This window comes from Pseudomonas putida W15Oct28 (assembly GCF_000708715.2).
GTDB lineage: Bacteria > Pseudomonadota > Gammaproteobacteria > Pseudomonadales > Pseudomonadaceae > Aquipseudomonas > Aquipseudomonas putida_R.
The window spans coordinates 1-57,671 of record NZ_JENB01000019.1; the positions used below are offsets into that span (position 1 = coordinate 1).

At 61.7% G+C, this 57,671-nt stretch carries 46 protein-coding genes and 5 pseudogenes (1 of these 51 running past the window's edge); 15 read left to right on the forward strand and 36 right to left on the reverse strand.

What is annotated here, in order from left to right:
- Window positions 1-83: 83 nt before the first annotated feature.
- The 6 genes from AK81_RS15015 to yghU all read right to left on the reverse strand — a co-directional run bounded on the left by AK81_RS15015 (window position 84) and on the right by yghU (window position 7,236).
- The gene (locus tag AK81_RS15015; protein WP_043200086.1) at window positions 84-1,328 is read right to left on the reverse strand and encodes a saccharopine dehydrogenase family protein; all 1,245 of its coding nucleotides are present in this window, start codon (window positions 1,326-1,328) and stop codon (window positions 84-86) included.
- Between the two features lie 33 nt (window positions 1,329-1,361).
- Complete coding sequence (locus AK81_RS15020; protein ID WP_043200087.1) at window positions 1,362-2,459, reverse strand: carboxynorspermidine decarboxylase; 1,098 nt, start codon at window positions 2,457-2,459, stop codon at window positions 1,362-1,364.
- A gap of 187 nt (window positions 2,460-2,646) precedes the next feature.
- Window positions 2,647-3,564, reverse strand: coding sequence for a pyridoxal-phosphate dependent enzyme (locus AK81_RS15025; protein WP_043200088.1), 918 nt, complete (start codon window positions 3,562-3,564; stop codon window positions 2,647-2,649).
- Window positions 3,561-4,235, reverse strand: a complete 675-nt coding sequence (locus AK81_RS15030; RefSeq protein ID WP_043200226.1) for a helix-turn-helix transcriptional regulator — start codon at window positions 4,233-4,235, stop codon at window positions 3,561-3,563. Before AK81_RS15030 ends, AK81_RS15025 begins: the two co-directional genes overlap by 4 nt.
- A gap of 185 nt (window positions 4,236-4,420) precedes the next feature.
- On the reverse strand, window positions 4,421-6,124 hold the full coding sequence (locus AK81_RS15035; protein ID WP_043200089.1) for an amidase: 1,704 nt from the start codon (window positions 6,122-6,124) through the stop codon (window positions 4,421-4,423).
- A 269-nt stretch (window positions 6,125-6,393) separates the two neighbouring features.
- Window positions 6,394-7,236 carry a glutathione-dependent disulfide-bond oxidoreductase gene (yghU, locus tag AK81_RS15040; RefSeq protein WP_043200090.1) on the reverse strand — a complete coding sequence of 281 codons (843 nt, stop codon included), beginning with the start codon at window positions 7,234-7,236 and terminating at the stop codon, window positions 6,394-6,396.
- 200 nt (window positions 7,237-7,436) lie between these two features.
- Here yghU and AK81_RS15045 point away from each other — a divergent pair, with 200 nt between their 5' ends.
- Window positions 7,437-8,444 (forward strand): alpha/beta hydrolase family protein, encoded by a 1,008-nt coding sequence (locus tag AK81_RS15045; protein WP_043200091.1) that lies wholly within the window; start codon window positions 7,437-7,439, stop codon window positions 8,442-8,444.
- On the opposite strand, the gene AK81_RS15050 is transcribed toward AK81_RS15045, so the two are convergent.
- The 6 genes and pseudogenes from AK81_RS15050 to AK81_RS30435 all read right to left on the reverse strand — a co-directional run.
- Window positions 8,445-9,683: an MFS transporter gene (locus tag AK81_RS15050; RefSeq protein ID WP_275452973.1), complete on the reverse strand. Its 1,239-nt coding sequence runs from the start codon at window positions 9,681-9,683 to the stop codon at window positions 8,445-8,447. It abuts the gene before it with no gap.
- Window positions 9,684-9,861: 178 nt separating this feature from the next.
- Window positions 9,862-11,448 (reverse strand): ABC-F family ATPase, encoded by a 1,587-nt coding sequence (locus AK81_RS15055; protein WP_043200093.1) that lies wholly within the window; start codon window positions 11,446-11,448, stop codon window positions 9,862-9,864.
- A 20-nt stretch (window positions 11,449-11,468) separates the two neighbouring features.
- Window positions 11,469-11,693 (reverse strand): annotated as a pseudogene (locus tag AK81_RS30430) (site-specific integrase); the annotation flags it as partial.
- A 130-nt stretch (window positions 11,694-11,823) separates the two neighbouring features.
- Window positions 11,824-12,744 carry a DHHA1 domain-containing protein gene (locus AK81_RS15060; protein WP_043200095.1) on the reverse strand — a complete coding sequence of 307 codons (921 nt, stop codon included), beginning with the start codon at window positions 12,742-12,744 and terminating at the stop codon, window positions 11,824-11,826.
- A gap of 240 nt (window positions 12,745-12,984) precedes the next feature.
- Window positions 12,985-13,296 (reverse strand): annotated as a pseudogene (locus AK81_RS15065) (DNA cytosine methyltransferase); the annotation flags it as partial.
- Window positions 13,297-13,393: 97 nt separating this feature from the next.
- A pseudogene (locus tag AK81_RS30435) lies at window positions 13,394-13,507 on the reverse strand (DNA cytosine methyltransferase); the annotation flags it as partial.
- Between the two features lie 368 nt (window positions 13,508-13,875).
- Between AK81_RS30435 and trbK the strand changes: the two are divergent.
- From trbK to AK81_RS15075, 3 genes and pseudogenes are all read left to right on the forward strand, one after another.
- Window positions 13,876-14,136: an entry exclusion lipoprotein TrbK gene (gene trbK, locus AK81_RS28350; protein WP_081042075.1), complete on the forward strand. Its 261-nt coding sequence runs from the start codon at window positions 13,876-13,878 to the stop codon at window positions 14,134-14,136.
- Window positions 14,137-14,194: 58 nt separating this feature from the next.
- Window positions 14,195-14,338: pseudogene (locus AK81_RS30440) on the forward strand (structural protein P5); the annotation flags it as partial.
- A pseudogene (locus AK81_RS15075) lies at window positions 14,335-14,849 on the forward strand (DUF2514 family protein). The pseudogenes AK81_RS30440 and AK81_RS15075, both read left to right, overlap by 4 nt.
- Before the next feature lie 145 nt (window positions 14,850-14,994).
- Here AK81_RS15075 and AK81_RS15080 read toward each other — a convergent pair.
- Both AK81_RS15080 and AK81_RS15085 read right to left on the reverse strand, forming a co-directional pair.
- The gene (locus tag AK81_RS15080; protein ID WP_043200098.1) at window positions 14,995-15,765 is read right to left on the reverse strand and encodes a class II aldolase/adducin family protein; all 771 of its coding nucleotides are present in this window, start codon (window positions 15,763-15,765) and stop codon (window positions 14,995-14,997) included.
- Between the two features lie 52 nt (window positions 15,766-15,817).
- Window positions 15,818-16,657: a TauD/TfdA dioxygenase family protein gene (locus AK81_RS15085; RefSeq protein WP_043200099.1), complete on the reverse strand. Its 840-nt coding sequence runs from the start codon at window positions 16,655-16,657 to the stop codon at window positions 15,818-15,820.
- A gap of 210 nt (window positions 16,658-16,867) precedes the next feature.
- Between AK81_RS15085 and AK81_RS15090 the strand changes: the two genes are divergently transcribed.
- The 4 genes from AK81_RS15090 (at window position 16,868) to AK81_RS15105 (ending at window position 19,842) form a co-directional block, all read left to right on the forward strand.
- Window positions 16,868-17,548 carry a TetR/AcrR family transcriptional regulator gene (locus AK81_RS15090; protein ID WP_043200101.1) on the forward strand — a complete coding sequence of 227 codons (681 nt, stop codon included), beginning with the start codon at window positions 16,868-16,870 and terminating at the stop codon, window positions 17,546-17,548.
- Between the two features lie 559 nt (window positions 17,549-18,107).
- Window positions 18,108-18,398: a hypothetical protein gene (locus AK81_RS15095; protein ID WP_043200102.1), complete on the forward strand. Its 291-nt coding sequence runs from the start codon at window positions 18,108-18,110 to the stop codon at window positions 18,396-18,398.
- 522 nt (window positions 18,399-18,920) lie between these two features.
- Window positions 18,921-19,289 (forward strand): hypothetical protein, encoded by a 369-nt coding sequence (locus AK81_RS15100; RefSeq protein ID WP_043200103.1) that lies wholly within the window; start codon window positions 18,921-18,923, stop codon window positions 19,287-19,289.
- Between the two features lie 244 nt (window positions 19,290-19,533).
- Entirely contained in the window at window positions 19,534-19,842 is a 309-nt protein-coding gene (locus AK81_RS15105; RefSeq protein ID WP_043200105.1) for a hypothetical protein, read from the forward strand.
- Between the two features lie 297 nt (window positions 19,843-20,139).
- Here the strand turns inward: AK81_RS15105 and AK81_RS15110 are convergent, their stop codons facing one another.
- From AK81_RS15110 to AK81_RS15120, 3 genes are all read right to left on the reverse strand, one after another.
- Complete coding sequence (locus AK81_RS15110; RefSeq protein ID WP_043200106.1) at window positions 20,140-20,358, reverse strand: hypothetical protein; 219 nt, start codon at window positions 20,356-20,358, stop codon at window positions 20,140-20,142.
- 146 nt (window positions 20,359-20,504) lie between these two features.
- Window positions 20,505-20,705 carry a hypothetical protein gene (locus tag AK81_RS15115; protein ID WP_043200107.1) on the reverse strand — a complete coding sequence of 67 codons (201 nt, stop codon included), beginning with the start codon at window positions 20,703-20,705 and terminating at the stop codon, window positions 20,505-20,507.
- 115 nt (window positions 20,706-20,820) lie between these two features.
- Window positions 20,821-21,135 (reverse strand): hypothetical protein, encoded by a 315-nt coding sequence (locus tag AK81_RS15120; protein WP_043200109.1) that lies wholly within the window; start codon window positions 21,133-21,135, stop codon window positions 20,821-20,823.
- A 230-nt stretch (window positions 21,136-21,365) separates the two neighbouring features.
- On the opposite strand from AK81_RS15120, the gene AK81_RS15125 reads away from it, so the two are divergent.
- The gene (locus AK81_RS15125; RefSeq protein ID WP_043200111.1) at window positions 21,366-21,725 is read left to right on the forward strand and encodes a hypothetical protein; all 360 of its coding nucleotides are present in this window, start codon (window positions 21,366-21,368) and stop codon (window positions 21,723-21,725) included.
- A gap of 1 nt (window position 21,726) precedes the next feature.
- Here the strand turns inward: AK81_RS15125 and osmE are convergent, their stop codons facing one another.
- The 5 genes from osmE to AK81_RS15150 form a co-directional block, all read right to left on the reverse strand.
- Window positions 21,727-22,083, reverse strand: a complete 357-nt coding sequence (osmE, locus tag AK81_RS15130) for an osmotically-inducible lipoprotein OsmE (protein WP_043200112.1) — start codon at window positions 22,081-22,083, stop codon at window positions 21,727-21,729.
- A 205-nt stretch (window positions 22,084-22,288) separates the two neighbouring features.
- Window positions 22,289-23,470, reverse strand: coding sequence for a hypothetical protein (locus AK81_RS15135; protein ID WP_043200113.1), 1,182 nt, complete (start codon window positions 23,468-23,470; stop codon window positions 22,289-22,291).
- A 51-nt stretch (window positions 23,471-23,521) separates the two neighbouring features.
- Complete coding sequence (locus tag AK81_RS15140) at window positions 23,522-24,001, reverse strand: VOC family protein (protein WP_043200114.1); 480 nt, start codon at window positions 23,999-24,001, stop codon at window positions 23,522-23,524.
- A 110-nt stretch (window positions 24,002-24,111) separates the two neighbouring features.
- Window positions 24,112-25,731 (reverse strand): NADP-dependent glyceraldehyde-3-phosphate dehydrogenase, encoded by a 1,620-nt coding sequence (locus AK81_RS15145; protein ID WP_043200115.1) that lies wholly within the window; start codon window positions 25,729-25,731, stop codon window positions 24,112-24,114.
- 147 nt (window positions 25,732-25,878) lie between these two features.
- Window positions 25,879-29,706 carry a dermonecrotic toxin domain-containing protein gene (locus tag AK81_RS15150; RefSeq protein WP_043200116.1) on the reverse strand — a complete coding sequence of 1,276 codons (3,828 nt, stop codon included), beginning with the start codon at window positions 29,704-29,706 and terminating at the stop codon, window positions 25,879-25,881.
- 323 nt (window positions 29,707-30,029) lie between these two features.
- Here AK81_RS15150 and AK81_RS15155 point away from each other — a divergent pair, with 323 nt between their 5' ends.
- From AK81_RS15155 to AK81_RS15165, 3 genes are all read left to right on the forward strand, one after another.
- The gene (locus AK81_RS15155) at window positions 30,030-31,184 is read left to right on the forward strand and encodes a hypothetical protein (protein WP_043200117.1); all 1,155 of its coding nucleotides are present in this window, start codon (window positions 30,030-30,032) and stop codon (window positions 31,182-31,184) included.
- A 73-nt stretch (window positions 31,185-31,257) separates the two neighbouring features.
- A complete protein-coding gene (locus AK81_RS15160) occupies window positions 31,258-32,376 on the forward strand; it encodes a glycosyltransferase 61 family protein (protein WP_043200118.1) in 1,119 nt (372 codons plus the stop codon).
- 42 nt (window positions 32,377-32,418) lie between these two features.
- Window positions 32,419-33,207, forward strand: a complete 789-nt coding sequence (locus AK81_RS15165) for an AraC family transcriptional regulator (protein ID WP_043200120.1) — start codon at window positions 32,419-32,421, stop codon at window positions 33,205-33,207.
- Here AK81_RS15165 and AK81_RS15170 read toward each other — a convergent pair.
- Window positions 33,200-33,781, reverse strand: coding sequence for a LysE family translocator (locus tag AK81_RS15170; protein WP_043200121.1), 582 nt, complete (start codon window positions 33,779-33,781; stop codon window positions 33,200-33,202). The two genes, AK81_RS15165 and AK81_RS15170, sit on opposite strands and share 8 nt — an antisense overlap.
- Before the next feature lie 270 nt (window positions 33,782-34,051).
- On the opposite strand from AK81_RS15170, the gene AK81_RS15175 reads away from it, so the two are divergent.
- Window positions 34,052-35,623, forward strand: a complete 1,572-nt coding sequence (locus AK81_RS15175) for a TerC family protein (RefSeq protein WP_043200122.1) — start codon at window positions 34,052-34,054, stop codon at window positions 35,621-35,623.
- Here the strand turns inward: AK81_RS15175 and rarD are convergent.
- Together rarD and AK81_RS15185 are read right to left on the reverse strand one after the other, a co-directional pair.
- A complete protein-coding gene (gene rarD, locus AK81_RS15180; protein ID WP_043200124.1) occupies window positions 35,586-36,473 on the reverse strand; it encodes an EamA family transporter RarD in 888 nt (295 codons plus the stop codon). The genes AK81_RS15175 and rarD overlap by 38 nt on opposite strands.
- A gap of 33 nt (window positions 36,474-36,506) precedes the next feature.
- On the reverse strand, window positions 36,507-38,093 hold the full coding sequence (locus AK81_RS15185) for an EAL domain-containing protein (RefSeq protein ID WP_043200125.1): 1,587 nt from the start codon (window positions 38,091-38,093) through the stop codon (window positions 36,507-36,509).
- 299 nt (window positions 38,094-38,392) lie between these two features.
- Here AK81_RS15185 and hppD point away from each other — a divergent pair, with 299 nt between their 5' ends.
- Entirely contained in the window at window positions 38,393-39,469 is a 1,077-nt protein-coding gene (gene hppD / locus AK81_RS15190; protein WP_043200127.1) for a 4-hydroxyphenylpyruvate dioxygenase, read from the forward strand.
- A gap of 22 nt (window positions 39,470-39,491) precedes the next feature.
- Here the strand turns inward: hppD and AK81_RS15195 are convergent, their stop codons facing one another.
- Both AK81_RS15195 and AK81_RS15200 read right to left on the reverse strand, forming a co-directional pair.
- Window positions 39,492-40,298, reverse strand: coding sequence for a CSS-motif domain-containing protein (locus AK81_RS15195; protein ID WP_043200129.1), 807 nt, complete (start codon window positions 40,296-40,298; stop codon window positions 39,492-39,494).
- Window positions 40,299-40,431: 133 nt separating this feature from the next.
- Window positions 40,432-41,118 carry a type 1 glutamine amidotransferase domain-containing protein gene (locus AK81_RS15200; RefSeq protein WP_043200130.1) on the reverse strand — a complete coding sequence of 229 codons (687 nt, stop codon included), beginning with the start codon at window positions 41,116-41,118 and terminating at the stop codon, window positions 40,432-40,434.
- A gap of 260 nt (window positions 41,119-41,378) precedes the next feature.
- Here AK81_RS15200 and AK81_RS15205 point away from each other — a divergent pair, with 260 nt between their 5' ends.
- Entirely contained in the window at window positions 41,379-43,367 is a 1,989-nt protein-coding gene (locus AK81_RS15205; RefSeq protein ID WP_430298272.1) for an ATP-binding protein, read from the forward strand.
- Between the two features lie 6 nt (window positions 43,368-43,373).
- On the opposite strand, the gene AK81_RS15210 is transcribed toward AK81_RS15205, so the two are convergent.
- From AK81_RS15210 to AK81_RS15250, 9 genes are all read right to left on the reverse strand, one after another.
- Window positions 43,374-44,987, reverse strand: a complete 1,614-nt coding sequence (locus AK81_RS15210) for a response regulator (RefSeq protein WP_043200133.1) — start codon at window positions 44,985-44,987, stop codon at window positions 43,374-43,376.
- Between the two features lie 79 nt (window positions 44,988-45,066).
- Complete coding sequence (locus tag AK81_RS15215) at window positions 45,067-46,122, reverse strand: HEAT repeat domain-containing protein (protein ID WP_043200134.1); 1,056 nt, start codon at window positions 46,120-46,122, stop codon at window positions 45,067-45,069.
- 217 nt (window positions 46,123-46,339) lie between these two features.
- Complete coding sequence (locus AK81_RS15220; protein ID WP_043200135.1) at window positions 46,340-47,755, reverse strand: efflux transporter outer membrane subunit; 1,416 nt, start codon at window positions 47,753-47,755, stop codon at window positions 46,340-46,342.
- Window positions 47,752-50,931, reverse strand: a complete 3,180-nt coding sequence (locus AK81_RS15225) for an efflux RND transporter permease subunit (RefSeq protein WP_043200137.1) — start codon at window positions 50,929-50,931, stop codon at window positions 47,752-47,754. The genes AK81_RS15220 and AK81_RS15225 overlap by 4 nt, the downstream gene beginning before the upstream one ends.
- 12 nt (window positions 50,932-50,943) lie before the next feature.
- A complete protein-coding gene (gene mexE, locus AK81_RS15230; protein ID WP_016499907.1) occupies window positions 50,944-52,185 on the reverse strand; it encodes a multidrug efflux RND transporter periplasmic adaptor subunit MexE in 1,242 nt (413 codons plus the stop codon).
- A gap of 168 nt (window positions 52,186-52,353) precedes the next feature.
- Window positions 52,354-54,780, reverse strand: a complete 2,427-nt coding sequence (locus AK81_RS15235; protein WP_043200139.1) for a TonB-dependent siderophore receptor — start codon at window positions 54,778-54,780, stop codon at window positions 52,354-52,356.
- A gap of 88 nt (window positions 54,781-54,868) precedes the next feature.
- Window positions 54,869-55,831 carry a FecR domain-containing protein gene (locus AK81_RS15240; RefSeq protein ID WP_050491889.1) on the reverse strand — a complete coding sequence of 321 codons (963 nt, stop codon included), beginning with the start codon at window positions 55,829-55,831 and terminating at the stop codon, window positions 54,869-54,871.
- Window positions 55,828-56,358, reverse strand: coding sequence for a sigma-70 family RNA polymerase sigma factor (locus AK81_RS15245; protein ID WP_043200140.1), 531 nt, complete (start codon window positions 56,356-56,358; stop codon window positions 55,828-55,830). The genes AK81_RS15240 and AK81_RS15245 overlap by 4 nt, the downstream gene beginning before the upstream one ends.
- Window positions 56,359-56,518: 160 nt before the next feature.
- Window positions 56,519-57,671, reverse strand: the 3' portion of a protein-coding gene (locus AK81_RS15250; RefSeq protein ID WP_043200143.1) for a rhodanese-related sulfurtransferase. It continues 434 nt past the right edge of the window; 1,153 of the gene's 1,587 nt are visible here — the last part of the coding sequence; its start codon lies off the right edge, out of view — the gene reads right to left on this strand; it ends in the stop codon at window positions 56,519-56,521.

The following is a 57,671-nucleotide window of genomic DNA, read 5'->3' on the forward strand; positions in this document are numbered from 1 at the left end:
CCTGTGGGAGCGGGCTAGCCCGCGAAGAGGTCGGGCCTGGAAACGCAGAAGGGGCGCCATGTGGCGCCCCTTCTGTTTGTTGCTTAGGCTTCAGCGTCCCAAGGACGATCGCCTTTTTCATCTTTGACGCGGGTCGGCAGGCCCATCACGTCCAGCGCCTTGAGGAACGGCTCTGCTGGCAGCTCCTCGACGTTGACCATGCGCTTGGCATCCCATTCGCCACGGGCAACCAGCAGGGCGGCAGCCACTGGCGGTACACCGGCGGTGTAGGAAATACCCTGGCTGTCGGTCTCGGCGTAGGCTTCTGCGTGGTCAGCCACGTTGTAGATGAAGACTTCGCGCGGCTGGCCATCCTTGGTGCCTTTGACCAGGTCACCGATGCAGGTCTTACCGGTGTAGCCAGGGGCCAGCGAGGCTGGATCCGGCAGCACGGCCTTGACCACTTTCAGCGGTACCACTTCCAGGCCTTCGGCAGTTTTTACCGGTTGCTCGCTGAGCAGGCCCAGGTTTTTCAGCACGGTGAACACATTAATGTAGTGCTCGCCGAAGCTCATCCAGAAACGCACGTTCGGCACGTTGAGGTTCTTCGAAATCGAGTGAACTTCGTCGTGGCCGGTCAGGTACAGGTTTTGCGAACCTACCACAGGCAGGTCGTCGGTACGCTTGACCTCAAACATGGTGTTGCTGGTCCACTGGCTGTTCTGCCAGCTCCACACTTGCCCGGTGAACTCGCGGAAGTTGATTTCCGGGTCGAAGTTGGTGGCAAAGTACTTGCCATGCGAACCGGCATTGACGTCGAGAATGTCGATCGAATCAATGCTGTCGAAATACTGCTGCTGCGCCAGTTTGGCGTAGCTGTTCACCACACCCGGGTCGAAACCGACGCCGAGAATGGCCGTAATGTTCTTTGCCTGGCACTCTTCGAGGTGTTTCCACTCGTAGTTGCCGTACCACGGCGGGGTCTCGCAAATCTTGCCCGGCTCTTCGTGGATGGCGGTGTCCAGATAGGCGACACCCGTATCGATGCAGGCACGCAGCACCGACATGTTGAGGAAGGCGGAACCTACGTTGATCACGATCTGCGATTCGGTCTCGCGGATCAGCGCCTTGGTTGCCTCGACATCGAGGGCGTTGAGCGAGAAGGCCTGGATGTCGGCGGGTACCTTGAGGCTACCCTTGGCCTTGACGCTGTCGATGATGGCCTGGCATTTGGAGATGTTCCGTGACGCGATAGCGATACGACCCAGTTCGTCGTTATGCTGTGCGCACTTGTGGGCCACCACCTTGGCGACACCTCCTGCACCAATGATAAGAACGTTCTTCTTCAATTTACCTTTTGCTCCTTACTTGGAAAGCCGGCCTTACGACAGGCTGGAAACGTAGTCTTCGAAACCGAACTCGCGGACGACCTCGACGCTGCCGTCGAGTTGCTTGACCACGATGGATGGCATCTTCAGACCGTTGAACCAGTTTTTCTTGACCATGGTGTAACCCGCCGTGTCGATGAACGACAGGCGATCGCCAATGGCCAACGGGCGATCGAATTGGTACTCGCCGAAGATGTCACCGGCCAGGCACGACTTGCCGCAGACCATGTAGGTGTGCTCGCCGTCGTTGGGGGCCATCTTGGCGTTGAGGCGGTAGATCAGCAGGTCGAGCAGGTGCGCTTCGATCGAGCTGTCGACGACGGCCAGGTGCTTGCCGTTGTACAGGGTGTCGAGCACGGTCACTTCCAGCGAGGCGCTGTTGGTGATGGCCGCTTCGCCCGGCTCCAGGTACACCTGCACGCCGTATTGTTCCGAGAAGGCTTTGAGGCGCGCGCAGAAAGCGTCTACCGCGTAGTCTTCACCGGTGAAGTGGATGCCGCCACCGAGGCTGACCCACTCGACCTTGTGCAGCAGGTGGCCAAAGCGCTCTTCGATGTGCGTGAGCATCTTGTCGAACAGGCCGAAATCGCCGTTCTCGCAGTTGTTGTGGAACATGAAACCGGAGATCTGTTCGATCACCTGCTCGATCTTGGCAGGGTCCCATTCGCCCAGGCGGCTGAACGGACGAGCCGGGTCGGCCAGCAGGTAGTCGGAGCTGCTGACCTGCGGGTTGACGCGCAGGCCGCGCACTTTACCTTCGGACTGTTCGGCAAAGCGCTGCAGCTGGCCGATCGAGTTGAAGATGATCTTGTCGCAGTTCTCGAGCATTTCCTCGACCTCGTCGTCGGCCCAGGCCACGCTGTAGGCGTGGGTTTCGCCGGCGAACTTCTGGCGGCCGAGCTTGAGCTCGAAGAGGGAGGACGAGGTGGTGCCGTCCATGTACTGCTGCATCAGGTCGAAGACCGACCAGGTGGCGAAGCACTTGAGGGCAAGCAGCGCCTTGGCACCGGAGTGTTCACGCACGTAGGCGATCTTCTCCATGTTGCTGAGCAGCTTGGTTTTATCGATGAGGTAATACGGCGTCTTGATCATTTAAAGGCCCCCGGCCAGGCCGGCCAAAAAAAGGACACGCATTGTGCCTTCACTTGCCGCAGACCGAAAGGGTGCGATACGCATTTCGTCAGGGTTGACGCCGTTGCGAGGGCATTTTTCCGGTTGCGGCGGGCTCAGTAGAACAGGCGCATGTGACTATCGTAATCACCACCGACAGGTGGCAGCCTCAATCGGCTTGCTGCAACCACGCCTTAATTTGCTCCAGCGTTGCCGTAGCGCCACCACAAACCACCACCAGCACGTTCTGATATTGCGCCAGGGCGCCCGGCGCATACGCCAATGCCAGCGCCGCTCCACACGCGGGCTCGACCAGCAGGCGATGGTCCAGCAGGAACCGCTCACAGGCTTCCAGCGCCGCGCGATCGCTGACCAGGTGGCTGTGCACCGGGTGTTGCTGTGTGCAGGCCAGCGCCTGATCGGCGACCCGCTTTGCCCCCAGCGAAGTCGCCACCGAGGCGAGGCGCTCCAGTTCAACCGAATGCCCCGCCTGCATGGCCGCATGCAGCGATGCGGCGCCGTGGGTTTCCACCGCCAGCACCGGGACATCACCCCAGCCATTGCGCTGCAACCCCTCGACCACACCGCTGAGCAACCCGCCACCGCCTACCGACAGCACGACGGCGTCCGGTTTCACGCCTGCTTGGGCAACTTCATCGATCAGGCTGGCATGCCCGGCCCACAGCAGCGGGTCGTCAAACGGGTGAATGAACGCATCATCCGGCCCCACCAGGGTCTGCGCCAGGGCGTTGGCCTCCTGCCAGGAGCTGCCATGCACCACCACGTTGGCGTCTTCCTGGCGCAGCAACTCCTTGGCCCGCTCGGTGGTGGTCTCGGGGACTACCACGGTTACCGGCACGCCCAGCTTGCGCCCCGCATAGGCCACCGCCAGGCCGGCATTGCCGCCCGACGAAGAGATGAACTGCCGGGCGCCACGGGCCTGATGCACTTCGCAGGCGTGGCCCACCCCGCGCAGTTTGAACGAGCCGCAAGGTTGCAGGGCATCGAGCTTGAGCCAGATGTTTCGGCCCGCGGCCAACGACATGGAACGGGATTCGATCAGGGGGGTGTGGATATGCAAGGTCATTGGCTGGTTCCGCGCAATTGTTCAAGGTAGTTGTAAATGGTGTAGCGGGTTACGCCGAGGGCACTGGCGGCCTTTTCCACGCCGCCTTTGACGATGAACAGGCCGCGCTCCTGCATGATGCGCACGGCTTCGACCTTGGCCTGTTTGTTCATCCGGCCTTGGCCGCTGCGTTGCAGGGAAGCCTGGATGATCTCGCTCATCAGCAGCTCCATGTCGGCGGGTTCGCTGACGGCTGGCGTGGCCCCCAGCGGTTGGAACTGCTGGAGAAAGCTCATGGCGGCGTCCAGGCCGGTGACGTCGGTGTTGATGCAGAGGCTGGCGAACGGGTGGCCGGTGCTGTCGCGAAATATGGTGGTGGCGCTGCGCAGGGTGCGGCCCTTGAGCGTGGTGGGGTAGTCGGGCAGTACCACCGGCTCGCTGCCGTGCTGGTCGGCTGAGGCCTGCATCAATGCCTTGAAGCCTTGGTCCTGCTCCGGGGCGGCGAGGATCGGGCTGCCGACGCTGCGGCCGGAGAGGTGGCCGTTGACGATCGCCACCACGGAATGCTCCGGGTGGTCCAGGTCGTGCAGGAGGATTTCCATGTTGCGTGCGGCAACGCTGCCCAAGGCCTGAATGGCGGCCTTGAGCACCGTAAGGGTGAGGTGGCGTTCTTCGCTGGGGGAGATAGGCATGGCAGATCGCAAAATCAACATTTTGTGTATTTTTACACATAAGGTTGAATTAAGCGATCTGCGGTGGTTCTACTGGCCTCATCGCCGGCAAGCCAGCTCCGACAGGTACTGCACAGGCGCTGAGGAATGTGGGTTTCCTGTGGGAGTTGGCTTGCCGGCGATGGGCTGCGAAGCAGCCCCAGTAATCAGCCCAAAGCTGGAGTACGCGGCGGGATCATCCGGCGCGAGCCAGTCGCCTCGAAGGCGGCACCAAAGCTCAACAGCGCATTGTCGCTATAGGCACGTCCGGCAAAGGTCAGCCCCACCGGCATGCCGATGTCGGCCATCACGCCCATTGGCACGGTGACGGTCGGCACACCCAGGTGACGGATCGCCAGGTTGCCGTTGGCCACCCAGATACCGTTGCTCCAGGCGATGTCTGCCGATGCCGGGTTGACGTCGGCATCGGCCGGGCCCACATCGGCCACGGTCGGGAACAGCACCGCATCCAGGCCCAGGCTGTCCATCCAGTCTTCCAGGTCCAGTTTGCGGGTGTGCTCCAGGCCGCGCAGGCCATCGGGCACGGTCTCGATCTGGTCCCAGGTCTTCAGCCCGCGCTTGGCCATGTTCACGTACTCGTCCATGCCCGCGGCCAGGTCGTCCTCACGGTTGGGCAGGGTGCCCGGGTCGTGGGGGAAGATCTGTGGGCCATCGACATCGGCCAAGCGGTTGAGCTTGGGGTCGCCGTTGGCTTGCAGGAAGTCGTCAAACGCCCAGCCCGACAGCTCCCACAGCTCGTCATGCAGGAACTCCTTGCTGACGATGCCGCGGTTGTAAACGGTCGGCGCGCCCGGGCGGTCGCCCTCGCAGTTGGACACCAGCGGGAAGTCCACTTCCAGCACTTTGGCGCCGGCCGCTTCCAAGGCCTGGCGTGCCTGTTGCCACAAGTCGATCACAGTGGCGCGGGTGTTGATGCGTTGGCCAGTCGGGCCACCGATGCCTGGTTTTTCGGAGGTGCCCGCTTCGGCATCGGCATTGATGTACATGCGCGGTACGCCAAAGCGTTTGCCCTTCAGTGCGCTGGCATCCACTGCCAGGTCCAGGTAAGAGGCAGGGCGCACAGTCGATGCTGCCGGGATCGGTACCCAGGGCTGCAGGCGCCACAGGTCGCCGCGCTTGTCAGCGTCATCGGCAACCACCACGTCGAGGATTTCCAGCAGGTCGGCCATGGTGCGGGCGTAAGGCACCACCACGTCCATGGTCGGGGTCAGCGGCCAGTTGCCGCGCACCGAAATCACCCCGCGCGACGGGGTGTAGGCGCACAGGCCATTGTTGGACGCCGGGCCACGGCCGCTGGACCAGGTTTCCTCGGCCAGGCCGAAGGCACTGAAACTGGCGGCGGTGGCGGTGCCGGCACCGTTGGACGAGCCCGAGGCGAAGGGGGCTGTCAGGAAGTTGGCGTTGTACGGGCTTTCGGCGCGGCCATACACGCCGCGCTGCATGCCACCGTTGGCCATGGGCGGCATGTTGGTCTTGCCCAGGCACACGGCACCCGCGGCGCGCAGGCGCTCGATGGTGAAGGCGTCGCGCTGGGCTACCAGGTCCTTGAAGGCAGGGCTGCCGGAAGCGGCGGTCAGGCCTTTGACCAGGTAGCTGTCCTTGGCGGTGTAGGGGATGCCATCCAGCGGGCTCAGAACCTGGCCTTGGGCGCGGCGGGCGTCGGAGGCTTCGGCTTCTTTGAGCGCCTCCGGGTTGCGGACCACTACAGCATTCAGGGCGGTGGTGGTGTCGGCGCCATCGTAGGCGTCGATACGCGCCAGGTAAGCCTTGACCAGCTCGACCGCCGTCGTGCGGCCCGACTCGAGCGCGTCGCGCAGCTCGGCAATGGAAACCTCGGTTACCTCGATCATGCGTTCACCAAAAAAATTGTGCAGGTGGGGGCTAGTGCGAGGAGTGTACAAGAAGGGCATGGCGGACGCAGGTTTGCGCAGGGGCAAATGGTTTTATGCAGGCGGGCATTGTCGGGGTATTCCCAGAGGCTGTACCGGACCTTTGTGGGAGCGGCCTTGTGTCGCGAAAGGGCCGCAGAGCGGCCCCAACGATAGCCGCCGTGACGCTGAGGCCTTGGGGCCGCTCTGCGGCCCTTTCGCGACACAAGGCCGCTCCCACGCGGGTCGCGCTAACCTGCCAGATCTGAGGCTGAATGGCGCTCGGGCACTTGGCTGGCCTCGTCCCCCCACGTACGGTTTACGCGAGTGCCGCGCTGCACCGCCGGGCGCAGGGCAATTTCCTCGGCCCAACGCTGCACGTTGGGATACTCGTCAACCGCCAGGAACTCTGCCGCGCCATACAGGTTGCCGCGCACCAACTCGCCATACCACGGCCACACGGCAATATCGGCAATGCTGTACTCATCACCACCCAGGTAGCGGCTCTCGGCCAGGCGGCGGTCGAGCACGTCGAGTTGACGCTTGGCCTCCATGGTAAAGCGGTTGATCGCGTACTCGAACTTTTCCGGGGCGTACACGTAGAAGTGGCCAAAGCCACCGCCCAGGTATGGCGCCGCGCCCATCTGCCAGAACAACCAGTTCAGGCTTTCGGTGCGTGCCGCTGGCGATTTTGGCAGCAGTGCGCCGAACTTGTCTGCCAGGTACAGCAGGATCGAACCCGATTCGAATACCCGCACTGCCGGTTCGACGCTGCGGTCGAGCAGGGCAGGGATCTTGGAATTGGGGTTGACCTGGACAAAGCCGCTGGAAAACTGGTCGCCCTCACCAATGCGGATCAGCCAGGCATCGTACTCGGCTGCGGTATGGCCCAAGGCAAGCAGCTCTTCAAGGGCAATGGTGACCTTCACGCCATTGGGTGTGGCCAGTGAATACAGCTGCAGCGGGTGCTTGCCCAGCGGCAGGTCCTTGTCGTGCGTCGGGCCGGCAACCGGGCGGTTGATGCTGGCGAACTGGCCGCCGGACGCTGCTTCGTTGCGCCAGACCTTGGGTGGCACATAGGCGGGCTTGCTCATGCATGAATCTCCTTCATTGGCGCGAAACGGTCACGTAAAGACGTGGACCTGTATCTATGCCACGGGTTCGACGCCCTGCGCAAATGCATAGGGTGCGCGCGCCACTTGCATGACGATGGTTTCATCCAGTTTTCATCCGGCGCAAGCCAGGCCGGCCCTATGCTGGGCTATCTCTTCGCCCTGCAAGGAACCGCCGGCCGATGACTCTTCCCCGCTGCCTGTTGGCGCTGGTCCTGCTCGGCGGCCTGCTGGCCCATGCCGAAGCTGCGCCGCGGGTTGTCGGCCTGCACCACATGACCTTGGCCGACCCGGTCGATAGCCGACCGATGCAAGCGCTGGCGTTCTACCCGGCTACGGGTAAAACCCGTAGCAGCCGCATAGACGGCTACCCAATCGACGTCGCTGAAGAGGCGCCCGTCGCCATGGGCCGGTTGCCGTTACTGGTCCTGTCCCACGGCAACACCGGCAGCCCATTGGCGCTGCACTACCTGGCAACCGCGTTGGCACGGCGCGGCTTCGTGGTAGTGGCGGTCGTGCACCCGGGGGACAACGCCCGCGACCACAGTCGTCTGGGCACCCTGAGCAATCTTTATGGTCGGCCGCTGCAAGTCAGCGCCGCCATCACCGCAGCCCGCGATGATGTATTGGTCGGGCCTTACCTGGACGAAGGCAAGGTGGGCGTGATCGGTTATTCGGCCGGTGGCGAAACCGCGTTGATCCTTTCTGGTGCGCGCCCGGACCTGGACCGCCTGCGCCAGTACTGTCTGGAGCGCCCGAACGACGCCGACGCCTGCAAGACCCACGGCATATTGATTGCCGACCGCAGCGAACTGGCGCCGCAAGCCGACCAGCGGGTAGGGGCGGTGATGCTGATGGCGCCGCTCAGCCTGCTGTTCGGGCGCCATGCCTTGGCCGGGGTTCAGGTGCCAGCCCTGATCTACAGCGGTGATAGCGACCAACTGGTGGCGGTGGACCGCAACGCCGAGGCCTTGGCCCGCAAGCTGCCGGTCACACCCGATTACCGCCTGTTGGCCGGTGCCGGTCATTTTGTGTTCATGGCCCACTGCGACGCCGAGCAGTACGCGCGGATGCCGGCGCTGTGCAAAGATGCCGAGGGTGTGGATCGGCGCCATATTCATCATTCGCTGGAACGTGAAACGGCGGCGTTCTTCAGCCAGGCACTGGGCGCGCCGCAACTGGCCGAGTGATCAGCCGCCGCGAGCGCGCCGCGACAGCAACAGCGTTAGGCCCACCCCGGTCAGGGCGAGCAGGGCCGCCACGCAGAAGATCGAGGCATAGCCCAGGTGCACGGCGACTGCGCCCATCAGCGGCCCGGCGATCGCCAGGGCCATGTCGAAGAACACCGCATAGGCCCCCAGCCCCGCGCCGCGGCTGCTGCTGGGGACCTGCCTGATTGCCTCGACGCCCAGTGCCGGGTACACCAGCGATAGCCCGAAACCGGTGAGCCCTGCGCCAACCAGCGCCCAGGCCGGCGAAGGCGCCAGCCACAGCAAGCTCAGGCCGAGCACTTCAGTGGCCATGCAGGCGACCGCCACGTTGTAACCACCAAAGCGGTTGACCGCGTTGACGAACAGCAGCCGCGAAATGATGAAGCACACGCCAAACGCACTCAAACACCAGGCTGCGCCCACCCAGCCGCGCTCCAGGTAGTACAAGGTGACGAAGGTGGTCAGGGTGCCATAGCCGATCGAGGCCAGGGTCAGGCCAAGACCGCACGGGGCGACCCGGGCAAACGCCGACCAGAACGGCAGGCGTTCGCCGCGTACCACCACCACGTCGGGACGCTTGCGCAACACCAGCAGGGCAAGGGTTGCCAGCACCAGCAAAGCAGGCCCCAGCACGCTGAAATCCAGCCCGTCCACGGCCAACACACCCAGTGGCGCGCCAATGGCGATGGCGCCGTAGGAGGCGATACCGTTCCATGAGATCACCCTGGCGGTGTGTTCGGGGCCGACCTGGCTGATGCCCCAGCTCAAGGTGGCCACACCGATCAGCCCCTGGGCGATGCCGAGCAGCAAACGGCCCCCAAGCAATAGCGCCAGGCTCAGCAGCGGCAGCGTCAGGGTCCAGGCCGATAACAGGGTCAATACCCCGCAGCCGGCAATCCCCATCAGGCCGAAACGGATGGCTTGCTTGCCCCCGAGGGTATCAGCAACGCGCCCGGCGAACGGGCGGCTGAGCAGGGTGGCCAGGTATTGCAGGCCAATGGTCACCCCGGCGATCACCGCACCAAAGCCCAGTTGGTCGTGCACGTAGCTGGGTAGCACCGCAATCGGCAGGCCGATGCAGAGGAAGGCAATGAAGGTGTAGAAAACGATCGACAGGATCTGCTGGGTGATGTGCAGGGTGTTGCTGGCGGGGGCGGGTTGTTGCGCGGTCATGGGCTCTTTCGCGGGCGGGCGGTTGGGCGTGGTAAAAGAAAGCAGGCTAACGAATTATTCGTCGGGTTGTTTCAGTCTGTGGGATTGGCGCTGGGATCTTCGCGGGCTTGCCCGCTCCCACAGGTACTCTACAGCCATTGAGCCTGTGCAGGTCCGGTGGGAGCGGGCAAGCCCGCGAAGAGGCCGGCCCAGCCATACACAATGGCCAGGCCTTACCGATCAATCAGACCAGTACGCCTTGGCTGCGCAGGTAATCGTCGTAGGTGCCGCTGAAGTCGACCACGCCATCGGGCGACAGCTCGATGATGCGGGTGGCCAGCGACGACACGAACTCGCGGTCGTGGCTGACGAACAGCAGGGTGCCCGGGTAGTTTTCCAGCGCCAGGTTCAGCGCCTCGATCGATTCCATGTCCAGGTGGTTGGTAGGCTCGTCCATCACCAGCACGTTCGGCTTTTGCAGGATCAGCTTGCCGAACAGCATACGGCCTTGCTCACCACCGGAAATCACCTTCACCGACTTGAGAATCTCGTCGTTGGAGAACAGCATGCGCCCCAGGGTGCCGCGAATCACTTGCTCGCCGGAGGTCCACTGGCCCATCCAGTCGAACAGGCTCAGGTCGTCTTCAAAGTCGTGAGCGTGATCCTGGGCGTAGTAGCCCACTTCGGCGCTGTCGGTCCATTTCACCGAACCGGCATCCGGGGTCATTTCGCCGACCAGGGTACGCAGCAGGGTAGTCTTGCCAATGCCGTTGGGGCCGATGATCGCTACGCGCTCGCCCGCTTCGACGGTAATGTCGAAGTTCTTGAACAGCACCTTGTCGTCGAAGGCTTTCGCCATCTTCTCGACCACTACCGCCTGGCGGTGCAGTTTTTTGGTCTGCTCGAAGCGAATGAACGGGCTGACACGGCTGGAAGGTTTGACCTCGGCCAGCTGGATCTTGTCGATCTGCTTGGCACGCGAAGTCGCCTGCTTGGCCTTGGAGGCGTTGGCCGAGAAGCGGCTGACGAAGGTCTGCAGCTCGGCAATCTGGGCCTTTTTCTTGGCGTTGTCCGACAGCAACTGCTCGCGCGACTGGGTGGCTGCCGTCATGTACTCGTCATAGTTGCCCGGGAACAGGCGCAGCTCGCCGTAATCCAGGTCGGCCATGTGGGTGCAGACGCTGTTGAGGAAGTGACGGTCGTGGGAAATGATGATCATGGTGCTGTTACGCGCCGTGAGGATCGTTTCCAGCCAGCGGATGGTGTTGATATCCAGGTGGTTGGTCGGTTCGTCGAGCAGCAGCACGTCCGGGTCCGAGAACAATGCCTGGGCCAACAGCACACGCAGCTTCCAGCCTGGCGCCACTTCGCTCATCGGGCCGAAGTGCTGCTCCAGGGGAATGCCCAGGCCGAGCAGCAGTTCACCGGCGCGGGATTCGGCGGTGTAGCCGTCCATTTCGGCGAATTCGGTTTCCAGTTCGGCGACGGCCATGCCGTCTTCCTCGGTCATTTCCGGCAGCGAGTAGATACGGTCGCGCTCGGCCTTGACCTTCCACAGCTGGCCGTGGCCCATGATCACGGTGTCGATCACGGTGAATTCTTCATAGGCGAACTGATCCTGGCGCAGTTTGCCCAGGCGGGTGTTCGGCTCGAGCATGACCTGGCCACCGGACGGCTCCAGGTCACCGCCGAGGATCTTCATGAAGGTCGACTTGCCGCAACCGTTGGCGCCGATCAGGCCGTAGCGGTTGCCGTTGTTGAATTTTACGGAAACGTTTTCGAACAGCGGCTTGGCGCCGAACTGCATGGTGATGTTAGCGGTGGAGATCAAGGAGCTTACCTATCAATAACTTACGTGGCTTCTTCGCAGCTACGGACCAATTTCGGACCAATCTGGAGCTTTTCCAGCTCCTGCCAGTCGTTAGACGAGTTAATCCAGCGCGCATAAGTCGATGAGAGCATCTGCACGCTATGCCCGAGCTGTTGGGCGATAAATGCGGGGTTGAGACCAGACATTAAGCATATTGTCGCATAGGTGTGACGGCAGTTATACGGGGGGCGGTATCTGATTCCCAAACCTGTGCGTACTAGGGGCCAGATGCAGGCCCTGTCGGTGGTAGCCATGTCTTTTCTGGATATAGCCGGGCAGCCCGTGAGCTCTCCATGCCTGCGAGCGTTTGCCGGCAGACTGGATTGAGGGGGCGGGTTACTTGGTCAGTTCGTGGCCGAACGGCACGCGGAAGCCGGAGGCGTTGCGGTGACCACCACCGCCGTACTGCTTCGCGATTTCCGACACATCGAGGCCTTCGTCAGTGCTGCGCAGGCTGAAAACGCGACCGTCAGGTGTGTCCCAGTAGCAGGCAGCGAATGGCTCGCCTTGGGCCATGAGGTGGCCCGCGTCGCTGGTGAGCGTGTAGGGCAGGCTGGCCACCGGCACATCGTGACCGGCGATGACCAGGCGCCGCCTGGTCACAGCAACAAGTTCCGCAACATCCTTTAGGTGCTTGCGCTCAATTGCGGCGCCGTCCGAGCGGAGTGTCTGCACATCAGCTGCCATGAGCTTGTCCCAGACTTCGAAGTCATAGGGGTAGCTGAACAGGTTGGCCTGGATCTCACGCGTGCCATCCAGCTTGAACAGCCAGAGGTCGCGGTCCTCGATGTGGCGCAGCAGCATTGGCGGCTCTTGCCCCGGGAAGAAGTGGTCCCAGGCGAGCATGGCCCCGCTGCGGTTCATGTCGAAGCAGCAGGCGATAGCGGGGGAGTTCTGCGAATTCATGAAGATGTGTGCGCTTTCCCAGCCCAGTACGACCGACCCGTCGGGGTGCCGACCATCAACCCGAACGCCGGCGTGGAAGGGCGGGAACTTGCCAAGGTCCTCGGCCGCCGACTTGTGGTGGTCCAGGATGATGATGCTGTTTGCCTTCCAGCTCAGCCTGGCCATGACTTCGTACTTGTAACTGAAGTCGACGATGATCACGTCTTTATCGGTGACATCAGGTGGTTCATGACCGTGCACACCGGCCACAAACTCGACCTGGTCGCCCAAGGCCTTGCGAACGACCCAGGCGCCGCCGAAGCCATCGGCGCAGTTGCCGTGGTAGATGCACATCGTTTTGCGTTCAGACATAGGGGGTCCTCGCCCGCGCACAGCGGCGGGCATGCATGTGTGAATAGTGGCCCCAAAGCAAGGAGCATGGAATGGCGAAGGAAGTCAGAAAGCCGTTTGGTAGAGGTCACACTCATACCTACTGGCAGCGGGTTTTTCATAGGGGGACTGCTGACCGACCAGCCTGCCTTCATCTACAGCGGCCTTGGCATGGCCATACCGGGTGTATTGCTGGCCGCGACGCACTTCTGGTCGGCACGCCGGCTTGCCCTCGTCATCGAGCGGGCTCCAGTCGGCGAACTCTTCGACGTTCTCCAAGAAGATCAGCCGCGGGCTGGTCTGGTAGGCCCATCGTATGATCACCCAAGCGAGGCCGCGAATCTTGCGATTGCGCGGCTTCCCGCCCTTGGCTTTGCTGTGGTGGCGGCAGTCGGGCGATGCCCACAGGATGCCGACTGGCTGGCCCTGGGTGGCGTGAATCGGATCAACCTCAAACACGTCTGCCACGTAGTGCTCGGTGTTGGGGTGATTGGCGCGGTGCACGGCCAAGGCGATTGATCGCCGGTTGATTGAGCTTGCCCAGTGGCGCCTGGACAACGCACATGGGTAGCGTCGGAGGCCCAGGCCTGCTGGATTTTGAGGCGGAACATGCACTCGATGGGGCTCACCTCCATTCAGCTCCCATCGGCCAGTGATTTGCCGCCCAGGGCACCTGGACGCCTGCGGCGCGCGCGCCGGTGCTCCATCCGCCGAGGCCGGCGCATAGGTCGATTGCAGTGGTCATGTTGATCTCGCTGTAGTCGGATCGACGTTCGAGCGAGAGGGCTTGTCGTGCCGCGTTTATACGACCTACCGATCAACAAGCATGCTTGCCGCTGCGATGTCTAATCCCGTCACCGCAATTGCTGGCCTCGCTTCTGTTGTTGGGATCGCGGCGCACAATGTGGCTACATGGAACCCAGATTACGAGCTTGGTAAAAACTTGACCCTTGGACGACTCGAAGTTTCCTACAAGAAATGATCTAGCGCCTCCTCGCCGGGGAGGCGTTGTCGTTGAGTAGGGGAAGGCGCTAGCTGATGGCACGGCGCCACGTTTTGCGGGAGGGGTTGATCTTTGCTATAACGCCCGGCCATTTCACAGGAAGGAACCTCATGAAACGCACCATCATCGGAGCAATTCTTGTCGCGGTAACCTCGCTTTCTCTCAGCGGCTGCTTCGAGACAGAGGCCGAACAGAAGCCGAAGGAACAGCAAGAAGCCATCAATCACGACCCTGCTGCGTACGAGCCGAACACCTTTCACTGCCAGCCCGAGTATCTGAAAACGCTTCCGGACAACAAGGCTCGCGAAGACCTGGTCGAGAAGTGCATGACCGGTGGCTCGTACAAGAAGTCAGAGCCGAAGACCTGGTAACACCTGCTCTTGGTTATTCAGCGCCGCCTATCAGGGCGGCGTTTTCGTTTGCGGGGAAGGTGCTGGCGGGCGCGACTCCATCGACATCTCCAAGCCGTGGGTGCTGCGCGAAGCCGTGCTCGGCATCATCATTCATGAGAACGGCAGCAACCCATACAAGACCGAGGTGATCGACGAGGGTGTGCGGAGGGCGCTGGCGTGAGCTGGCTCGGCGCGCACTTGCTTGGTCCTGGTGGCTGATCGCCTTGGTGTTGGTCGCTGGCGGGCAGCAGTACCGGGTGGTAGTCGCCTCCGTAGAGGCGGCCACTGCCCGCGATGAAACCGCAACGGCACGCACTGAGCTGGCCGACTACCGCCTAGAGGTCTCCGAGCGTGACCGACGCGCCGGCGCCCAGGCGCGCACAGAAGAACAACGCCGCCACGCTGTGGCGGATGAGGAGGGTGAGAGTGCACGACAACAACTGGAACTGGCCCAAGGCCGCGCCGCTGCTGCTGAGTCTGCTGCTGGCGGGCTGCGGGGTGAAATCAACCGATTGCGGCGTGGCCAGCGCCCCGCCTGCGACACCATCGCTACCCAGCAGCGCAAGGCAGGGACCTCTGCCTTCGTGGTGCTCGGGGGGTTGCTTGAAGAGTCTGACCGAATGGCGGGAGACCTCGCGCAAGCGTTTGAGCGAAGTCGAATAGCAGGTACGGTCTGTGAATCCATATACTGAAAAATGAGGACTAGAAGATAAACCTCTCTGGCTAGCACGTTTCTCTGAAACCATTGCCCCTTTAATTGCGCGCTCAACTCCCAGCAGCGTAAGAGTAACGGCGGCACGGTGCGTTGCCATGCCGCAGCCCAAAGGTCAAATTGTGTTAATCAAGCACTGAGGGATCGCGGCGGATTTCCTCGCGCGCCATGGCTTCCCACAAAAAAGGAAACCCATTCTCATCGGTGCGCTTGCCAGTCGCGCGCACGACGTGGTCGGGCAATGGCGAGCCTCCACCGAGCGCCTCGACGTGCCAGGCCAGACGGCTGCGCCACTCCAGTGTAATTGCTCGCAAATGCGCTTGGCGAATGCCATTGGCAACCACTAGTACGCCATGGTTGGCGAGCAACGCCCACTTATTCGTACCCAGTGCGTCCACGACGGCGCGGCCCAACTCAGTGTTTTCAACCGTACCGCGATACTCGTCGTAGAGCACCGGGTCGGTGTCAACCAAGGCGGATGTCTGGTCGTAGATTGGCGGAATGCGCCCTGCCGCCGACCATACGGATCCCCACTGCGGATGATTGTGGATTACCACGTGGACATCATTGCGTGCTGCGTGTAGATCCATATGCAAGTTGATAGCCGGGGTGATGTTCCATTCGCCCTCGATTACCTTGCCCTCCTGATCTAGGCGCACAATATCCGAGGCGGTAACCTCTCCCCATGTCAGCTCCCACGGGTTGGCCCAGTAAGTGCCGTCGTCTTGGCGCACAGTGATGTGACCGGCGATGTGATCGTTATAGCCTTCGCGAAACAACACCCGGCACAGCAATGCCACGCTCTGGCGTGAAGTTAGTTCCGGCAGCACCGCATGCCGACCTGGCTTGGGTGTGAATCGAGCTAACATGTCTTGGTTCAGCTTGTCGTGCAACATGGATATTCTCCTTGAGCCACCCACGCCTGCGGGGGATCAACCCATCAATGAATTACGCGTGGAAAGCCCCGCGAGCGAATACCGAAGCGCGCTGCATGCGCCGCTGGTGCGGTTGATAGTCGAGGATGGCATTGTGGAGCACGCTACGGTTATCCCATATCACCATGTCACCGACATTCCAGCGATGGCGAAATCCAAAATGAACCTGCTGGCAATGGCCGTGCAGATAGGCAAGAACCGCATCGCTTTCAGGGATGTCCAGGCCGTCGATATGGGTGGTGTAAGTCGGGTTCAAATACAGTGCCTTGCGACCTGAAACCGGATGTTTGATCACCAGCGGGTGTAAGTGTCGACGGTTCATGTTGATCACTTCAAGATAACGCTCGTGAGTAACAACGTTCTGTCTTAGGGCAGTGGTCATGGGCCCGTTCATATCGTGCCAGGCACTCAGTCCTTCGATGTAGCACTTCATGCGCTCGGAGAGGGCATCGTACGCAGTGGTCATGCTGATCCAGCAGGTATCGCCACCATGCGGCGGCAAGATTTGCGCGTGGGTCATGGTGACAATTGGCGGACTGGGGAGAAAACTCTCGTCGTGGTGCCACATATCGGCACGGTCACCCAGCTTGGAGTCGATGACGGTTATCTGCTCAAAGCCGTTGCCCAAGTTGGGATAGAAGGTATGTACTTCAGGCTCACCAAAATGCTGAGCAATCGCCAGGTGTTGATCTGGCCGTAGGCCAGGGACGTGCAGTACCAGGGTTTCATGCTTGACCAGTGCAGCCTCAATCGCGGCCAGCGTGACGGGCAAGTGGATTGAACTCGGATCCAAATCAAGCACTTCGGCGCCGATGCTGGCGCCAAGCGGGTGAACAGTGAATGATGACGTCATGAGCAATCTACCTTTGGTGTAGTGTTCTTGTTTTTTTTGGGGGGCAATGACTGCGCGTTTAATGCTTGCCTGATTGACAAACCGATCATACTGTCGTCATCGGTACTGTTACACTCGCATTCTCCTCACCTGTCATAAGCTAATAAGTTATTGATTAATAGATAGATATTTTAATACTTAGCATGGCAACGGATTTGCCCTCGGGTTCCTATGAACAAAAAAGACAGTGGACCATCCGCCGACATCTGGCCAACACCTGGGCAGCTTCCCTCACTTCGCAAGCGGCCGACTCAGTCGCGCTCTCGAGCACTGGTAGACGCTGTAGAACAGGCATGCCTGCGCATTTTGGACGAAGGTGGGGAGGAAGCCCTGACTATCGCCCGGATCGCGGAAGTATCAGGCGTTGCGGTCGGTTCGATCTACCAGTACTTTCCCAGTAAAGACGCCATCGTCACCTTGCTCTATGAACGTGTTCTCGACGAGGAGACCGAGCGGCTCTTAGAGGTGCGCGAACGTTTGATTAATGTGCCATTAGCCTCGGCCTTGCGGGATATTTTCGCCAATATCATTCGTGTCGAAACACGCCTTTTCAAATTGAACAAGACCTTTCACTTGCGCTACCACTCCGCCCTGCATCTAGGAATGTGGCGCGGCCCTTACCGCACGACAGGGCAATTCATCGAAGCGACATGGCTGCCGCTCCTGCATCTGTACGAGCATGAGATCACCACGGAGCACCCCGCTTTAGCGGCTTATTTGCTCGGACAAGGGTTACGAAGTGTAATCCGCTCGGTGTTAGAGGATGTGCCGGCGGAGTTGGAACAGCCGGCCTTGCTCGACAGCCTGGTCGCGATGGCCATCGGTTGCCTACGTCCATCTGTATTTCACTGAACGTCGCCTGTGAGCCGATCCCAAGTAGGGTCAAGCCTGTGGTTCTACCCAGCGCCGCTGCCGAAGCACTGGGTGTGGGAAAAGATACTTCAAAACAGTTCCAAAACTAAAACGGCGACCCTCGTAGAGTGCAGGTTACAGCTGGGCTTACTTTGCATCGTTTTGGAACCGCTTTTTACCCCAGGCAGCTTATGTCTGCGCGCCTCAAAATCACAATGCGCCGATCTGTGGCCCGCCAACCTGAGGCCCTCGTAGCCGAAGTGCTATGCTGCGCCGCCTACCCATCAAGGAACGTGGTAATGGGAAACAGACTGGAAAAGTTTCGAGCGTGGTTAACGCCACGTAAGCGCCTCTGGACAGGAATAGGCCTGTACGCACTGACTATTGTTGTACCGGCTGTTAGCCCAGGAACGAGTGTCAGTTGGCTTGTGGGGCCCGCGGTCATTTTCTTCATGGGTGGTTTTATGACTGCATCGGGCGCAAAGCGATAAGGCGCTGGCGGGCAACGCTGATCTGGGCTATTGCTTCGATCCTGGTCAATCCACTGAAGGAGCGTGTGATGAAACGGTTATTGCTGGGTGCTTTGCTGGTAGCGTCGGGCGCTGCCCAGGCCGGGATACCGCTGCTCAACGCAACGTGCCCTGGAAACATCGAGGTCCATGCCGACAAGGGCGGGCCGATCTATATCAATGGCAAGGAAGGCAAGCTTAAGAAGTTCAATGATAACTACTTTGAAGTCAAAGGCAGCGAGGTGACGGTTTCACTGTCGATCAACCCCGACGGTTCGCCCGATGTCTCGTATACCGGCAAGAACAAAGCCAACGGGGTATGTCAGGTCAAGGCATCGTAGAAGGCAGGCGCCAATGATGACGGGGGCAGTAGTAGGACCGTCCTCGGTGCTGGAACGGTAATTGCTGTGACACTGAGACATTGACCCCGCGGAGAGCGCCGAAATGACTCAGGATGACCGCTATTACATGGTTTTCGTTGTGGGTGCTGTGCTGGTCCTGGACCTGGTGGCAACCTTGGTGTTTCTGAAGGCCATTGCCTGACCCGATGGTGGGCTCGGTAATACTCGGAGTTGGGGCCATTTGCCATCTTTTATGCCCATCCGACTCTGATATGCCTCACCCTCACCTGATACCTTGCGAGCATGAAGGCCGGCGGCCAGGCTGGCCTGTCTGGCACTTGCCAGAAAAGCCGCTGAAGAACACCTTGGGCACAGCGCAAATACATCCCGAACCCATATAGCAAACAACCATATGGCACGGTTGTCATTGAGCAGTAACATGGGCTCACGAAAACTAAAAAATGGGTGTGCTGCTTGGCAACACTTTCCTAAGTTCTCGATGGGGCAGCAGGAGCGTGTCGCGTGAAGCGTTCAAGATCGGTAGCAGGCGCATTACTTGTGTCCGCCTTCGCCACAGTGTTCATGGCAGGTTGCGCACAAAACCCTGACGTGCGTGACGGCCATGATTATACCTCTGGCACCACCGCGAAAAGCCCACCCGCTTATCTGGGGTGCGTGAAGGGCGAACTTCCAGGGAATGTGAAAACCTACGAGGTCGATGGCGATAACTCGGTAAGACTGTTCATCGAAAGCACCGACCCCAGCAAGGCAGAGGGCCTTGTCGAGCTGCGCAGCACGGGAGGCCACCACCAGTTCACGGCCTATCAACGTGATGCCTGGTACGACCATGGCCGGTTGCTGGATGCCGCGTTGATGTGTTCAAAAGCATGATCAATTGACCCGAGCACAATAAACCCGCCGTCAAGAGCGGGTTTTTTGTGTTTTTGGGCGCTTCGGCAGGGCGTTGCTATTGCCAACGCGCTTTATGCAGGTGCTCCGGCTAACTTCAAGAGGTGGCTGGTAGCGCCGGAAGCGGCTTGAGCAGCACTTGTTTTGCATTTGCATGCCGTGCCCGCGATAATTCACGCATTTGGATGGAGAACAGTGGGTGGAAGCAAGAAGCGTTGTCGCCGAAATGTTCATTGGGATCCCGACGCATTTCTGGGTGTTGCCCGTTGCCGGCCTGGTTGCTTACTTCGGCCTGAAATGGTCCGCCAGATTCAGCAATCGTAGCACTCTGCTGCAAGCCTCGACTTACCTGCTATTGCTGGCCTTGGCGGTGCTGCCCAACGGCTTTTATGCGCTGTTTCCACCCGCGCCCGACCCGGATGTGCTGTTGAATCACACGCCATTGCCCAACTATGCAGGGCGCTTCTACCTGGATGTGTTCTACGTTTTCAGTGGTTGGGCGCTGAGCAAAGTGGCGAAGCTCAAGTTCAGGTGAGTCGCTGCCCGGGAGCCTGATGCGCTGACTGGAACAGTAATTGCTCGCTCCCTTTGAAATCGGCACATGTGGGGGATACGGCAATGCTTCCTGAAGATCTGTACGTCATGCTCCTGTTCGTCGCCAGCGTGCTGGCCCTGGATGTAGCGGCCATCGTATTGTACCGGGGAGCCAAACCCTGACCCCGCGTTTGGGGGTGGGCGCCCTGAAGCGGGTGGATTATCCCGGGCAGCGTACAGTCCAGTTGCGTCGAGTTGATCGGCTGACGCGAAAATGGTCAGTCACCAGGGTGGCTCATCAGCAAGCGCCTTCAATGCCGTCGATTTTTGCAGCGACAGAGCGCAGCTCGTCCGCAACCACATCGATGGATCTGATGTGCGCTGTGACATCGATCTCGCTCTGCGAAGTACCTCGCGCCTCCATGAACCTGGCGTGGCCACTCATGGCCTGGCTGAGCTTTTCCAGATGATCGGCTGTTCTGACCAGATCTGACTTGATGCTGTGAAGCGTTTCCATGGTGCTAAAGGCCTTCCTTGTCTATTGCTTCAACGGTCCCATGAGCATCGCCTCAGGGCAGGGTGAAACGCAACAGATTTGTGGAAGGCGCATCCTTGCCCGAGCTCCGAAAAGTTTGTGCGATCCTTGCAGTGGCGCCGGAGGTTTCAGTTTTTTTCCTGCACCTGCAGTACTGAACCCTTGTCGTCGGTCACCAGCAATCCGCTGGCGTGGGTGCCGTCTGATTGCTGCTCGGCAAGTGGTACATCCGACGAGCGAAAAATGCTACGGCCCTGCTCACCTGTTTTAAGGGTGACGAGTTTGCCATTCTGATAGAAGAAGTGCGTGTTGTTGGCGTTCTTTTGCATGGTAGGTAATTCCTCGCCGAGTCGCGTTGTGATGCCCCAATGGCAGCCTCACTTTCTCAACGTTTAGCCGCCCATGCTACTGGCAGAAATATCAGGTGCTCTCCATTGAGCCCGCTCAGGCTTCGTCCAGCAACCGCCCGGGGCTGAAGAAAAACGAGGCCACCACCACCGCCGTGATCACGCCTGTAGCATCTGCAAGAAACAGCAGCAAAGCACTGGTATCAGCGTGCGCCAGGTGTTTGCCCAGCGCAAAGTCCACACCGTGCGGGCATGCGGCGATCATGAGCAGCATGGCGGCCAGCAGGCCAGAAAGGAGCTTCATGTAGGCCCTGCCGAATGCCAGGCCATAAGCCCAAAACACGAAAATACAGAGCACGGCGAGGCCGGTGGAGGTTGCATATTGGGCGAGTAGTTCCAGCCACCAGAGCATGGGGGTCTCCTGAGCAAAGCCGGCCGGTGATGCCGTGTCCTGATGCTAATCAGAAGCAGGGCAGAATGAATTCGTTCCCTTGGTTCACAAGATTAAATGCCGCTACCGGGTTCTAATTAATCAGCCGCAGTGTCGTTTTGCTGTCGCTGATGCGTTGTTGCTGTGTCAAATACGCGAAATCCTGCAGCAAGACCTTGGTTGATTAGAATCTCGGCGCAACCCTCGTTAGAATGCAGCGTATCCCTGACGGCCAATTGCAAATGCCTACTTTTCGTATCTTTATCGCCTCTGCGTTAGTTGCCAGCCTTGCCGGCTGCGCAACGCCCGGCAAACCCACTGCCAGCAAGCTGACCAAAAAAACGCCGCAGCAGTACGCCGCCTGTGTCCTGCCCAAATGGCAGATTTTGGCCCCTCAGGCCACACAGAAGTCGATAGCCCACGGTTACCGGCTGACGGCATCCAGTGCGGTGGCAAGTGACGATGTGCTGGACGTGGTCGACTCTCGCGAAGGCAGCCGCGCGACCTTCTACAAGGGCAGCTTCCTGTCTGGCGACAAATTGCGCCAGGCTGCCAAGGAATGCCTGGACTGAATCAGTAGCCCGAGCCGCTTGAGCCGCCCATGCTGGGCAGGCGGGCTTTATGCTGGGCATTGCTCCATTCGGCGCAGGTCATGAAGGCGGTCTTGTCTACCTTGTCGTTGCCGTCGAAGCTGACGCTGTAGGGTTGCCGTTTGCCGGCCTTGGTCAGCGTGTAGTCGAAGCAGGTGCCAGGCACTACGGTGCGGTCGGACTCGGCATCGGGTTTACCGCCTATTTGCATGACCTGGTCTTTACTCATCCCGGTATCGACCTTGGCCACCTGTGGCTGGTCGTGGTACTGCGCAGAACTGGATGAGCAGGCAGCAAGCGTGGCGAAGGCGAAAAGCAGTGCGTGAAGGGGAGTGTTCATGGCAGTGCTCCGGTAGAGGACGCCGATGAAGGCAGGTGACTGGGGCCGCGTCGCGCCCCTATCGGGACACAAGGCCGCTCCTACAGATGGATTGCGGTACGCCACAGCATCAATCCGCCCGGCTTTTCATCATACGCCTGTATGTCTCGCGCATCCGCTTTTACAAAGTCAGCGGGCTTGCAGCGGGGCTTGTGCTGTCTGGCGTTCAGCGCTCACGCATGAAGAAACCGGCAACGAACTTACGGAAAGTTTCCAGGCTCTTGAAGTCGGCGTAGCGCTTGAAGTTTTCGGTGTCCGGCTCTGGCCCGATGGGCTGTTCCAGTAGCGACACTGACAATACCCGGTCCTGGTCGGAGGTCATCACCAGTTCATCCATCACCTGGCCGCCGATCACCGGCCGGCGCATCTGCACCTTGACGCCCTTGCTGGCCATCCAGTCGATCAGCGATACCAGGGCCTTGAGCGGTTCGCGCTCTTCATCGCGGTACACAGGGAACAGATGCGCGCGTGACAGCACCGGCACGCTGGCCACATGGATCAGCTCATAGAAATGGCTACCGGCGCTGGTCGGCGAGTAGATCATCAGCGCCAGCAACGGCCCGGTTGTGCGGCTACCGCCCCAGTACAGGTGGTGCCCCTGGAAGTCGAAGCCGTCTTCGCTGCGGTTGTTGAACAGCTTGCGCCCTTTGATCTGGTCGACGCAGTCCAGCATCAGCCCGTGGCGGCGATGGTTGCCGAACACCGAGGCTTCACGCAGGCGGGACTTGAGCATCATCATGTGCTTCATGTCCAGCCGGGTTTCCAGGTAGTTGCTGGCAGGCACCCGTTCCAGCAGCGGATAGCGGCTGGCCACGCTGCGCAATTCGGCAAACTGCGTGGTCAGGTCCTTTTTCAGGTGGGTGGCGTAAAGGTTGAGGCCACTGGTTTCGATCCAGGTCAGGAGCAGCGACAGCAGGCGCTGTTGTTCGCGCCGGTCGTTACCGTCGCTTGCGGCATTGGCGGTACCGGCGCGAAAGTCACCAATCAGGCGCAACGGCGTATCGGGCGGCAGCCAGGCGGCAGGTGGCGCGGGGTCGTCTTCGCGCTCGGCGGCCTCCCGCTCGTCCTTGGTGAACGGGCAGCCAGGCGCGTGCTCGGCGGTGCCCGGGTTGTTCTTGAGAAACAAGGTGCCGGTGTTCCCGTTAAGGGTGACATTGAGCACCGGCAAGGCGTCGTTCCGGCAGTCGCAGGCCAGCCACTGGTTGGCGTTGCGTACCGTCATCAGTAGCTGGTTGGCCTGCAGCAGGCGTGGGCCGACGAGGCTGCCGGTAGCAAAGCCGACCAGCAGATCCTCTTCGGCAGGGGTCAGGCTGCGCACCTGCGCAGCGGTTTTGTCGATGATTCGCATGAAGCAGCTCCAGGCTACGAGCCTCAAGCTTCAAGCAAAGTCGCGCCGCTTTCAACTTGCCGCTGGGTTGTCGCCAAACATCTTCGCTGCGCGGGCACGAATTTCGTCAGGGCTCAGGTCCTCCTTGTGGGTAGAGACGAACCAGATATTGCCGAACGGGTCTTTCAGGGTGCCGCTACGGTCGCCGTAGAATTGGTCGGTCAAGGGGTGCAACTGGGTGCCTCCGGCCGCCAGGGCCTGGGCGTAGACTTTGTCGCAGTCCTCGACATACAGGTGCAGGCCCACGCCTGCGCCACTGAGCTTCTGGCTGGCGGTAAGCCCGCCTTCCATGTCGCAGGGGTCGCCCAGCATCAGCGACGAATCACCGATCCTCAGTTCGGCATGGCCCACACGGCCACCTGGGGCATCGAGGCGGAACATCTCGACCGCACCAAAGGCCTGCTTGTAGAACTCGATGGCTTTGGCGGCGTCGTTGATGGCCAGGTAGGGGGTAATGCTGTGCTGGCCTTCAGGGATGGGTTTGACTGCCATGTTCGACTCTCCTTTGCGATGGGCGCCGGAGGGCGCCCTGATGCTTAGAGTCGTTTGCGCAGATGGAAAATCGACAACGGCGCTAGATCGATTTTCTATAAGCGCGGCCGTCAGAAGATGTAGTCGGTGGTCAGGAAGCTCGATTGGCGGTTACGGATGATTTCGCTGATCAGTTCCTTGTTGGCCTCCTGGAAGCGGGTGGCGACCAGGGTGCGGATAGAGAAGACACGCAAGGCGTCATGCACCGACAGGGTGCCTTCGGCGCTGTTCTTGCGGCCGTTGAACGGGTAGGTGTCGGGGCCGCGCTGGCATTGTGCGTTGATGTTGATGCGCCCGACCTGGTTGGCGAAAATATCGACCAGGCTGCCGATGGTTGCCGGGTCGTTGCCGAACAGGCTCAGTTGCTGGCCGTAATCGGAGTCCAGCACGTAGTCGATGACGGTTTGCAGGTCGCGGTAGGGCACCACGGGTACCAGGGGGCCGAACTGCTCCTCGTGATACACGCGCATTTCGTGGCTCACCGGGTACAGCAAGGCCGGGTAGAAGAACGACCCGCGGCTTTGCCCGCCACCTTCGTTAAGCACGCGTGCGCCCTTGGCTGTGGCATCGGCGACCAGGCCGTCGAGGTAGTCGACCTTGCCGGGCTCCGGCAATGGCGTCAGCGCGACGCCCGGTTCCCAGGGCATACCGGGCTTGAGCGCGGCCAGTTTGCGCTGGAACTTGTCGAGGAAGGCCTCGATCACGTCCTCGTGAACGAACAGAATCTTCAGCGCCGTGCAGCGCTGGCCGTTGAACGACAGCGCGCCGGTAACCGCTTCTTCGACGGCATTGTCGAGGTCGACCTGCGGCAGCACGATGCCCGGGTTCTTGGCATCCAGGCCCAACGCGGCGCGCAGGCGGTGGGGGCGTGGGTGCAGCTTTTTAAGGTCGCTGGCGGCCTTGTGTGTGCCGATGAAGGCAAACACATCAACCTTGCCGCTGGCCATCAGCGCGCTCACCGTTTCCCGGCCGCGGCCATAGATCACGTTGATCACCCCCGGCGGGAAGCTGTCGCGGAAGGCTTCGAGCAACGGGCGGATCAGCAGCACACCGAACTTGGCCGGCTTGAACACCACAGTGTTGCCCATGATCAGCGCCGGGATCAGCGTGGTGAAGGTTTCGTTCAGCGGGTAATTGTAGGGGCCCATGCACAATGCCACGCCCAGTGGTGCACGGCGGATCTGGCCGAGGGTGCCTTGTTCCAGCTCGAAGCGGCTGGAGCGGCGGTCGAGGTCCTTGAGGGCGTTGATGGTGTCGACGATGTAGTCGCAGGTGCGGTCGAATTCTTTTTCCGAATCCTTGAGGTTCTTGCCGATCTCCCACATCAGCAGCTTGACCACGGCCTGGCGCTGCTCGCGCATGCGTGCCAGGAAAGTTTCGACATGCTGGATACGTTCGGCCACACGCATGTTCGGCCAGGCACCGCGGCCCTTGTCGTAGGCCTGCACGGCGGCGTCGAGCGCGGTAAGGGCGGTGTCGGCATCGAGCAGCGGGGCGCTGCCCAGTACCACCTGGCGTTCATCGGCGCCTTCCTTGAGCCATACCGGGCTGCGCACCGTGGCCAAGGGGCCGTCCCAGCGCCTGAGCTCGCCGTTCACCAGATAGTCGCGTTGTTCCAGAGGGGCTCCCAGGCGCCAGGTTTCGGGGATGTTCTCGGCGCTGGGGAAGAGTGAATCGAGCAGACGGTCCATAGGTACTGCACCTCACATTGCGGGGCTGGTTTCAAGCCGGGTGAATCGCTTCAGCTTCGAGCATGCACCGGCCGCCGGAAAAACACCAGTCTGGACCAAACTGGCCGCCAGTGCCTGCCGCTGGCCTGGCAGGCACCGCGTACACGATCAAAGTGGCAGATTGAAGAGGTTGTATGGCGGGTGCGTGAGCCACTCCTGGCGCAGTACAGGGTCTGTGTCGATCAATGCCAGTCTTCGCCAGAATTCCCGGCGGGCCTGGTTGGGGTGGGACAGGAACGGCTCGCGGTCGAGCAATGGCCGAAGGTCACGGCGAAATTGCAGTGGCAAGCGTTGCCACAATGCAGCATCTGCCGGGCCTGCGTTTTCGAAGAACGTCAGGTAGTCACTTTCGCACACCAACAGATCCACTCCGTGGGCCGTGTTATAGGCCTCGATCTGTGCCAGCGCAGTTGGGCCCAGCCAATCGCTTTCAAGGCTCAGGGTTTCAGCTACCGGCTGTGGAACGTTGAAGGCAGCAGGCAATACCTGGAACTGGTTGGACGAAAGATCCAGTACCAAAGGCTCGCTGACAAGGTCCAGGCCTCGAGGCAGCTCGGTGAGCGCACAACCACTCAGGAACAGGGTCTTGAGCTCGGTAAGCCAGCGCAGGTCTGGTGCTCGAAGGAGCGGGTTGTCGGTAAGGTCAAGCATGCCAAGTTGGCTGAATTGGTTGAGCGTAAGCTGGGCGTGGCCATCCCAGGTGATGCGATTGCTGTCCAGGTCCAGCCACTGCAGTTGCTCAGGCCTTGCCACGCGGGGCAGGCGCGAGAAACGGCATTTGATGAGCAGTAGGCGCTTGAGGTTGGGGAAACGCTCGTAAAATTCAGCCGGGAGGTGGCTGAGCAGTCGGTTGTTGCTGAGTGAGACGTGCTCGATGTGGGTGAAGTCGTCGGGCAGTGCGAGGCTGGCCAGGTCCTCGTTGCGCAGGTCGAGGCTGGACAGGTCGAGGCTGAAGAGGCGCCCACTGCGTCCGTAGGGCAGCCAGGAAAGTCGGCGCCAGGCGTTGATGATCGGGCGGATTGCGCGATGCCGCTGGTGTGGGATTGATGGGTCAGGCGTTGCCCATTGCTGCAAGTCTCGCCGCAGGGCGTGCAGGCGCTCTTGCAGGTCCCGCAGCCGCTCGGTCGCAGAGTGCATGACATATGGGTTGTGCTCCTCCTGCTCGTCGCCCAGCCAGTCGGCGTATTCTGCATCGGTCGCATCGGGAAAGATGCGGCGGTAGGCCGCCGCTAGCGAGCCGGCCTCACGCGCAGGAGCGGGCAGCGGCGCCAGGGGGCGGCCGCCGCGCAGCAAGCCCTGGGGTTTGCGCTGCAGGGCGTGCATTCCCCAGAGCCGCTGCGCCAGCACTGGCCGGTGTTCATCAGCCCACGCCAACACCCGCTGGCGCAGTACGCTGCCGTCACTTTGCGCAATGCCGAGCGCTTCGCGCTGCACACGTGGCAGCGACTGCTCCAGGGCGCGGCACAGGTCCGGATCCCGCTGCACGGGTGTCGGGCGCTCTCCAAGGTCGGCCTCATAACCTTCGGCGGATTTGATCACCCGGCGCACGGTGCTGGCCTGTTCACTGCCGACATGGTCCAGCACTGGGCCTTGCGGGCTGCCGGCACGCAGCTCCAGGCGCAGCTCTGCAGGCCATTCGGGCATGGCATCGAGCGCACTGAACAGCAGGCGCTCACTGTCGGCGTTACACCACGCAGGTTGCAGCACGTCCTCCAGGGCACGTACCAGCGGCAGTTCACTGTGAACGTGTTCGATCTGCTCCCCAAGCGCTGCGGGCAACTGACCGTGCTCTTGCCAGGCGAGTGATTCGGCATTGTCCAGTGTTGCAAGCAATCGCCTGGCCAGTGCCGGAGACAAGCGAGGGTACGCTGTAAGCAGCTGCTGGGCTGCAGGGGCGATGGGCGTGCTGCCGTTGTACAGCTGGTCGAACAGTTGCGGCGTTGCGTTCAGCCCCATGGCGCGTACTTCGGCCTGCGCCGCCATGCGTTGCAGGGTGTCGAGCAACAGCGGCGGGGTTGGCTGGCCTTGCAGGTGCACCTGGCGCAGGCGCTCGGCGTCGATGCCGCAGATGCGCCCGGCCTGTTCCAGCTGCAGGGGGGCGAACGCTGCGAACGGCTCACCCAGACGGCGCGCGAGTGTTTCAAACGGCCATTGTGAGGGGTGCTCATGCTGGCCGCGCCAGGCGCCTTGCCCGTTGTGTTCCAGCGGTGGTTGCCAGGCATCCTGCACGTCCGGGTGGGTGATGCGCCACTGCTGCAGCGTGTTGTCATAGTGTTGCTGGTAGAGATGGCCTTCCATGCGGATGAACTGCCGCCCCTCGTGCAGGTACTGGCCTTGTGCATTGGCCTGCAGGCTCTCTGGCAGCTCCATGCGGCTACGGTATGGCGCCAGGTCCTGGTTCCAGAGCCTGTAGCCCCCGTTGCTCCCTGGCACTTCTTGCAGGCTCTCCATCAGCGGGCTACTGAACAGTCTGGGGACTGCGTGGCCTGCCATGACAAAACCGCCAATCAGAGCCAGGTTCAGGCCTACCGCTTCCAGGTGGCGCAGGGCAAGGTGGCGGTCACCTTCCTGCCAGGCCTCGTAGCCCTCAAAGACTTCGCCCAGCAGTTGGCAGGCCGTGAGGCCCAACATCAAGGGGCCTGCGCCCGGTATGAAGAACCCGGCGACGTTGAGCACATCCCAGCCAAGGCTCTCCCATTCAGCCAGGCGCCTGGCCCGTGCACTGGCATCGGCCTGCGCTGTCGGTACCGCCACCAGGCTGGCCTCATGCTTGAGGCGGGCCAGGTGCAAGTCCTGAAAGTAACGGAAAGGCTCTGCCGTGATGGCCTGGCGCGTCAGGCGCAAGTCCGCCTTTGCTTCGCGCTGCCACGTGCGGTCCTCGGCGGTGTTGCCTGAGGCATCGAGGTTTTGTTGCAACAGGTCGAGAAAGTGCGCGCGCTCGTCCTGCATGATGTACGCGGCAAATGCCTGGCGGGCATCGGGCTCCAGCAGCAGGGTTGCCAGTGCATCGTGCACCGCTTCAAGGTCATTGCATTGACGCAGGGCTGGATCATGCCCTGGCAAGTACAGGGCCAAAGCTGCATGGCCTGCATCGATCAGCATGGCTTCCTGCAGGGTGATACCGAACAGTGCAAGCTGCCAGCAATTCACGTTGCTGCCCTGCAGCAGTTGGTGTACTTGATCGTGCGTGTTGCCGTTGATGTGGTGGCGCAGATAGGCGAGGTCGGCCGCCAGGCGTAGACGGGCTTTTTGCACCTTGATGGCCTGCTCACGGACAGTTGGCTGGGCGAAGTGCTGTTCCAGGTGGGCCTGGTAGGCGCCACCCAGGTCCAACTCACGGCAGCGTGTGGCGAACGTTGCGGGGGAGAGAGGGAGCGGCTCGACCTGGAAGCGCTCCGAGGTGAGTGGAAAATACGCCACAGGCGCCTGCATGCCGATTACCGCGGAGCCTTGTACTTGAATGCGGGTGACTTGAATATTGCCGCTCAGGGCAATGGCACTCTGAGAGGTAAACGCCTCGTCATCGGCAAAGTTCTGCAGCGCAGCCTGTAACAGGTTGTCGCTACGATGGCTGTAGATATAGCGCAGGCCGTTCCAGTGCCACGTGCGTTCAACACGTAGCAGTCGTATGTTGTGAACGCAAGCGTGAAAGCCTTGTTCGGCAAGAACATGTTGCAGTAAAGGCTCGGCGAACTCAGTGATCTGCTTGAGGCCCCTGAGTGAGCGGGCCAAGGCTGCTTGTGAGCGCGCCAGGTGTACCTGGCTGGCGCGTACCGCCTGGCGCAGGTCAGGGGCGGCATTGGCGAACCAGGCCTGCTCGTGCCAGGGGCTGACCTGGCTTTGCTGCAACGCGGCCCACTGATTGGGCGTTGCCTGGCGGGCCCAGTGCGGCATCTGGGCCTCAAGCAGGGCTTGATGAGGATTGTTCCCAGGCATGTTGATGCCTCCTTTTATGCAAAGAAGGCATCAAACGCTAATTATCAATAGCCAAGTGGTACTGAAGTACCGTGTGAGTGGCACGCTTATAGCAAACTTCTAGCTGGAGCGGCTTTTCACGCAGGAAATTTGACGCCAGGAACTTTGATCTAAAGTCAGCTAGGAGCCGCTTGCCAAAGCGTTTGCAGGCATCTTAAATTGTTACTGGATGTGATAAGCAAGTTTCAGGGCACACTATAAAAATCAAAGCGTTAAGTGTTTTTGCTGATTTTTTCTCTTTTTCAGATAGACCATAGAGCACCTCAAAGGACGTCGAAGAAGAAATGAAAGAGACCTTGACGGCTGTGGCGCGAAAGCTCCTGTCACCCTCGATGCGCTATGAAATGAGGCTGCTGGCCAGCAAAGCTCGGGAAATGGCGGCGCGTGCCTGTTTCTGGCGTTGGGAAGTAGCCAGATTTCGGCTACAGCAGGAGAGCCCTTACGAAATTCTCTATATCGGCCGCAAGCAACAGCGGGAAATGGCCAAGCTGCTGATTGGTGGCAAGGGCCAGGGCAGCGCTTCGATTGTGGACAGTGCAAGTGCCACGGCGGCTGCCAGCCATGTCGTGGTCATCAGCGAAATGCCCTCGTCGGGGGCGCTGTCAGTGCCGCACTACCTGAGCGCCGTAGTGCCGCTGGGCCGTTCGCTGGAGGACATCACGGCGCGCTACGACAGCGAACTGCGGCGCAGCATCCGCAAGAATCGCCCGCTGTACCAGATGCGCCAGGCCCTCTCGGACGACGAGATCGCCATGGCAGACCTTGAGCTGCTACGCCCCTATGCCACCGCCAGGCAGGGTATCCATGCTGCGCAGTTCCCCACGGAAGAAGTGTTCCGCATTGCCAAAAGCGTCGGCCGGCTCGACCTGATCACGTTGGGTGATGAAGTGATCGGCTGCCACTTGGGTTGCGAAGTGGTACGCGGCGGCAAACGTTACTGGAGCACGTTGCGTTTCGGCTACTGCGAGGCGGTATTCAGTGACGCCAAGAGGCTGCGGGAGGTGAATTCGATCACCACCTTCATGGCGCTTGAATGGGCATTGGAGCAGGGCTTCGATTATTACGACATCGGTTTGTGCCTCGCGCGCCCGGACGACGGCCTGCTGAAATGGAAGCGCCGTCGCGGCGGGGACATCGACTCGTTGGGCAACCATGCCTATCTGTTTATCCGTTTGCCCAAGACCGGTACGGCGAAGTTCTTGTGGGATACGCCGATGTTCGCAGTGGAGGGCGACAAACTCACGCTCCATTTGGGGTTGCCCGATGGCCCAAGCGATGAGGAGGTTGCCAGCCGCTACCACGAAATGGTGTTTGGGGGCCTGCACAAGATTTACCTCTATGGTGGCAACGGTGCGGGTGAACCGTTCGTGGAAACCCTGCGCAGCCGTTACGCCAGCTTGCAGTCACCGCCCACCATGGAAAGAGTCACGTGTAACTGAGTGGCTGCCAGGGATGCATTGATCTGGCGCTTTACGCCAGGGTTCAGATTTCGTCATAAGGGGAGGACGCTTCATGGGAAGCGACATCTCGCAGTTCAGTGCATCGTCCGCAGCGAAGCAGCGCACCTGGACCTTGGCCGCCTATCGGTACATGGCGCGCAAACGGCTGGGCAAGAACACGGCTATCGACCTCAAGAGCATCGCCTCCAAGAGTTGGGACATTGCCCCAGGCGAAACCACGGTGTCGCCGCCGGCTATTTTCCTGCCTGGTCAGTTGGAGCGGGTTACGGGCTGGGAGGGCAAGCGTTTTTACCCCTACGTGCACCCCGCTCGCACCATGGAGGGCGGCATCAGCACGCTGCAAGGGCCAACCCGTGGCTACCTGATCAAGAATGTGTGGCTGGTCGATGGCGCGTTGTACAAGGGCAAGGCCAGCCACTGGCTGTCGATGAAGCCAAGCACCTTTCCGACCATTATCGTGGACAACGAAATAGACCGTGGAGCCATTTATTGCACGCAAAACGGCAATTCGTGGTTCGGCACCTGGCTGATGGAAGATTGCCCGACCTATGCGCTGGCCTGTAACGAAGGTATACCGGTAACCACCGCGCCATCGGCCAGGTACCCGCTGTTTACCCAGGGGCCGGCCTATGAAGACTGGCTGGGCATGAAGCCGCTGCGCCTGCGCAGTGCGTTTTTCCGTGAGCTGGTGCTGTTCGATGACCAGGGCAATAACCGCAGCCGTCATGCCCGTTACCAGGCCATGGGGGACAAACTGCTGTCGCACGTGCCGCATGCCCCTCATCCTGGCGTATTCCTGCTGCGTGGTGGTGACGGCGACTTGCGCTTGTTGCGCAATGAGCTGGAGCTCGCCGAGCACCTGCGTGTCACCCGCGGTTTCCGTGTGGTCAACCCGCTCAAGTCCGATGTGCCAAGTATTGTTGCAGCCTGCGCAGGCGCAAAGGTGGTCATTGGCGTGGAGGGTAGCCAATTGGTGCATGGGGTGAATGTACTGCAGCCCGGCGGTAGCCTGTTGACGTTGCAGCCGCCTGACCGGTTTGTCAGCTACTACAAATACCTGACCGATCGCGACCATCAGCATTTCGGCTTTGTGGTCGGGATACAGGAGGGCGATGGTTTCCGGATCGATATCGGTGAGGTGGAGCGGACGCTGGACCTGTTTCCACGGTAAATGTGTAGTATCGGTGCATGTCGGCGGTGAGTGGGCAAGGGGATGATCGAGGTTTCGCGGTTCTGGCGTGACCCTGCACTGCCCTTTGTCGAAGCGCGGCGGGTAGGGGACGGGCGGCAGGTGTGCTACGCCGCGCACTCCCATGAGAGCTTTTCAATCGGTGTGATCACCGGTGGGCGAAGCACCTACATGAACGGTGACCTGCGCATGCAGGTAGGGGCCGGTACCACAGTACTGATGAACCCGGGCGTTGTGCATACCTGTAACCCCATCGACGGTGAGCCCTGGTCTTACCTCATGCTCTTCGTCGACTTGCCCTGGTTACAGGTGCAAGGCTTCGAATTGCCGACGCAGACATGGAGTGCCTCGCCTGCGTTGTACCAACGGTTATTGCAGGGCTTTGCTGACCTGTTCGATGTGGGCGTGCCTGATCGGGAAGATCGCTTGGCAGCCCTGTTCGGTACATTGCCTGGCTTTCTCGGCGCCAACGCCCGTATGAGCGAAGGGGGTAATCCGCGGCTGGGCGCGGCAGCAGCGTTCATACGCGCCCATCGCAGCGACCCGTTGAGCCTGGAAGATATCTGCACAGCGTGTGGGCTGTCGCGCGCCTACCTGATACGTGCCTTCCGCCAACATTACGGGTTGACACCACATGGCTACCTGCTCGACCAGCGCGTTCAGCTGGCCAGGGCGCTGTTGCGTCAGGGGCGGGCGATTGCCGAGGTTGCGCAGGAGGCCGGTTTTGCCGACCAGGCGCACTTGCAGCGGGCTTTCAAAAAGCATCTGGCTGCGACGCCGGGTCATTACCGCAATGCCACCGGCGTCAGATAACCAGGTAGACAGCACTGCCCACCAGCAACACCGCCAACCCTCGATTGAGCAGGCGCATGTGCCGTGGGTTGCTCAGGTACTGGCGAATCACGCTGCCGGCCCATGCCCAACTGGCCACCGAAATGAAACAGATCGGCCCGTAGATCCAGGTGAACAACCACAGCAAGTGCTGCTCACCGCCGGTGTAAGCACCGACCCCGGCCACTGCGGCCAGCCAGGCCTTGGGATTCAGCCATTGCATGGCCGCGCCGTGCCAGGCCGAGGGGGCGGGTGTTGAGTGCGCGCCAGTCAGCTGGCCATCGTCGCGGGCCAGTTTCCACGCCATGTACAGCAGAAACATCACCCCTCCCCAGTGCAGCAGCAGGCCCAGCACAGGCCAGCGCAGCAGCAGCTGGTGCAGGCCCAGCCCGACCAGCACCAGCAACAGACAGAAGCCCAGCGTGGCGCCGGCCACATGCGCCAGGCTGGCGCGTAAGCCGTGGCTGGCGCCGCTGCTCAGGGCAACGATGTTGACCGGGCCGGGGGAGATCGACGCCGCCAGTGCGAAGGCGGCCATGGACAGGGACAGGCTCATGAGAGGGATCCGGTGGTGGGAAGAAGCCATGATTTTCATCGGTTTGCTGTCGAGAGTATTGAACAAAAGTACCCATAAAATGCAGACCCACACCCGTTACAGGTTTTGTAATAGTTTTGCGCTATAAGAGAAACCTGCTTTGCTTGTAGGATCTTTTTCCCAATTTGCTATCAAGGTTGATATGAGCACCTTCGCGGAGCCCCCGTGTTTTCGGCCAATCTGGCCATCCTCCCCCCGTCCCCGTGACGCCTCCCTCGTGAGCACCCGCTAATGGAATGGCTAGCTGACCCCACGGCCTGGCTAGGCCTGTTGACGCTTATTGTCCTGGAGCTGGTGCTGGGTATCGACAACCTGGTGTTCATTGCCATCCTGGCAGACAAGCTGCCACCGCATCAGCGCGACCGCGCGCGGGTGATTGGCCTGAGCCTGGCATTGATCATGCGGCTGGGCCTGTTGGCCAGTATTTCGTGGATGGTCACCCTCACCGCACCTTTGATCGACGTGTTCGGCAAGAGCTTCTCTGGCCGTGACCTGATCATGCTGTTCGGTGGTGTGTTCCTGCTGTTCAAGGCCACCATGGAGTTGCACGAACGCCTGGAAGGCCATGTGACCCAGGCCAGTGGCACGCTGCGTCATGCGGCATTCTGGCCTATCGTCGCCCAGATCGTGGTGCTGGACGCAGTGTTCTCGCTGGATGCGGTGATCACGGCAGTGGGCATGGTCGATGAGCTGTCGGTGATGATGATCGCGGTGATCTTCTCGATCGGTATCATGATCGTTGCCAGCAAGCCGCTGACCCGCTTCGTCAACGCCCACCCCACGGTGATCATGCTGTGCCTGGGCTTCCTGATGATGATCGGCTTCAGCCTCACCGCCGAGGGCCTGGGCTTCCATATACCGAAAGGCTACCTGTACGCAGCGATCGGTTTCTCGATCCTGATCGAGCTGTTCAACCAGCTGGCCCGTGCCCGCCGCAAGCGCAGTTTGCAGCAGCACCGGCCGCTGCGTGAACGCACCGCGCATGCCGTGCTGCGCCTGCTGGGCGGCCGCCGGGTCGAGGCTGACGAGGTGGGCGAGGAAATTGCCGACCTGGTCGAAGGTGGCGAGGAACAGGTGCTGTTCGACCGCCGTGAGCGGGTAATGATCAGTGGCGTACTGAACCTGGCCGAGCGGCCGATCCGTACGGTGATGACCGCACGTACCGAGGTCGATGTGATTGACCTGGCGCAACCGGCCGAAGCCATTACCCAGGCCTTGGCCAACTCGCCGTACTCGCGCCTGCCGTTGATACGTGATGGCCGCGTCGACGAGCCCCTGGGCTTCGTGCACAAGAAGGAGCTGCTCAAGGAGTTGTTGTCGGGCAACCAGCCGGATCTGGAAGGCATGGCACGGGCGCCGTTGAACCTGCTGGAGAGCTTCAGCATCCTCAACGCCCTGGAACAGATGCGTAGTCAGTCGACCCACATCGCCTTCGTGGTCAATGAGTTTGGTGACTTCACCGGCCTGCTGACCATGACCGACATCCTTGAGTCGATTGCCGGCGAACTGCCGGATGCGAGCGAGGTTGAAGGCCCCGGCATCGTCCAGGAGGGCGAGGGCTTTGTGGTGAGCGGTGCACTGAACCTGACCCAGGTGCAGGCACGTACTGGCTTCAGTGCCCGTGCGACTGACGATTACCAGACCCTGGCAGGCCTGGTGATGAGCCTGCTCGACCGCCTGCCGATGGTGGGTGACCGCCTGGCCTGGAATGGCTGGACGCTGACCGTGGAGGCGGTTGAAGAGCGGCGGGTGCGCCAGGTTCGGCTTATACCGAACGGCGACGCTGACGCAGCAGGTGCTTGAAGCCTTCTAGCACCAGTACCAGCACCGCGGCCCAGATCGGCAGGTAAGTCAGCCACTGATCCGGGCCGATGGTTTCGCCCAGCAGCAGCGCCACCCCCACCAGCAGCACGGGCTCGACGTAGCTGAGCAGGCCGAACAGGCTGAATGGCAACAAGCGACTGGCCAGCACATAGGCGATCAGGGCCGATGCGCTGATGGCCCCAAGGACCGGGATCAGGGCATACAGGCCCGGGTGAGCCTGCAGGTCCTCAGACGAAAGCGGGCCCTGGATCACGAAGTACAGTGCCCATGGCAGCAGCAGGCACATGTCGCACCACAGACCACCCAGGTGGTCGGTGCGGCAACGCCGACGCAGTACGAAGTAGATCGGGTAGCCAATCGTCACCAGCAGGGTTTCCCAGGCAAAACTGCCATTTTGGTACAGCTCGTGGCCTACACCCAGCGCGGCGCAGGCCACGGCTACCTTCTGCAGGCGCGACAGGCGCTCGCCATACACCAGCCGACCGGTCAGGACCATGGTCAGCGGCAGCAGAAAGTAGCCCATCGACACTTCCAGGCTTCGCCCGTGCAGGGGCGCCCACAGGAACAGCCACAACTGCACGCCCATCAGCCACGACGTACCGACCATACCCAGCAACAGCACTGGCGTGCGTTTTACCCGGGCCAGCAGCTCACCTACCCGTTTCCAGTCCTTCGAGACAAGCATGAACAAGGTGAGGCAGGGCAGCGTCAGCAGGGTGCGCCAGCCAAAGATCTCTTCGCCATCGAGTGGCGCGAGCAGCGAGGTATAGAAGTACATCACAGCGAACAGGCAGGACGCCATGACCGATGAAACAATGCCTTTTGACACAAGTGCCTCGAATAGGGGAGTTGAGCGGTTGGATCAGCCGCGCATGATCTCAGGGGGCGGGCCTTGCGGCAACCGTGACGCGCCCGGATGTGCGGCCAGTGCCTCAAGGAACTGCGCCGCCGGCATGGGCCTGGCGAACAGGTAGCCTTGTTGGAAGTCCACGCCATGGCGGGCCAGGTAGTCGCGCTGGGTTTCGCTTTCGACACCTTCGGCAACGATACCGAGGCCCAGTTTGGCTGACAGCTCGATGATGGTTTCGAGAATGTGCAGCGACAGCGCATCACCACCGATCATGGCGACGAAGCTCTGGTCGATTTTCAGGTAGTCGACCTTGAACTGGCGCAGGTAATTGAGGCTGGACTGCCCCGTGCCGAAATCGTCGAGTGCAATCATCACACCCATGGCATGCAGCTTCTCGAACAGTTCCAGGGTCACGGGGGTGGGCTCGATCAGCTTGCGCTCGGTCAGCTCCAGGGTCAGTACCACCCGTCCCGGCGGGAAGTGCTGCAGGAAGGTGCGGCAATCGTCCAGCAGGCGCAAGTCGCGGCAGTGGTCGGCGGTGATGTTGACCCCGATGTGGAAACCGTCCTCCAGCAGCCCGGCATAGGGCGCGAGGCTCTGGGCAGTGTGCATCATCAGCGCCCGGGTCATGGCGACGATCTGCCCGCTGTGCTCGGCATAGGGAATGAACAGGTCAGGGCGAACCAGGCCTTCTCGCGGATGGTTCCAGCGCATCAGCACTTCGGCACCAGCCCAGCGGTAATCGCCCTTGCGCACCACTGGCTGGAAGTACGGCAGAAATTCGTCTGCTTGCAGGGCCCGATCCAGCTCGGCACGGGGCGAGGTGGCGCGGCGAATCTGCCAGCGGCAAACCAGCGCGGCCACGGCACCCAGCACCAGCAGCAGGCTGAGCAGGGCAGGGTAGTGGCTGCGCAGCAACTGGCCTTGCTTGTCGGCGCTATAGCCGCCCTGCACGCTGAACGGGTAACGCGTCGAGCCCAGCAACACGTTGGCACTGGCTGCGGCAGGTGGTACGCCTTTATGTACAACGCCGTCCTTGCCCATCCAGGCGTTGCCCACGCGTATCTGCAGGTCTTCGTCGGGGCCGATCAGGCGCAATGCGGTCAACAAATGGTCGCCATCCACCGTGGTGATTGCGCCGTTGTCGCCGTCGCTGGCGCGGTACACCAGCAGCGGATGCCCTGGGGTGACCGAGTTGCCGTCCATCAGCCACAGTTTGCCGTCGGTGTAGTCGCTGGCATTGACCGGTTCGTCGAATTCACCGAACAGCGAAGTGCAATAAAGGTTGTTGTGCCTGAACAGGTTGGTCGAGCGCACGAAGGCATTGCGGGTAACCTGGGCACGCAGCGCAAGCTGGACCTGGTCGCAAGGGCTGACGGTCAGGGGCAGTAGGGCATTGGCAGCACCGGACAAGTTGTCGAGGATGCGTTCGACGTGCTCCACCGCTTGGCGTGTGGTGGCCTGGCTGTTGGCCTGCATCTCGCGCTCGACCTGCCAGTTCATCACGGCAAGGCCGCACAATACCGGCAGCACGCCGACGACCCAGGGCAGCAGGTTGCGCCAGCCCAGGCTGGCGCGGCGTTTAGCGGTAAGGGGCATGCTGAAGTGATCTGTATGAAGGGTAACGAGAGGATAGCCGCTGGTCGGAACGTGCGGCCAACTAAAACGCGACAAACTTTTTTACGCCATGTAGAATCCATTTACGAATACAACAATAAGGTCCTTCAATTCCGAAGGATCAAGCCCGCCGAGAATGGGTCCATATGACATACCATGGGTTCAAGCTGATCATAGGTGACTTCCTCGCCCGCAGCGTGCGCGGAATCCCGTGCTCCCCCCCGTTTCTGTTCCACATCCCACGCAATCAATAATCTTTCGCTGCAGATGAGGACACGAACATGGCTGATATTTTCGAAAACCCGATGGGCCTGATGGGCTTCGAATTCATCGAACTGGCTTCGCCGACCCCTGGCGTACTCGAGCCGGTCTTCCAGATTCTGGGTTTCACCAAGGTGGCCAGCCACCGCTCCAAGGATGTGCACCTGTACCGCCAAGGTGGCATCAACCTGATTCTGAACAACGAACCCAAGAGCGTCGCCTCCTACTTCGCTGCCGAACACGGCCCGTCGGTGTGCGGCATGGCGTTCCGTGTGCGCAATGCCCATGAGGCCTATGCCCGTGCCCTGGAACTGGGCGCTCAGCCGGTTGAAATCGAAACCGGCCCGATGGAGCTGCGCTTGCCGGCAATCAAAGGCATCGGTGGTGCGCCGCTGTACCTGATCGACCGCTTCGACGAAGGCAGCTCGATCTACGACATCGATTTCAATTTCATCGAGGGTGTGGACCGCAACCCAGTGGGTGCTGGTTTGAAAATCATCGACCACCTTACCCACAACGTGTACCGCGGGCGCATGGCCTACTGGGCTGGCTTCTACGAGAAGCTGTTCAACTTCCGCGAAATCCGCTACTTCGACATCAAGGGTGAATATACTGGCCTGACCTCCAAGGCCATGACCGCTCCCGATGGCATGATCCGCATCCCGCTCAACGAAGAGTCGTCCAAGGGTGCCGGCCAGATCGAAGAGTTCCTGATGCAGTTCAACGGCGAAGGTATCCAGCACGTGGCCTTCCTGACCGACGATCTGCTCAAGACCTGGGACGCCCTGAAAGGCTTCGGCATGCGCTTCATGACTGCGCCGCCGCAAACCTACTACGAAATGCTCGAAGAGCGGCTGCCCGGTCACGGCGAACCGGTCGACCAGTTGCAAGCCCGCGGCATCTTGCTTGATGGTGCCTCGCAGCCCGGCGACAAGCGCCTGCTGCTGCAGATTTTCTCGGAAACCCTGCTTGGCCCGGTGTTCTTCGAGTTTATCCAGCGCAAAGGGGATGATGGCTTTGGCGAAGGTAACTTCAAGGCGTTGTTCGAGTCCATCGAACGTGACCAGGTACGCCGCGGTGTGCTAAGCACCGACTGATGCCCTCTGGGTAGCGCCGCCTTCATGTAGCGTTGGCGGCTCTATCACGGCTGCTGGAGCGTGCCCGGTACAGGCCCAGATAGACGATCGAGCCGGTCACGATCCCTACCAGCATCAACGAGGGCAGGATCTGCAGCATGGACTGGCGGATTTCCTGGGCGGTGTAACCCTGCGCGTAGCCGCCTTTTACCCTGTAGCCATACTTGGCCGACAATGCGGTTGCCAAAAACTCGGACTGCGAGGGGCGCTGTGCGTCACGGCTGTCGCCTTTGCTCCAGATATAGCGGTCGCCGAACTCCACCAGCAGTGTCAGGCCATCCTGAAAACCATCCAGTTCGTTGCGCAGCTGTGAGGCATATGCGGTCACGATTACGCCGCTTTCGTTGCCTTGCAGGTAAAAGTTGACCAGCAGTTTGCGGCGCTTGTCAGGTGGCCCATAGGACAGATCGACCTGTTGGCCCGATGAGGCGAAGGCAGATAAGTAGTCCAGTGAGTCTGAAGTGCTGCTGCAGTAGGCTTCATTGCCCTTTACTAGGGTCAACGACCTGAGCATGGAGCGGCTCACGACCTGCTCCTGTAAAACGCTTTTGACGCTTTCGCAGGGCTGGCCTGCCAGTGGCAGGGTACGCTGGGCAGACTCATGCAGCCGATTCAGCGCCTGGTCAACGCTGAAAACCGCTTCCTGAACAGAAATGGCCGCGTTTTCCGCAAGCTTCATTTCCAGTTGAACAATCATCACCAACAAACCGGATATCACAGGCACCAAGCCTACAGTGGTGAGCAGCAGGAGCTCCCGCAGGCGGCGCCCGGCGTGCATGGGTTTCAACATGGTGCATCAGTTCTCCGGGCAGAAGCTGTTCGTGGTGTACAGCTGAGCCCAGAGCCTACGCATTCAATGACCGGCCGGCTGTAGTCCGCGTGAAGTCTGCGCGGGAGGAAAGCCAGAAGGCTGATGTAAGGCGTTACCTGCCGTTGAGGTTCTCCAGTACTTTCTCCGCGAGCAGCGCAGTGGAGTCCGGGTTCTGCCCGGTGATCAGCCGGCCATCCTCGACCACGTAGGGTTTCCACGGGTCATCATGTTTGCTGTACTCGCCGCCGCGGCCACCCAGCTCTTTTTCCGTCGAGAAAGGCACCACCCTGTCCAGCTCAACCAGTTGCTCCTCGATATCGGAAAAGCCGGTCACTTTGCGACCCTTCAATAGAAGGCTGTTGTCGCTGAGCTTGATGTTAAGCAGGCCGGCTACACCGTGGCAGACAGCCGCAACGATGCCGCCCTTTTCGTAGACTTTGCGCGCCAGCTCCTGCAGCGGCTTGTCCTCGGCAAAGTCGTACATCACACCATGTCCACCGGTGTAGTAGATGACACTGTATTCGTCGGCCTTTACCTGGCCAGGGCTCAGGGTGGTGCCCAGGCGGGTCATGAAACGCTTGTCGTCATACCATTGCCAGTCCAGGTCGGGGGCCATCTGCAGGCTGTGTGGGTCGATAGGGACGTAGCCGCCCTGTGGGCTGACATAGTCGACCGTGTAGCCGGCCTTTTCGACTTTCTCGACAAAGTGCACCGCTTCACCCAGCCACAGCCCGGTCGCCCGTTTCAAAGTCGGATACTTGGCTGTATTGGTCAGCACCACCAGCATTTTCTTGCTCATGACCACGCTCCCGTCGGCAACCTGAAGGGCCGCTGTTCCTTGGCCCGGGGAAAACCTAATCAGCATAGCTGCCAAGTGCAAGTACGCCATAGTGCGCAGCTTGTGCTGTGCTAACTTGAACGAAACCCTCGTGGCAACCTGGGCACCCCGGGGTAAATCTTCGCATTGCTGGAGTAACGCTATTGGCTGTACACGGTACGCCGCGTAAACCTGCGCGGCAGCTCACCTTGAAAACCCCTGTCTCGGCACCGCTCGACCTGATGAGCGAACGAATTGCGCATTTTGACTGGGGGCGTACTTCACTTGGACCGTTGCCGTGCTGGCCGGCCTCGTTGCGCATTGCCGTCGACATGATGCACTTGTCTCCGTTCCCCTGTGCGGTGGTCTGGGGGACAGACCTGTGCGTGGTGCACAACGATGGCTATCGGGCGCTGCGGGCCGCCTGGCCAGACGCGCTGGGCAATGTGTTCGATACGCTCTGGAGTGATCTCTGGCCGGCAATCGGGCCCTGGGTATTCAAGGCGCTTGAAGGGCGCTCGAACTTTGTCGAGGACCCACCCCTGCGTATCGTCTGCGGCGAAGGCAGCGAGCCGCTGTGGTGCGCGTTCGGTTATGCACCTCTGCACGATGAACTCGGAAACGTGGCGGGGTTTCTGCACACGGTGATCGAAATCACAGACAGCGTTGATGCGCACCATCGTTGGCGTGAGCAGGCGCAGGGTTTTGAACGGCAGATCGAGCGGCATGTGGCCGAGCGCGAGCAGATCTGGCAGCTGTCGCGGGATGCAATGATGACGGTAACCCCTGCGCTCAGGGTGTATGCCGCCAACCCAGCCTGGTACCGCATTCTGGGCTGGGCTGAGGAGCAGGTTCACGATATGCCGTTACTGGAGCTGGTGCATCCGGCGGATCGCAGCGAAGTACAGGTGGCCGTCACCGGGCTCCTCCAATACCACGATGCCGAGCAACTGGAGACTCGCTTGCGTCACCGCGATGGCCATTATCACTGGTTTCGCTGGAGTGCCCGGTTCGACGGCAACCTGCTGACGGCAGTCGGTCGGGATATCACCGGAGACCGCGAAGAGGCCGCGCGCCAGTCTGAAGCGCTGATGCGCAACAGCGAACGCATGGAGGTGGTGGGCCAACTGGCCGGGGGCATGGGCCATGAGATGAACAACCTGCTGTCAGGTATCGGTGGCAGCCTCGAACTGCTGCAGCGGCGCCTTCAGGATGGGCGCCTGGAGCGGATCGACGCTTATGTGGAGGTCGCTCGCGACTCGGTGTTGCGCGCCATGGAGCTCACTCATCGCCTGCTGGCATTCTCTCGGCATCAACCCCTTGCACCCAAGCCACTGGACTTCAATAGGCAGCTGCGGCAAAGCGAGCCGTTGCTACTCAAGACGCTGGGCGCAGAGATGCGCTTGCACTGGCAACTGGATGTAGCACCGTGGGCGGTTTGCCTTGACATTCCCCAACTTGAAAATGCCTTGGTCAATCTCTGTGCCAATGCCCGAGAGGCTTGCCTGGAACGTGGGAATATCACTGTTCGCAGCGTCAATGAGCGGTTGACGGCCAGTTTTCCTAATGAGAGTGGCCTGCCACCAGGTGACTATGTGGCCTTGCATGTCGAGGACGACGGCCATGGCATGTCGGCGGAGGAAATTGCCAAGGCCTTTGAGCCATTCTTCACCACCAAGGCCATCGGACGTGGTTCCGGGCTAGGGCTATCGATGGTGTACGGCTTTGTCGGTCAATCGGGGGGATATGCGTGGATCGAATCGGGCGCAAGCCAGGGCACCAGGGTTTCCATGCTGTTCCCAAGGTGCCATGAGCCGGTTCCCGAAGAGCCCAAACCCGTGCAGCGCTCCCAGCGCATGGCCCAGGGCGAGCGTTTGCTTCTGGTGGATGACGAACTCAACTTGCGTACCGTAATGCGCGAGTACCTGACCGAACGCGGTTTTGTGGTCACTGATGTGGGCGATGCCAATACCGCACTGGAGCGCTTTCGCCTTGAGGACGCCTTCGATCTGGTTATCACGGATATTGGTCTACCGGGCGGTTTCAGTGGGCGGCAGGTGGCCAAGGCCATGCGCATGCAGCTTCCGCTGCAGAAGATCCTGTTCATCACCGGTTATGCGGACCAGCCCATTGAAGCGCAGTTGCTTGATCAGCCGGGCACGGCATTGATGAACAAACCGTTTTTGCTGGCGGACCTTGCCGATCAGGCGCTACGCATGCTCGAACAATGATGGGGTTCAGGGCTGGCCAAGAATCTGCGTTACCTGCGTCTGTAGCGCTTTCAGTTCGAACGGTTTGCAGATCAGGTGCATGCCCGTGCCCAGGAACCCCTCGCGGGCCATGGCCGTTTCCGCGTAGCCGGTGATGAACAGCACCGGCAAGTGCGGGCGCAGGCTGCGCGCAATTTCGGCCAGTTGCCGGCCATTCATGCCGGGCAACCCGACGTCGCTGACCAGTAGATCAACGGGTTGTGCAGAGCGCAGTACCTTGAGCCCCTGGGTTGCGTTGGCCGCACTGCAGCAGGGATAGCCGCTCTCACGCAGGGCCTGGCACAGCAATTGACGCACATGGGGGTCGTCCTCGACCACCAGCACGTGACGGCCCCGGCTACCTTGCACAGGTACCGGCTTGTTCGGTTTCTTGGCCAGGCCGATATGGCGCGGCAGGTACAGGTCTACACGGGTGCCCTGGCCGATCTGGCTGTGCAGGGTGACATGCCCGCGAGACTGCTTGCTGAAGCCGTAGACCATCGACAGGCCCAGGCCGATGCCCTGGCCAATCGCCTTGGTACTGAAAAAGGGCTCGAAGGCGTGCTCCAGTGTGCTTGGCGCCATGCCTTGGCCGTCATCGATGATGCTCAGGCGCAGATAGTCACCGGCGCACGGAGACCCGCTGGTGAACTGCTTGCTCTCGATGTGCTGGTTGCTCGCCTCGATTCGTAGCTGGCCGCCGCTGGGCATGGCTTCGCAGGCATTGAGCAGGAGGTTGTCGAGGGCTTCCTGCAACTGCTGGTCATCGGCTTCTACAGGCCACAGGCCGTTGGCGATGTGCACGTGCAAGGTGACGGCAGGGCTCAGGCAGGCCTTCAGGCGTTTCTCCTGGAGCAGGCCGTGCAGGTCGACACGCTGGCTGTTCAGCGATTGGCGGGAGGAGAAGGCCAGCAAGCGGTGGGTCAGGCGGGCAGCGCGTGCTACCGCCTCACGGCCCATGCGCAGCACGTTCTCAAGGCCATCGTTGCGGCCTTGTTGCAGGCGCCTGTCAATCAGCTCGAAGCTGCCGCCAATGCTGGTGAGCAGGTTGTTGAAGTCATGAGCAACTCCCCCCGCCAGCTGGCCAATGGCTTCCATCTTGCGTGCCTGGTAGCGGGCGAACTCGTTGCGTTCCTGTGCCTCGTCTGGCAACGCAACAGGCGTGTTCAGGCGCTGCTGCAGATCCTGCAACTTGTCGCGTGCCCGGTACTGCCGGCGCCGGTTGCGCAGGGCAGATTGGGTCATGTGCAGCAGTTGGGCGTTGTCGAACGGGGCGATGAGCAGTAAAAGATTGCCCACCGGGTGGTTACCCGCTCCAGTGGCCGACCAGGCACCCTGCATGAGCAGCACGATGGGCAGGTCCGACCAGCTCTGTTGCTGGTCGATGAATGCCTGCAACAAAGCGCTTGGGCCTTGGCTGAACACTTGCTCGGCAATGATTGCCAGGCCTGCGCCTTCAGCCAGGCAAGTCTGCAGGTTGGGCAGGTCGACGGCGCACAGGCTATCGATGCCGGCTGAGGCGAGCAGGCGCGAGGTGTCCGCCGCTAATGGCGGGGGTGCCAGGATCAAGGCACGTTCATCCAGCGCCAGTGAATGGGCCAAAATGACTCTCCTGTAGGGTGGCCTGATACCCACTGGACCCTGTGCCCACGCCCAGGGTTCAACAATATTCAGATGTTCCCTACAGGCCCTGTTGCAGTACGGGGTCGTCCGGGTTCTGCCGCTCCAGTTCGGCCAGCAGCACTTGTACGTTCTGCAACTGCCCGGTCTCTTTCGAGTACTGGATCAACAGCACCCGCGCCCGGCGGTTGGCCGGCTGCCGGTTGAGTACGGTTTCCAGCTGCTTTTGCGCGGCGTCGAGTTGTTCAAGCTCGTGCAGGGTGACTGCCAGCGTATAGCGGTAGTCGGCGTTGTCCGGGTCCAGCTCGACGGCGCGGGACAAGGCCAGCAAGGCGTATTCGCGTTGCTCGTGGCGGTTCAGCCAGAGCCCCAGCTCGTACTGCAGGAAGGCCGAGTCGGGGCTTAGCGCCAAAGCTTTGCCCAGTACCTGGCGCGAAGCATCGTGCTGGCCCTGACGCTCCAGCAGGCGTACCTGGGTGGCCAGGGCGTCGAGGTTGCCGGGTGCAACCCCTAGCGCCCGCTGCAGGGCCGTAGCCGCCTGGCTGTAGTCGTTTTCGTGCAGGTACAGGCGCGCCAGGTGCACCTGGGCGTCGGCATCTTCGGGTTGTTGCTCGAGCGCCTGCTGGTATTGCTCAAGGGCTGCCTGTAACGGGCCGAAGTACAGGCCGATCTCATCGGGGTCGAGGCCCAGCAGGGCATCCACGGCAGCAAAGCGCACGCTTTGCTCGTCGTCGTCCAGCAGCGGGCCGAGCACCAGGCTGCGCTGCGGCGCCGGCAACAGGCGGCGGATACCGGCAATGGCCGCACGGCGCACCAGCGGGTCGGCATGCTCCAGGTCCTGGCGGGCGAGTTTCAACGCCTGGGGGGAGGGGTAATTGGGTAACTCGGCATAGAGTGCAGCGCGGCGGATTGGGGGCAGGTCGTTGCGTTGCAGTTGCTGGTACAGCACGCGCGCAGCGCCGGGTTGGCCGTCATGGGCCTGGCGCAGGGCCTTGGCATAGCTGTGTGCAGGCAAGGTCGGCGGGGCTGGCTGCTCATCGCGCCACAGGTAACCGAACAGGGCCGATACCAGGATCAACAACAGCAGGGCGATCAGGTAGCGGTTGCGTCTGTGCATCGGACGGTCCGTGGCGGTGGGAAGGGCAGAGCTTGGGCCAGCCGGGGGGTAAATGCAACCGAGTGCAGGCTGCCAGGTGTCTGTATCAGGTGTTGCGGTGGCGCTCGATCTCGCAGGCGCTGAAGATTCAAGGGCATAAAAAAGCCCCGCGGACCAAGGCCTGCGGGGCAAACGGTTGGGGGAGGAGCCAACCAAAGGAGTCGTTGAAACAGGTGTATCAGCGTGCGCTGGCGACGGTCTCCGGTTGCCAGCCGCCACCCAGGGCCTTGTAGATGGAGACAATGCCGCGGTACAGCTCGACCTCGCCCTGGGCCTGCGCATCTTCAGCGCTCAGCCGCTCACGCTCGGCATCCAGCAGTACCAAGTAGTCCACCGTCCCTTCGCGATATCGAATCGAAGCCAGCTCCGCTGCCTTGCGGCTGGCGTCGCTCTGACGCATCAGCGACAGCAGCCGCTGCTGGGTCTTGTCGTAATCGCTGAAGGCGTTGGCCGATTCTTCCAGGGCCAGCAGTACCTGCTGCTCATAGTTGGCCAGTGCCCCTTCGGCATCGGCCTTGGCACCGCGCAGGCGGGCCCGCACGCTGCCCAGGTCGAAGGCTGCCCAGGTAATGCTTGGGCCCAGCGCCCAGGCATTGGCTGCCGAGGAGCCGATCTGCGAGCCGCGTGCGGCGGTAAAGCCAAGGAAGCCGCTGAGGCTGACGCGGGGGAACAGGTCTGCCGTGGCCACGCCGACGTTGGCGGTGGCGGCCGCCAACTGGCGCTCGGCACTGCGGATGTCCGGACGACGGCGCAGCAGTTCACCCGGGTCACCCACCGGCAACGCCTTGGCGATGGCTGGCAGGTCCTTGGGTGACAGGTCTACGCTGAGCGCGTCCGGGCGCTGGCCAAGCAGGGTGGCGATGCGGTGCCGCGCCCGTGCCTGTTCGGCCTGCAGTTGCGGCACGGTGGCTTCGACCCCGGCCAGGCGCGCATCGGCACGTACCACGTCGAGGTCGTTGCCCACGCCGGCATCGCGCAGGGTTTCGGTAATGGTCCGCGATTCCTGCTGGGTCTTGAGGTTGGCCAAGGCGATCTTCTCGCGCAATTGCGCACCGCGCAGTTGCCCGTAGGCATCGACCAGTTCGGCGATCAGGCTGACCTGCAACTGCTGCAGGTCGGCGGCGGCCACCGCTTCCTGGGCTTCGCTGGCCTCGATCTGACGCTGGATGCGGCCGAACAGGTCAAGCTCCCAGGCCATGTCCAGGCCCAGGTCATAGCGCTCGCTGTTCACCCGCTGCGTGGTCTGGCCGGGGATCTGGCCCTTGCCGATGTCGCTGCTGGCGCGGCTGGTGACCACCGGGAACTGGTCGTTCTCGGCGTCCTCGCGGATCGAACGGGCCGATTTCAGGCGGGCGAAGGCCACACGCAAGTCACGGTTGCCGTCCAGCGAAGCCTGCACCAGCTGGTTCAGCACCGGGTCGTCGAACTGCTTCCACCACAGGCTTTCGAAGCGGCTACGGTCGTAGGCCTTGGCCTGCACATCGCTGCTCAGCTGTGCAGGTTCGGTGGCCGGGGCCTGATAGTCCGGGCCTACTGCACAGGCCGCCAGGGCCAGCGCCAGCAGGCTTGGGGTCAGGGGTTTGAGCAGGTTCATGCATGGTTCTCCAGCACTTGAACGCGTTCGGCCTTGCGGGCCTGGCGACGCTCGACGAAACGGCGAATCAGGAAGAAGAACACCGGGGTCAGGAACAGGCCGAATACGGTGACGCCGATCATCCCCGAGAACACCGCCACACCCATGGCATGGCGCATTTCCGAACCGGCACCAGAGCTGAATACCAGCGGAACCACACCCATGATGAAGGCAATCGAAGTCATCAGGATCGGCCGCAGGCGCAGGCGGCAGGCTTCCAGCACTGCAGCCAGCGGATCCAGGCCTTTGGCCTGTTCATCCTTGGCGAACTCGACGATCAGGATCGCGTTCTTGCACGCCAGGCCCACCAGTACGATCAGGCCGATCTGGGTAAAGATGTTGTTGTCGCCACCCGACACGATTACACCGGTGATGGCCGACAGCAGGGTCATCGGCACGATCAGGATCACCGCCAGCGGCAGGCTCCAGCTTTCGTACTGGGCAGCCAGCACCAGGAACGCCAGCAGTACGCACAGCGGGAACACCAGCAGTGCAGTGTTGCCCGAGAGGATCTGCTGGTAGGTCAGGTCGGTCCATTCGAAGGTCATGCCGTTGGGTAGCTCCTCTTTCAGCAGCTTCTCGATGGCAGCTTCGGCCTGGCCAGAGCTGTAACCCGGGGCTGCGGCACCGTTGATTTCTGCGGTGATGAAGCCGTTGTAATGCATGACGCGGTCCGGCCCGGAGGTGTCGCTGACCTTGAGGAAGGTCGCCAGCGGGATCATCTCGCCCAAGTTGTTGCGCACTTTCAACTGGCCGATCTGCTCGGCATCGAGGCGGAACTGCTGTTCAGCCTGGACGTTGACCTGATAGGTGCGGCCAAAGCGGTTGAAGTCGTTGGTGTACAGCGAGCCCAGGTAAACCTGCAGGGTGTCGAAGATGTCGGTGATCGCCACGCCGTGGGTCTTGGCCTTTTCCCGGTCGATGGCAGCATCGACCTGCGGCACGTTGACCTGGTAGCTGGTGAACAGGCCTGCCAGCTCCGGCACGTTGTGGCTCTTGGTGATGATGTTCTGGGTTTCTTTGTACAGCGCTTCGTAACCCAGGTTGCCACGGTCTTCGATTTGCAGGCGGAAGCCGCCAATCGTGCCCAGGCCCTGTACCGGCGGCGGTGGGAAGATGGCGATGTAGGCGTCCTGGATGTCGGCGAACTGGGCATTCAGTGCAGCCGCGATGGCCGCCGCCGACTGGCTCGGGTCCTTGCGCTCATCGAACGGCTTGAGCGGGGTGAACACGATGCCGCTGTTCGGGCTGTTGGTGAAACCGTTGATCGACAGGCCGGGGAAGGCCACCGAGTCGGCCACACCAGGCTGTTTCAGGGCGATTTCGCTCATGCGCTTGATCACCGCCTCGGTGCGGTCGAGGCTGGCGGCGTCAGGCAGTTGGGCGAAGGCCACCAGGTACTGCTTGTCCTGGGCCGGCACGAAACCGGTCGGCGTGGACGAGAAGCCGAGGTAGGTCAGGCCCATCAGGCCGGCATAGACGAACAGGGCGATGCCGCTGGAGCGGATGACCCGGCGCACGCCACCGACGTAGCTGTGGCTGGCGCGGTCGAAGAAGCGGTTGAATGGCGAGAACAGCCAGCTACCCAGCAGCTTGTCGAGGAACCGCGAGAAACGGTCCTTGGGCGCATGGTGGTCCTTCAGCAGCACGGCAGCCAGGGCCGGCGACAGGGTCAGCGAGTTGAACGCCGAGATCACCGTGGAAATGGCAATGGTCAGGGCGAACTGCTTGTAGAACTGCCCGGTAAGGCCGGAAATGAACGCAGCCGGTACGAACACGGCGCACAGCACCAGGGCGGTCGCGATGATCGGCCCGGTCACCTCGCTCATTGCCTTTTGCGTGGCTTCCAGCGGTTTCAGGCCAAGCCCGATGTTACGTTCGACGTTTTCCACCACGACGATGGCGTCGTCCACAACGATGCCGATTGCCAGCACCAACCCGAATAGCGACAAGGCGTTAAGCGAGAAACCGAACAGGTGCATCACCGCAAAGGTACCGATCAACGATACCGGCACGGCCAGCAGCGGGATGATCGAGGCACGCCAGGTCTGCAGGAACAGGATGACGACCAGTACGACCAGCACCAGGGCTTCGAACAGGGTGTGCACCACTGCTTCGATGGAGCCGCGCACGAAGATGGTCGGGTCATAGACGATGCTGTAGTCCATCCCTTCGGGGAAGTCCTTCTTCAGCTCGGCCATTTTCGCCCGCACTTCGTCGGAGATCTCGATGGCGTTGGAGCCTGGGCGCTGGAAGATCGGGATGGCCACCGCCGGCTGGTTGTTCAGCAGCGAGCGCAAGGCGTACTGGCTGGAGCCGAGTTCCACCCGGGCAATGTCCTTCAGGCGGGTGATCTCGCCATCGGCACCGGCACGGATGATGATGTTCTCGAACTCTTCCTCGTTGACCAGACGGCCTTGGGTGTTGATCGACAGCTGGAAGCTGGTGGAGCCGGGGGCGGGCGGCGCGCCCAGCTGACCGGCGGCCACCTGGCGGTTCTGTTCGCGGATTGCCGCTACCACATCACTGGCGGTGAGGTTGCGCGAAGCGGTCTTGTTCGGGTCCAGCCACACGCGCAGCGAGTAGTCGCCCATGCCGAACAGCTGCACGTCGCCTACGCCGCCCAGCCGCGCCAGCTCGTCCTTGATGTTGAGGATGGCGTAGTTGGACAGGTAGAGCATGTCGTAGCGGTTGTCCGGCGACGTCAGGTGCACGACCATGGTCAGGTCGGGCGAGGCCTTGTCGACGGTGATACCGATACGCGTCACTTCCTCAGGCAGCTTGGGCTGGGTACGGGTGACGCGGTTCTGCACCTGCACCTGGGCGTTGTCCAGGTCAGTGCCCAGGGCGAAGGTGATGGTCAGCGTCAGCTTGCCGTCAGCGGTGGACTGGGAGGACATGTACAGCATGTTCTCAACGCCGGTGATGGCCTGTTCCAACGGCGCGGCGACGGTCTCGCCGATCACCTTGGGGTTGGCGCCGGGGAAGTTGGCACGCACCACCACGGTGGGTGGCACCACTTCGGGGTATTCGCTGATCGGCAGCTGGAAAAGCGAGATCGAGCCTGCGATCAGCAGAATCAACGACAGCACTGCGGCGAAGATCGGCCGGGTAATGAAGAATTTCGAGAAGTTCATCGGTGTGGTCCCTTAACCGCGTGGCGCCTGGGCGCTGGCGACTTTCACGTTGTTGCCCGCCACTTTCGGCGCCGGGTTGCTGGCCTCCAGTGCCTGGCGCTGCTGGGCGAGGGCGGCGAGGGTCTGCTCACTGGCCATTGGGGTTTCTTCCGGGGTGACCGGCGAGCCTGGGCGCACGCGCTGCAGGCCCTTGACCACGATGCGGTCATCCTTGGCCAGGCCGCTGCGCACGATACGCAGGCCTTCCAGCTTCGGCCCCAGCTCAACGGCGCGGTAGGTGGCCTTGTTGTCCTTGTCCATGACCAGCACGAACTTCTTGCCAAGGTCGGTGCCCACGGCTTCGTCGTTGATCAGCATGGCGTCGTACTGGGCGCTGCCCACCAGCTTCAGGCGTGCATACAGGCCGGGGGTGAACTGGCCGTCGCGGTTGTCGAACACGGCGCGGCCACGGATGGTGCCGGTGCGCGGGTTGACCTGGTTGTCGACGAAGTTCATCTGGCCCTGGTGCGGGTTGCCGGTTTCGTTGGTCAGGCCCAGGTACACCGGGGTGCTCTGGCCACGCTGGCCTTCGCGCGCCAGCTGGGTGTACTTGAGGTACACGCGCTCGTCGGCGTCGAAGTAGGCGTAGACCTTGTCGGTGGACACCACGCTGGTCAGCGGGGTGACATCGGCAGTGACGATGTTGCCGGCAGTGAACTGGGCACGGCTGACACGGCCACTGATGGGCGCGGTGACACGAGTGAAGCTGAGGTTCAGGCGCGCCAGGTCGAGTTGGGCCTGGATTGCGTCGACACCCGCGCGGGCTTCGGCGGCAGCGCTGCTGCGCGATTCTGCAAGTTCTGCAGAAATGGCGTTGCTGTCGCGCAGGCGCTCGCCACGGCGGGCTTCGTTGGCGCTGCGAATGGCGGTGGCCTTGGCCTGTTGCAGTTGGGCTTCGAGGCGGCGGACTTCAGCCTGGAACGGGCGTGGGTCGATCTGGAATAGCAGGTCGCCTTTTTTTACCTGGGCGCCTTCGGTGAAGGCGACCTGGTCGATCTGGCCGGCAACCCGCGGGCGAACTTCGACAGTTTCCGGGGCTTCGAGGCGGCCGGTGAACTCGTCCCACTCGTTGATCGGTTGCTCGATCACCTTGGCCACAGTGACCTTCGGCGCGGCGGGAGCCTGCACGGCGTCGGGGGTCCGACCGCAAGCGCTGATCACCACCACTGCCAGGGCAGCGAGGGGGAAGCGCAAGGGTTTGAGAGATTGTTCCATGGAGAACTCCGCCAATGTATTAGTAGTGGGCGGAGTGTGAGTGTGTTGCGCGTGAGGCACGAATCGAACGGGACGAAGGTTAATATCACGCTGAATGATATGTGTGGATCATTCATCGATGGCGGGCATGATGGGGCTGCCTGGCAGCCCCTTTTTGCACCCGCGCCCTCAGAATCGCCAGCGGGCGTTCGCCATCAGGTTGCGTGGTTCGCCATAAGAGCCAGAGCTGAACGTGCCCAGGCCATCGTAGTATTTCTTGTCGAACAGGTTGTTCAGGTTCAGCCCTACGCTCAGGTGTTCATCGAAGGCGTAGTTGGCCAGCAGCCCGACCACGCCAAAGTCACGCTGGTGCGCCTTGGTGCCCAAGTCTGAATTGACCGCGTAGATGTCGCTTTGCCAAGTCATGTTGCCGCCCACTGTCAGCTTGTTCCAGTCACCGGGCAGGCGATAGGTGGTGGCCAGCTTGAACAGGTTCATCGGCTGGTTGGTCTCGACGCGGTTGCCCTCCTTGTCGTGGGACTCGCGGTAGGTGTAGCCGCCAAAGACATTCCAGCCCGGCAGTACCTCGCCGGAAATTTCCGTCTCGATGCCACGCGTCGTGGTGCCGGCAATGGCTCGGTAGATTTCCTGCGGGCCACTGTCATCGACCAATTGCGGCGTGTTCTTCTGTTTGACCTCGAACAGTGCGGCGCTGGCGTTCAGCGCGCCGTCGTAGAACTCACCCTTGATGCCGAGTTCGTAGTTGTCGCCTTCGAGCGGGTCCAGCGAGGTGTTGCTGGCAGTTTTGTAATAGGTCTGCGGCAGGAAAATCTGCGTCCAACTGGCGTACACCGAGTACGTGTCGTTCAGGTCCAGCACCACACCGGCGTAGGGCGTGACCACGCCGGATTTCTTCGTACGGTCGCGGCCAGTGACTTCGCCGGTCAAATCGTCGCTGCTGTCGTCCTTCTGGTTCCACCAGCTCACCCGGCTGCCGAGGATGATCGACAACGGATCATACGGCTTGAGGCGCACGGCGGCGTAGACACCGGACTGGCTCAGGCGTGACAGGCTTTCTTCGGTCTTGGCCAGGTGCGGCTTGCCATGGGGGTCGCCATCCCACTCATAGATGTTGTCGACAGCAGGGAAGCCGCGCTCGTAGGTCGGGTAGTTGAGGTGGGTGTAGGCCAGGTTGCTGCCCAGCACCAGCTCATGCTCGCGGCCGCCCAGCTGGAACGGGCCGGTGGCGTACAGATCGAAATTGTCCTGGGTCTGGTAGCTGTCCAGGCGGTTGATGTACATCGATACGCCGCTGCCGGTGAGCGGGTCGGGCTTGCCGCCACTGGCGGAGCCGGTGACGCCACGGCGGTACGCGTACTGGTGGCTGTACGCGGCCTTGGCAACCCAGTCGTTGGCCAGCTTGTGTTCCAGCAGGCCGGTGAAGTTGTACTGGGTATTGTTCAGGTAGCTCCAGCGCGCGGCGGGGTTGAACGACCGCGAGAAGTTTGTTGCGCTGCCATCGCTGTTGAACAAAGGGATGTGCCCGAAGCTGACGCCATCGGCATTGTTGTTCTGGTAGTCGAGGCTCAGGCGCAGCAGCGTGTCTTCGCTCAGGTCGATGTCCAGGGCGCCGTACATCACGCGCTTGTCGGTCTTGTACCAGTCAACGAACGAGTTGGCGGTTTCGTACACCCCGACCAGGCGGCCACGGATGTTGCCGGCTTCGGTGAGCGGCCCCGAGACATCGGCCTCGGTGCGATAGCGGTCCCATGAACCGACCTCGCCGGCAACCGTCGCCTGCGCATCCTCCGTAGGCCGCTTGCGCACCAGGTTGAGCGTGGCCGATGGCGTGCCGGCGCCACTGAGCAGGCCGGTGGCGCCACGCACCACTTCGACCCGGTCATAGATCGCCATGTCGGCCAAGGTACTGGTGAATTGCTGCGATTCGTTGGCGATTTGCGCAGGGATGCCGTCGTACTGGAAGTTCTGGATCTGGAAGCCGCGGGCGTAGAAGGTATAGCGCTCGCTGTCACGATGGTTGCTGGAAAGCCCCGGCGTGAACTTGACCACATCGTCGATCGAGGCCAGGTGGTGATCGTTCATCACCTGGCGCGTAACCACGCTGACCGACTGCGGCGTTTCGCGCAGTGACAGGCCCAGCTTGGTTGCGGTACGGGTTTGCCCGGTGGTGTAGGCCCCTGTGTTTTCGGTGGTTTCGCCCAGGCCATTGCCCACCACGCTGGTCGCGCCCAGCTGCACGGCATTGCCGGACTCGCTCGGGTACAGCACATAGGCGCCTTGCTCGGCAGGTGCAACGCCCAGGCCGGTGCCAGCCAGGAGTGCGGCGAAGCCCTGTTCGACGCTGTAGGTGCCTTGCAGGCCGGCACTTTGCTTGCCTGCAGTGAGCTGGCTGTCGAACGACAGCACCACCCCGGCCGCGTTGGCGAAGCGGCCGAGCACCGTGCTCAGCGGGCCGCCGCTGATGGCGTAGGTCTTCTGCGCGTTGGCTGCCTGGGCCATGGCGGCACCGGGCAGCAGCGGCGGGAGCAGGGCGAGCGAGGCGCCGAGCAAGGCAGACGTGAGTGCTTGGCGGGGTGGTGAGATAAGGCGGCGCATGCGAGCTTCCTGGGCGTAGTGTTTTCGGTGTTATTGCCAGGGAGGCGAATGGGCGAGGGCAAATCGACAATGCCCTGTGCATTTTTTTTCAGGCATTGCGGCTCAAGGGTTCTATGCGTGTCCAGAAGCGGGTATGGCGCACCAGCTTTACCGGCAGCGAGAGGGTAAGGGTGGACAGGGTCAGGTCAAGGTCGGTGAGCGAATAGGCGCCGGAAACCCGCAGGTGGCCGACCGCCGTGGCACAGCCCAGGTAGCCGCTGCGGTACCGCTGTAACTCTTCGAGCAGGTGATCCAGGCGCCAATCGTCCACCACCAGCTGGCCTTCGGTCCAGGCCGCGTCGGTACTGGCCAGTGGCATGCGTTGCAGGATGCCTGTGCTGTCGAACAGCAGGCCGTAGCCATTGTCCAGGCGGATTTGCTCGCCACCCGCGTTGATCGGGTTCACGACGACGGCATGCTGGTAAACGCATACGCGGGTCTGGTGGTCCTGTTGCCTGACGCCGAACCGGGTGCCCAGCGCCCTGATGTGCCCTTCGCCAGTGCTGACCATGAACGGGCGGTGATCGGCAGCGGTTTCGACAAAGATCTCCCCGGCGCGCAGCTGTAGCTGGCGGGTGTCGTTGCTGAAGGCAATGTCCACCGCACTGCCGGTGTTGAGGATCAGGCGGCTGCCGTCACTCAGCGTCACCCTGCGCTGCTCGCCGATGGCAGTGCGCACGTCGGCCAGCCACACCGGCGCATCGCGATAACCGCGCCAGCCCAGGGCGCCAAGCCCCGCGCCCAGCAGCAGCCCCTTGAGCAGCATGCGCCGCTGCAGCGCCGGGCCCTGCTGGCCGGCACGCGCCAGCACGTCATGGCCCAGTGCGCCTTGTGCCTGGTTCAGTTGTGCCTGCAACATGGCCACTCGCTGCCAGGCCCACTGGTGCTGGGGGTCGGCCGCATGCCAGGCCTGCCAGCGTTGCTGCAGGTCCGGGTCTGCAGGGGCCTCGCCCAGCCGGGCGAACCACTGCGCAGCGGCACTCAGTGCCTGGCGTTGGGGCAGGGGGCTCACTGGCCGTGTTCCAGGGCAAACAGCAAGCAGTGCTCGGTGGCGCGGGCAATGTACTTGGTGATCGAACTGACCGATACGTCCATCTGGGCGGCGATGTCCTTGTAGCCCAGGCCACGCAGCTGCGATAACAGAAACGCCTGCTTGACCTTCTTGCCCAGGCCTTCAAGCATCGCATCCAGTGCTTGCAGGGTTTCCACCAGCACCCAGCGTTCCTCGGGGGAAATCGCATACTGCTCGGGCTGTTCGGCCAACAGTTGCAGGTAGGCCTGCTCCAGTGCCCGGCGGCGGAAGCTGTCGATCATCACGCGCCTGGCCATGGTCACCAGAAAGTGGCGTGGCTCGCGCAGTTCACTGAGCAAAGGCTGGCTGCGGTCGGCCAGCAGTACACGCACGAACGTGTCCTGGGCCAGGTCGGCGGCTTGCTGCGAACACTGCAGGCGGCCGCGCAGCCAGTTCACCAGCCAGCCGTGGTGGTTGGCGTACAGGCCGGCCAGGCTGTGTCCGGTCGAGGGGAGGGAGTCAGGCATGGTGCTGTTGCGCGCTAATGAGAATTAGTCGCAATTTATGTCAATTGCGCACATTCAGCAATGGCCCAGCTACAAAGGTGAGGGGGAAGAGAAGTTACCCGGAACAAGCAGGGCGCGGTGACAGGTTGCGAAAAGGGGGCGCAACGCGCCCCCGGCAATCTCAGCTCAATACGTTGAACCCGTGGGTGCCATCCCGCTCCAGCTGGGCAATCAGCCCGAACTCCCAATCCAGGTACCCCTGCATGGCCTCACGCGGGTTGTCAGTGCCTTCATAAGGCCGGCGATAACGGTCGGTGCGCGCCACCGCCAGGTGCGTTTCGCCGCTTTCCAGCGGCTTGCCCGCCGCAATCCACCGCGCCGTGCCGCCGTCCAGCACGTACACCGGGGTTTGCGTCAGCGCCTGCAAGTCTACCGCCGCAAAGCGCGCCAACAGGCTGCTGCCGCAGGTCAGTACATAGCGCTCGGCTACTGGTAGCTGTTCCAGCACCTGCGGCAACTGCGCGCGAATTGCCCAGTGGGCACCTGGAATATGGCGTTTCACGTAGTTGGCACTGGTGGTGAAGTCCAGCAGCACGGTGCCTGGCGTTTGCAGCCAGTCGTCCAACTGCTCGACGCCGATTTCGGTGACTGCAGGCAGTGCAGGCTGGGGGGCCTGCCAGTCGCCGGTCTCGCTGAAGTCTTGCGCCGACAGGCCATCGAGCACGGCTACCTGCCAGCCCATTTGCGCCAGCCAGGAAGCGCTCATGTTGGCCCGCACGCCATCGTCATCCACTAGCACGATTCGCGCCCCGCGCACGCTGGCGACGTGGTCGGTTTCCTGCACCAGTTGCCCGCCCGGTACACTGCGGCTGGCCGGCAGGTGGCCGTGGGCATATTCCTCGGGGGTGCGCACGTCGAACAGGTAGGTGGTGCGTTGGGTATCGGCCTGCCAGGCGGCCAGGGCTTCGCGCTCCAGGCGCAGCACACCGGCACGGTCGGCGACATTGCGCGCGCGTTGGGCGGCGTTGGCGCGGGTGTTGTTGCTGACATCGGCGAAGCGGCGTTCCTGGCCGTGCGCCAGCGTCTGCCCGGCCAGGGTCCAGCCGATGGTGCCGTTGCGCAGGGCAGCGACGGGGTTGGGGATGCCGGCGTTGACCAGCGACTGGGTGCCGATGATGCTGCGGGTGCGCCCAGCGCAGTTGACGATAACCTGGGTGGCGGGGCTGGGCGCCAGTTCGGCAACCCGCAGTACCAGTTCGGCACCGGGCACACTGATGCCCCCCGGGATGCTCATGGTCTGGTATTCGTCGAAGCGACGGGCGTCGAGCACCACC

Excerpts from the sequence above, each read along its gene's own strand:
- AK81_RS15185 (WP_043200125.1), bottom strand. The coding sequence starts at position 38,093 with ATGCCCCTTACCGCTAAACGCCGCGCCAGCCTGGGCTGGCGCAACCTG.
- osmE (WP_043200112.1), bottom strand. The coding sequence starts at position 22,083 with ATGAACACTCCCCTTCACGCACTGCTTTTCGCCTTCGCCACGCTTGCT.
- AK81_RS15035 (WP_043200089.1), bottom strand. The coding sequence starts at position 6,124 with ATGATCGAGGTAACCGAGGTTTCCATTGCCGAGCTGCGCGACGCGCTC.
- AK81_RS15145 (WP_043200115.1), bottom strand. The coding sequence starts at position 25,731 with ATGGACCGTCTGCTCGATTCACTCTTCCCCAGCGCCGAGAACATCCCC.
- AK81_RS15060 (WP_043200095.1), bottom strand. The coding sequence starts at position 12,744 with ATGTCTGAACGCAAAACGATGTGCATCTACCACGGCAACTGCGCCGAT.
- AK81_RS15140 (WP_043200114.1), bottom strand. The coding sequence starts at position 24,001 with ATGGCAGTCAAACCCATCCCTGAAGGCCAGCACAGCATTACCCCCTAC.
- AK81_RS15160 (WP_043200118.1), top strand. The coding sequence starts at position 31,258 with ATGGGAAGCGACATCTCGCAGTTCAGTGCATCGTCCGCAGCGAAGCAG.
- AK81_RS15170 (WP_043200121.1), bottom strand. The coding sequence starts at position 33,781 with ATGAGCCTGTCCCTGTCCATGGCCGCCTTCGCACTGGCGGCGTCGATC.
- mexE (WP_016499907.1), bottom strand. The coding sequence starts at position 52,185 with ATGGAACAATCTCTCAAACCCTTGCGCTTCCCCCTCGCTGCCCTGGCA.
- AK81_RS15150 (WP_043200116.1), bottom strand. The coding sequence starts at position 29,706 with ATGCCTGGGAACAATCCTCATCAAGCCCTGCTTGAGGCCCAGATGCCG.
- AK81_RS15110 (WP_043200106.1), bottom strand. The coding sequence starts at position 20,358 with ATGGAAACGCTTCACAGCATCAAGTCAGATCTGGTCAGAACAGCCGAT.
- AK81_RS15225 (WP_043200137.1), bottom strand. The coding sequence starts at position 50,931 with ATGAACTTCTCGAAATTCTTCATTACCCGGCCGATCTTCGCCGCAGTG.
- AK81_RS15245 (WP_043200140.1), bottom strand. The coding sequence starts at position 56,358 with ATGCCTGACTCCCTCCCCTCGACCGGACACAGCCTGGCCGGCCTGTAC.
- AK81_RS15125 (WP_043200111.1), top strand. The coding sequence starts at position 21,366 with ATGCAGCGTATCCCTGACGGCCAATTGCAAATGCCTACTTTTCGTATC.
- trbK (WP_081042075.1), top strand. The coding sequence starts at position 13,876 with ATGAAACGCACCATCATCGGAGCAATTCTTGTCGCGGTAACCTCGCTT.
- AK81_RS15120 (WP_043200109.1), bottom strand. The coding sequence starts at position 21,135 with ATGCTCTGGTGGCTGGAACTACTCGCCCAATATGCAACCTCCACCGGC.
- AK81_RS15235 (WP_043200139.1), bottom strand. The coding sequence starts at position 54,780 with ATGCGCCGCCTTATCTCACCACCCCGCCAAGCACTCACGTCTGCCTTG.
- AK81_RS15200 (WP_043200130.1), bottom strand. The coding sequence starts at position 41,118 with ATGAGCAAGAAAATGCTGGTGGTGCTGACCAATACAGCCAAGTATCCG.
- AK81_RS15115 (WP_043200107.1), bottom strand. The coding sequence starts at position 20,705 with ATGCAAAAGAACGCCAACAACACGCACTTCTTCTATCAGAATGGCAAA.
- AK81_RS15215 (WP_043200134.1), bottom strand. The coding sequence starts at position 46,122 with ATGCACAGACGCAACCGCTACCTGATCGCCCTGCTGTTGTTGATCCTG.
- AK81_RS15165 (WP_043200120.1), top strand. The coding sequence starts at position 32,419 with ATGATCGAGGTTTCGCGGTTCTGGCGTGACCCTGCACTGCCCTTTGTC.
- AK81_RS15045 (WP_043200091.1), top strand. The coding sequence starts at position 7,437 with ATGACTCTTCCCCGCTGCCTGTTGGCGCTGGTCCTGCTCGGCGGCCTG.
- AK81_RS15095 (WP_043200102.1), top strand. The coding sequence starts at position 18,108 with ATGAAACGGTTATTGCTGGGTGCTTTGCTGGTAGCGTCGGGCGCTGCC.
- AK81_RS15030 (WP_043200226.1), bottom strand. The coding sequence starts at position 4,235 with ATGCCTATCTCCCCCAGCGAAGAACGCCACCTCACCCTTACGGTGCTC.
- hppD (WP_043200127.1), top strand. The coding sequence starts at position 38,393 with ATGGCTGATATTTTCGAAAACCCGATGGGCCTGATGGGCTTCGAATTC.
- AK81_RS15155 (WP_043200117.1), top strand. The coding sequence starts at position 30,030 with ATGAAAGAGACCTTGACGGCTGTGGCGCGAAAGCTCCTGTCACCCTCG.
- AK81_RS15025 (WP_043200088.1), bottom strand. The coding sequence starts at position 3,564 with ATGACCTTGCATATCCACACCCCCCTGATCGAATCCCGTTCCATGTCG.
- AK81_RS15090 (WP_043200101.1), top strand. The coding sequence starts at position 16,868 with ATGAACAAAAAAGACAGTGGACCATCCGCCGACATCTGGCCAACACCT.
- AK81_RS15135 (WP_043200113.1), bottom strand. The coding sequence starts at position 23,470 with ATGCGAATCATCGACAAAACCGCTGCGCAGGTGCGCAGCCTGACCCCT.
- AK81_RS15080 (WP_043200098.1), bottom strand. The coding sequence starts at position 15,765 with ATGTTGCACGACAAGCTGAACCAAGACATGTTAGCTCGATTCACACCC.
- AK81_RS15020 (WP_043200087.1), bottom strand. The coding sequence starts at position 2,459 with ATGATCAAGACGCCGTATTACCTCATCGATAAAACCAAGCTGCTCAGC.
- yghU (WP_043200090.1), bottom strand. The coding sequence starts at position 7,236 with ATGAGCAAGCCCGCCTATGTGCCACCCAAGGTCTGGCGCAACGAAGCA.
- AK81_RS15195 (WP_043200129.1), bottom strand. The coding sequence starts at position 40,298 with ATGTTGAAACCCATGCACGCCGGGCGCCGCCTGCGGGAGCTCCTGCTG.
- AK81_RS15220 (WP_043200135.1), bottom strand. The coding sequence starts at position 47,755 with ATGAACCTGCTCAAACCCCTGACCCCAAGCCTGCTGGCGCTGGCCCTG.
- AK81_RS15085 (WP_043200099.1), bottom strand. The coding sequence starts at position 16,657 with ATGACGTCATCATTCACTGTTCACCCGCTTGGCGCCAGCATCGGCGCC.
- AK81_RS15175 (WP_043200122.1), top strand. The coding sequence starts at position 34,052 with ATGGAATGGCTAGCTGACCCCACGGCCTGGCTAGGCCTGTTGACGCTT.
- AK81_RS15205 (WP_430298272.1), top strand. The coding sequence starts at position 41,379 with ATGAGCGAACGAATTGCGCATTTTGACTGGGGGCGTACTTCACTTGGA.
- AK81_RS15105 (WP_043200105.1), top strand. The coding sequence starts at position 19,534 with ATGTTCATTGGGATCCCGACGCATTTCTGGGTGTTGCCCGTTGCCGGC.